The sequence below is a fragment of the Sphaerotilus mobilis genome (genome assembly GCF_004216565.1).
In the GTDB taxonomy this organism is placed as follows: Bacteria; Pseudomonadota; Gammaproteobacteria; order Burkholderiales; family Burkholderiaceae_C; genus Sphaerotilus; species Sphaerotilus mobilis.
The window spans coordinates 482,588-539,357 of the sequence record NZ_SGWV01000010.1 but is presented as its reverse complement, the minus strand read 5'-3'; the positions used below and the strand labels follow the sequence as shown (position 1 = coordinate 539,357).

The window sequence follows — 56,770 nt, the reverse complement described above, 5'->3', positions numbered from 1 at the left end:
CCCGCACGGAGGTGACCAAGAAGGTCTGGGAATACATCAAGAAGCACAAGCTTCAGGATGCGGCGAACAAGCGCATGATCAATGCGGACGCCAAACTCAAGGCCATCTTCAAGAAGGATCAGGTCTCGATGTTCGAGATGACCAAGCTGATCAGCGACCAGCTTTCCTGACCTTCCCCACGTTCGGCATGTGCCGACGTCGAACAACCCGGCCCAGGCCGGGTTGTTTCGTTTCCGGGGTGCCAACGAACGTGTGACGGCTCAGAGACCCAGGCCTTCGTCGCAGCCCAGGTGCAGGTTCATGCACTGGACTGCCGCGCCGCTGGCTCCCTTGCCGAGGTTGTCCAGCCGGGCCATCAGCAGGGCCTGCTGGCCATTGCGGAAGACGAACAGGTCGACACGGTTGGTGTCGTTGCAGGCCTGCACGTCGAAGAAGCCGTCGGCCAGCGTGGCCGCGTCGTCCAGCGGCATGACGCGCACGAAGCGCTCGCCGTCGTAGCGCTTCTGGAAGGCGGCATGGATGCGCTCGGCATCGCCCGCATCGGCCAGCTGCAGCGGGATGGTGACCGCCAGGCCCTTGTAGAAGCTCGACACGATGGGCATGAAGACCGGCTTGGTGCGCAAGCCCGACTGCACCATCATTTCCGGGATGTGCTTGTGCGCCAGGCCCAGCGCGTAGGGGCGCGGCGACAGCAGTTTTGCGTCGCCGCCGGCCTCGTACTGCTCGATCATCTTCTTGCCGCCGCCGGAGTAGCCGGTGATCGACGTCGCGCTCAACGCCTGTTCGGGCGCGATCAGGCCGGCATCGACCAGCGGCCGGGCCAGCAAGATGAAGGCGCTGGCGTGGCAGCCGGGGTTGGCGATGCGCTTGCTCGTGCGCAGCGCCTCGCGCTGGCCGGCGGCCAGCTCGGGCAGGCCAAAGCGCCAGTCCGGGTGGATGCGGTGCGCGGTGCTGGCGTCGATCAGGCAGGTGCGCGGGTTGGTGACCAGCGCGGCCGCTTCGATCGCGGCAGCATCGGGCAGGCAGAGAAAGGCGACATCGGCGGCGTTGAGCAGGCGGGCGCGTTCGTTGGCGTCCTTGCGCAGCTCGGGCGCGATGCGCAGCACGTCGATGTCGGCGCGGGCGGCGAGGTATTCGTGGATGCGCAGGCCGGTCGTGCCTTCCTGGCCGTCGACGAAGACGGTGTGCTTCATGGGGGATCCGCAGCGGTTGGGGTCGGGGGGAGGAGGCGCAAGAATACGGCATGCACATGACCTCTAACCTGACCCCTGACCCCCTTGCGCCGGCCGCATCGACGGCCATCGAAAAGGCCCGCGTGCTGGTCCTGCCGGGCTGGCTCAACTCCGACGCCGCGCACTGGCAGAGCCGCTGGATCGCCCGCCATGGCTACCAACGCGTCGAACAGGATGACTGGACCTGGCCGCGTCGCGGCGACTGGATGGCGCGGCTCGACGAGGTGCTGCTCGCCACCCGCGAGCCGGTTGTGCTGGTGGCCCACAGCCTGGGCTGCCAGCTGGTTGCGGCCTGGGCCGAACACAGCCGGCTGACCGACCGTGTGCGTGCCGCGCTGATGGTGGCGCCGCCCGACACCGAGCGCGAGGACATGCCGCCGCAGCTGCACAACTGGCGTCCGGTGCGACGTGGCCGGCTGCCCTTCGCGGCGCTCGCGGTGGTCTCGACCGACGATCCCTACTGCAGCGTGGACCGTGCCGCTGCCTTCTGTGCCGATTGGGGTGCGCCGGTGCATCGGGCCGGCCCGCGCGGGCACCTCAACGGCGAATCCGGTCTGGGCGACTGGGACGACGGCCACGACCTGCTGCGTGCGCTGGCTGCGGGCGTGCGGCTGGCCCTGCCGGACTGACGCGACCTCCGGTGGCGCGGACGGATCGCCGACAATCGCCGCCATGGTCACCAAGAAGCCCAAAGGTCTCGGTCGTGGTCTGGAGGCCCTGCTCGGGCCCCAGGTCGGCGCCGACAGCGACAGCGCCGGGAGCGCGCCGCAACCCTCCGCCGTCAAGCTCGATCAGCTGCGACCCGGCAAGTACCAGCCGCGCACGCGCATGGACGAGGGCTCGCTGGTCGAGCTGGCCGACAGCATCCGCTCGCAAGGCGTGATGCAGCCGGTGCTGGTGCGGCCGGTGGCCGCCGCCGACGGCCTGCCGATGTACGAGATCATCGCCGGCGAGCGCCGCACCCGCGCCGCCCGCATGGCCGGTCTGGACGAGGTGCCGGTGCTGGTGCGCGAGGTGCCCGACCAGGCCGCCGCCGCGATGGCGCTGATCGAGAACATCCAGCGCGAGGACCTCAACCCGCTCGAAGAGGCCCAGGGCGTGCAGCGCCTGATTGCCGAGTTCGGCCTGACGCACGAGGAGGCCGCCCAAGCGATCGGCCGCAGCCGCAGCGCGACGTCCAACCTGCTTCGCCTGATCAACCTGGCCGAGCCGGTCCAGCAGCTGCTGATGGCCGGCGACCTGGACATGGGCCATGCCCGTGCGCTGCTGCCTCTGGACAAGGCGCACCAGATCACCCAGGCGCATGAGATCGTCGCGCGCAAGCTGTCGGTGCGCGAGGCCGAGAAGCTCGTCGCTCGCCACGAGGTCGGTCGACAGCAGCCGCTGCTGCGCGCCAAGGCCGAGAAGTCGCGCGACATCGCGCGCATCGAGGAACAGCTCGCCGACGCGCTGACCGCGGCCGTCGAGATCCGCGTCAAGAAGCGCGGCAAGCGCGGCGAACAGGGCGAGGTGGCGATCGCCTTCGGCTCGCTCGACGAGCTCAACGGCCTGCTCGACAAGCTCGGTCTGCGCGAGGCTTGAGCCTGGCCTGAACGGCCTGCATCCGCCCCGCCGTGCCGGCCCGCCCCGGCACAGCGCTTGCAACGTCAACCGCGTGGGTGTCTCGTCCGTGATGGACGCAGGACATTGTTGCAACCGTGACAGGTCCGACCGGTAAAGATCCCTGTCTTCTCCGGGTTTGTTCGATCGATGCCCTGCATCGATTTGAACGAAGCTGACATCATCGGGTCATACCCCAAGGCATGCGCAAGGACACGCGCAAGACGTCTGCAGAGCGACGGAAAGCTCTGATGGAGCCTCGCACCGTTCAACACGAAGGCGGTGCACGGACTCCATCAGATCTTCCCTGGACCGGCGGCCATGATCAGTCCGCCGGTTCCCCTGAACCTCAGGAGGCCTGCATGGACGTGATCAGCAAGTTTGCCGCGCGCTACGAGCGCACCCGCGAGGAGGAACTCTCGCTGGAGGACTACCTCGACGAGTGCAAGCGCAACCCGCTCGCCTACGCGACTGCACCGGAGCGCATGCTCAAGGCGATCGGCGAGCCCCAGATGATCGACACGCGCAACGACCCGCGCCTGTCACGGCTGTTCGCCAACAAGGTCATCAAGATCTACCCCGCCTTCGCCGAGTTCTACGGCATGGAGGACGCCATTGAGCAGGTGGTGTCCTACTTCCGCCATGCGGCGCAGGGGCTGGAGGAGAAGAAGCAGATCCTCTATCTGCTGGGTCCTGTCGGCGGCGGCAAGAGCTCGATCGCCGAGCGCCTGAAGCTGTTGATGCAAGACGTGCCGTTCTACGCCATCAAGGACTCGCCGGTGAACGAGTCACCGCTGGGCCTGTTCGATGCGGCCGAGGACGGGCCGATCCTCGAAGGCGAGTACGGCATCCCGAGGCGCTACCTCAACCGCATCATGAGCCCGTGGGCGGTGAAGCGGCTGGAGGAGTTCGGCGGCGACATCCGCCGCTTCAAGGTGGTCAAGCGCTACCCCAGCGTGCTCAAGCAGCTGGGCATCGCCAAGACCGAGCCGGGCGACGAGAACAACCAGGACATCAGCTCGCTGGTCGGCAAGGTCGACATCCGCAAGCTCGAGACCTATGCGCAGGACGACCCGGACGCCTACAGCTACTCCGGCGGCCTGTGCCTGGCCAATCAGGGCCTGCTCGAATTCGTCGAGATGTTCAAGGCGCCGATCAAGGTCCTGCACCCGCTGCTGACCGCCACGCAGGAAAGCAACTTCAAGGGCACCGAGGGCTTCGGCGCGATCCCCTTCGACGGCATCGTGCTGGCGCACAGCAACGAGAGTGAGTGGAAGGCCTTCCGCAACAACAAGAACAACGAGGCCTTCCTCGACCGCATCTATATCGTCAAGGTGCCCTACTGCCTGCGCGTCAGCGAGGAAGTGAAGATCTACGAGAAGCTGCTCAAGGGCAGTTCGCTGGCCGGTGCGACCTGCGCGCCGGGCACGCTGAAGATGATGAGCCAGTTCGCCATCCTGACCCGCCTGAAGGAGCCCGAGAACTCGAGCCTTTACAGCAAGATGATGGTCTACGACGGCGAGAACCTGAAGGACACCGACCCGCGCGCCAAGAGCTACCAGGAGTACCGCGACTACGCCGGCGTCGACGAGGGCATGAGCGGCATCAGCACGCGCTTCGCCTACAAGATCATCTCCAAGGTCTTCAACTTCGACAGCCAGGAGGTGGCCGCCAACCCGGTCCACCTGATGTACGTGCTGGAGCAGCAGATCGAGCGCGAGCAGTTCCCCGCCGAGGTCGAGCAGAAGTACGTCGCCTACATCAAGGAACTGCTGGCGCCGCGTTATGCGGAGTTCATCGGCAAGGAGATCCAGACCGCCTACCTCGAAAGCTACAGCGAGTACGGCCAGAACATCTTCGACCGCTACGTGACCTATGCCGACTACTGGATCCAGGACCAGGAGTACCGCGACACCGACACCGGCGAGGTCTTCGACCGGGCCAGCCTGAACGGCGAGCTCGAGAAAATCGAGAAGCCGGCGGGCATCGCCAACCCGAAGGACTTCCGCAACGAGATCGTCAACTTCGTGCTGCGCGCACGGGCCAACAACCAGGGCAAGAACCCGGTCTGGACCAGCTACGAGAAGCTGCGCGCGGTGATCGAGAAGAAGATGTTCTCGAACACCGAGGAACTGCTGCCGGTCATCAGCTTCAACGCCAAGGCCAGTGCCGACGAGGCCAAGAAGCACGAGGACTTCGTCAATCGCATGGTCAACAAGGGCTACACCGGCAAGCAAGTCCGCCTGCTGTGCGAGTGGTATCTGCGGGTTCGCAAGTCAAGCTGACCGAGCCCCGTCCACCGCGTCACTTCGAAGGGCGTCATGCAACAGATCATCGACCGCCGACTCGCCGGCAAGAACAAGTCGATCGGCAACCGCGAACGTTTTCTGCGCCGCTACAAGACGCAGATCAAGGACGCGGTGCGCCGGGCGATCGACGGCCGGGGCATCCGCGACATCGAGCGCGGCGAGGACGTGCACATCCCGAAGAAGGACATCAGCGAGCCGGTCTTCCACCATGGCACCGGCGGCAAGCGCGAGATGGTCCACCCGGGCAACCAGGAGTACCTGGCCGGTGACCGCATCAAGCGTCCGCCCAGTGGCGGCGGCGGCGGTGGTGGCAGCGGGCAAGGGCAGGCCAGCGATTCCGGCGAAGGCGAGGACGACTTTGTCTTCAGCCTGAGCAAGGAAGAGTTCATGCAGGTCTTCTTCGAGGACCTGGCCCTGCCGCACCTCGTGCGCACCCAGCTGGCCGAGACGCCGGAGTGGAAGAGCCACCGGGCCGGCTATGTCAGCGACGGCAACCCGAGCAACCTGCACGTCGTGCGCTCGATGCGCGGCGCGCTTGGCCGACGCATCGCGCTGGGCATGACCAGCCGGCGCGAGCTGCACGAGCTGGAGGCCGAGCTGGCGCAGGTCCAGGCCGATGCCAAGCCTGGCGACACCGTCGCGCTGGCCCGCATCGTCGAGCTGGAGGCGGCCATCCTGGCGCTGAAGAAGCGGCTCGGCGCCATCCCCTTCCTCGACCCGATCGACCTGCGCTTTCGCAACCGCGTGCGCGTGCCGGTGCCCAGCAGCAAGGCGGTGATGTTCTGCCTCATGGACGTCTCGGGCTCGATGGACGAGGGGCGCAAGGAGCTGTCCAAGCGCTTCTTCATCCTGCTCTACCTGTTCCTGACGCGGCACTACGAGAAGATCGAGATCGTCTTCATCCGCCACCACACGCAGGCCCAGGAGGTCGACGAGCAGGGCTTCTTCCACTCGACCGAGACCGGCGGCACGGTGGTCTCCAGCGCGCTGGTGCTGATGGAGGAAATCGTGCGGGCGCGCTATCCGTCGGACCAATGGAACATCTACGGCGCCCAGGCCAGTGACGGCGACAACTGGCACCACGACAGCGGCCGCTGCCGCGAGTTGCTGGAGCAGAAGATCCTGCCGCTGTGCCGCTACTACGCCTATGTCCAGGTGGCCGATCCGGAGCAGAACCTCTGGGAGGAATACAGCCGCCTGGCCGAGGTCTCCGGCCCGCACTTCGCGATGCGCAAGGTCACCGAGGCCTCGCAGATCTACCCGATCTTCCGCGACCTGTTCAAGAAGGAAGGCGCCAGCGCATGACTCAGCCTCTTGAATCGATGATGCCCGTGGCGCCCGACCCGGTGCTGCCCGGCCTCGCGCGCAGCGGCCCCTTGCGCCAGCCCCTGCCGGCACCGCCGCGTCCGGCCGAGCCGCTGCCGTCGCCGAGCGACTGGACCTTCGAGCTGGTCGAGCGTTACCACACGGTGATCCGCCAGACCGCCGACCGCTACGGGCTCGACACCTACCCGAACCAGCTCGAGATCATCACCGCCGAGCAGATGATGGACGCCTACGCCAGCGTCGGCATGCCGGTGAATTACCGCCACTGGAGCTACGGCAAGGAGTTCATCTCGACCGAGAAGAACTACAAGCGCGGCGCGATGGGGCTGGCCTACGAGATCGTCATCAACAGCAACCCCTGCATCAGCTACCTGATGGAGGAGAACACGCTGGCCATGCAGGCCCTCGTGATCGCCCATGCGGCCTATGGCCACAACAGCTTCTTCAAGGGCAACTACCTGTTCCGGATGTGGACCGATGCGTCGTCCATCATCGACTACCTCGTCTACGCCAAGAACTACGTGACGGCTTGCGAGGAGAAGTTCGGCCTGGACACCGTCGAAGCCTTCATCGACAGCTGCCACGCGCTGCAGAACCACGGCGTGGACCGCTACCGCCGGCCGAGCAAGAAGTCGCTCGCCCAGGAGCTGGCCGATCGCAAGGACCGCGAGGCCTATGCGCAGCGGCAGGTCAACGACCTCTGGCGCACGCTGCCCCGCCGGGCCGACAAGGCCGAGGCGGCGGCCGAGAACCGCCGCTTTCCCGAGGAGCCGCAGGAGAACCTGCTGTACTTCATCGAGAAGAACGCGCCGCTGCTGGAGCCCTGGCAGCGCGAGGTCGTGCGCATCGTGCGCAAGGTCGCGCAGTACTTCTACCCGCAGCGCCAGACGCAGGTGATGAACGAGGGCTGGGCCACCTTCTGGCATCACCGCCTGCTCAACACCATGTACGACGACGGCTACCTGAGCGACGGGATGATGATCGAGTGGCTCAAGTCGCACACCAACGTCGTCTTCCAGCCCAAGGTTGGCGAACGTGGCTACAGCGGCCTGAACCCGTATGCGCTGGGCTTTGCGATGTACACCGACATCCGGCGCATCTGCGAGTCGCCGACCGAGGAGGACCGGCGCTGGTTCCCCGACATCGCTGGCTCGGACTGGCTGCCCACGCTCGACCACGCGATGCGCAACTTCAAGGACGAAAGCTTCGTCGGCCAGTACCTCAGTCCCAAGCTGATGCGCGACCTGCGGCTGTTCCACATCGTCGACGACGACAAGCAGCCCGAGATCGAGGTGGCCGCCATCCACGACGACAGCGGCTACCGCAGCGTGCGCGAGGCCCTGTCGCGGCAGTACGACCTGGGCCAGCGCGAACCCAACATCCAGGTCTGGAACGTCAACCTGCGCGGCGACCGCTCGCTGACGCTGCGCCACTTCCAGCACAACGACCGGCCGCTGGCCGACAGCGCGCAGGAGGTGCTGCGCCACGTCGCCCGCCTGTGGGGCTTCGCGGTGCACTTGGAGAGCACCAACGGCCGCGGCGACATCACCAAGCGCTGGACGGTGCCCTCACCGGCGAACTAGGGCAACGCCCGCACGGGCGGGTCTTCACCAGCTGAAGATCTTGCCCGGGTTCATGATGTTGTCCGGGTCGAGCGCATGCTTGATCTGACGCATCAGGCCGACCGCCGCCGGGCCGGCCTCGTCGACCAGGAAGCCCATCTTGTGCAGGCCCACGCCGTGCTCGCCGCTGCAGGTGCCTTCCATCGCCAGCGCCCGCGCGACCAGCTTCTGGTTGAGGTCCTCGGCCAGCGCCCGTTCGGCCGGCAGTTGCGGGTCGATCAGGTAGCCGACGTGGAAGTTGCCGTCGCCGACGTGGCCGACGATGAAGTAGGGCAGGCCGGCCGCATCGGCCTCTTCGACGGTGGCGGTGATGCACTCGGCCAGGCGCGAGATCGGCACGCAGGTGTCGGTCGTGACCGCGCGACAGCCCGGCCGCGTCTGCAGCGCGGCGAAGTAGGCGTGGTGGCGGGCGGTCCACAGGCGGGTGCGCTCTTCGGGCGTGCTGGCCCATTCGAAGTCGAGACCGCCGTGATCGGCCGCCAGCTCCTGCACCGTGCGGGCCTGCTCGGCCACGCCCGCCGGACTGCCGTGGAACTCCATCAGCAACATCGGCACCTCGGCCAGCGTCAGCTTGTCGTGGCGGTTGACGGCGCGCACCGCATTGGCATCCAGCAACTCGCAGCGCGCGATCGGCACGCCCATCTGGATCAGCGCGATGGTGGTCTGCACGGCCGCATCGACGCTGGGGAACTGGCAGACGGCGGCCGAGACCGCCTCGGGCAGCGGGTAGAGCTTGAGCGTGATCTCGGTCATCACGCCCAGCGTGCCTTCGCTGCCGACGAACAGCCGCGTCAGGTCATAGCCGGCGCTGGACTTGCGCGCTCGGGTGCCGGTGCGCAGCCACTCGCCTTGGGCGTTGACGACGCCCAGCCCCAGTACGTTCTCGCGCATGGTGCCGTAGCGCACGGCATTGGTGCCTGACGCACGGGTCGCGCACATGCCGCCGAGGGTGGCGTCCGCGCCCGGGTCGATCGGGAAGAACAGGCCGCTGTGGCGGATCTCGTTGTTCAGCTGCGTGCGGGTGATGCCGGCCTGCACCGTCACGGTCAGGTCCTCCGGGTTGAGCCGCAGGATGCGGTTCATGCGGCCCAGGTCCAGGCTCAGGCCGCCCTGCACCGCCAGCAGATGGCCTTCGAGCGACGAGCCGACGCCGAAGGGGATCACCGGCACGCGGTGTGATGCGGCGATCTTCACCGCGTCCATCACGTCCTCGTTGGACTCGCAGAACACCACCGCATCGGGCGGCGGCGCGTCGAAGGGCGACTCGTCGCGGCCGTGCTGTTCGCGCACCGCGCGGGCGTTCGAGCATTGCGCGCCGAAGCGCGTGCGCAGCGCGTCCAGCATGGCTTCGGGCATCGGGCGCGGGGCGATCAAGGGGGCGCCGACGGGGCTGTGGGGTGCGTTCATGCGGGTCTCCGGATGGGCGGTCCCGATGCGGGCCGACCGGGTGAAATCCATTCTAGGCAGGCGTTCCAAGGCCCCGGATTGGGCGCAAGAATGCGGGGATGAATCCCGAAGCCGTTCCGATCGACCCGCTGGATGCGCTCGCTGCGCTCTACCCCGAGTTCATCGCGGCCGCGCCGCCGACCTGGCGCACCGACCTCGGGCCGGGCGCCGGCCCGATCGAGGTGCCGGCTGGCACGGTGCTGTTCGACGAGGGCTCGCCCTGCCGCGGCTTTCCGCTGGTGCTCGACGGCGCCGTTCGGGTCGCCCGTGGCGCGCCGCACGGCCGGGCGATCGAGCTCTACCGGGTCTCGCCGGGCGAGATCTGCATCGTCTCGTCGGCCTGCCTGTTCGGCGAGACGCCGCTGACCGCCCACGGCATCACGCTGGCCCCGACCCGCTTGCTGCTGTTGTCGCCACCGCTGTTCATGGCCTGGAGCGCCCACGAGCCCTTCCGCCGCCACGTCTTCGGCCAGTTCGCCGGCCGCATGAGCGACCTGATCCTGCTGGCCGAAGCCGTCGCCTTCCAGCGCCTGGACCAGCGCCTCGCAGGCACCTTGCTCGGCCGAGGCACGACGCTGCACGTCACCCACCAGCAACTCGCCGACGAACTCGGCACCGTGCGCGAGATGGTCACCCGCCTGCTCAAGCGCTTCGAACAATCCGGCTGGGTCACCCTCGGCCGCGAACGCGTCGTGATCGTCGACGCCGCCGCCTTGCGGCAAATGGCCGCCGCCCGCTAATCCGTCCCGGCGTACCCGGCGGGCGAGGGGCCAACCTCCCCGGGCCGAACGCCGGGCCGCCCCAAGTCGGCCCGATCCCCTCGGGGGATCGACCGGCGTACCCGGCGGGCGAGGGGCCAACCATGTTGTGTGACCGTGGTCACAGATCGTGACATCGTTCACGCGCACACTGCAACGCATGCCGGCACCGGGCCGGACTCAACCAAGGACCTCACACCATGTTCAAGACCAATGTTGGCGGCATCGACCGCATCCTTCGCATCGTGGCCGGCCTGGCGCTGATCGCGCTGACGCTGACGGGCATGATCGGCGTCTGGGGCTGGATCGGCGTCGTGCCGCTGGCCACCGGCCTGATGAGCAGCTGCCCGCTCTACAGCATCGTCGGCCTCAACACCTGCCCGATGAAGTCCTGAGCCGGCGAACAGCCCCGCTCGGTCGACGCCGCCCCTTGTGGGCGGCGTTGTCGTTTCAGGGCGGCGTATCCAGGTCGGTGGCGGCCGTGGCCGGATCACGGTAGGCCGCGAAGATGTCGCGCAGCGGTGTCTCGCGGCTCGGTGACGGGCTGATCAGCGAACGCTCCAGCTCCTGCAGGTGACGCCGCATCTCGCCGGCCGCTGCCGCACCGCTGCTGGCCGATAGGGCTTCGATCAGCTCGATGTGGCGGTGCGCCACGCAGGCCGGGTGACCGGGGCGCTGGTAGAGCGCCATCAGAATCGATGTGCTGGGCAGCAGCTCGTCGAGCAGGCGCACGAACACCGGGTTGCCACACATCTGCGCCAGCGCGCGGTGGAACTGGCCCGACAGGCGTATGGCGGCTGGCCGGTCGCCACGGGCATCGGCCTCGGACTCGGCCTGCACCAGCTCGCGCAGGTGTGTGACCTGTGCCGCATCGAGCCGGCCGGCCAGCCGGCGGGCGATCTCGCCCTCGACCACGCGGCGCGCGTCAAAGACATGGCCGGCCTCGTCGCGGCTGGGCTGCGGCACCTGGGCACCGCGGTTGTGGTGCAGCTCGATCACCTGATCCTGCGCCAGCCGGTTCAAGGCCTGGCGGATGACGGTGCGCGAGACCGCGAAGCTGGTCGCCAGTTCGGCCTCGCGCAAGCGCATGCCGGGTGTCAGCCGGTGTTCCAGGATGGCCGTGTAGATGCCGTCGTAGACCCGCTGCGTGGCGGTCGGCTCGGGCGGGGTGGTGATCGTGGCGGTGGGGCGGCGGACGGCGGGCATCGGGCCGGATGATGACCGAATCAGCCCGCCGCGCGACGCCGCCACAGCGCCACGACCGTCAGCGTCAGGCCCATCACCAGGAAGGACACCACGGTCGTGACCGTTCCGAGCGCATAGATCACCGGCGTGGTCACGGTGGTCGTCAGGCCCTGCAGTTCCAGCGGCAGCGTGTTGAGGTCGCCCATGGCCTGCGAGCTGCGGGCGATCTCGTCCCAGCTGAGCGTGAAGCCGAACATGCCCACGCCGACGAGGCTCGGGCCGATCAGCGGCAGCACCACATGTCGCAGGCTCTGCCAGGGCGTCGCGCCCAGGTCGCGGGCGGCTTCCTCGTAGGCCGGGTTGAAGCGGTTGAAGACCGCGAACATGATCAGCAGGCCGAAGGGCAGCGTCCACGTCAGTTGTGCGCCCAGGCCGGAGGTGTACATGCCCAGCAGCGTCGCGAAGGTCTCGGCCGCCTCGGGCGACCAGCGTTCCAGCGCGGCCTTGACGCCCGCGTCCATCAGCCGGAATTCCAGGCCGATGCCCAGCGAGACGATGATGGACGGCATGATCAGGCTGGCCACCACGACATAGAACAGCGGCGTGCCACCGGGCAGCTTCTTGCGGTAGGCCAGGCCGGCCAGCAGCGACAGCACGACGGTCAACACCATCACCGTGGTGCCCAGGCCGAGCGAGCGCCGGAAGGCCGAGCCGATGTCGACCACGCCGATGCCTTCCCACAGCTTCTGGAACCAGTGCAGCGACACGCCGCGCATCGGGAAGGTCAGGCCGCCTTCGGGGCCCTGGAAGCTCAGCACGAAGATCGCGAGCATCGGGCCGTAGAGGAAGACGACAAACAGCGCGAACACGGTCGCCAGCGCGTAGAAGCTCGCCGGCCTGGCTGCTTTGCGCACCTTGCGTGGGGCAAGCCGCACCTGCCGATCCGGCGTCGTCGGGCTGCTGGGTGCGTCCCCGTGAGGGGGAGCGCCGGAGGGGCCATGGGGGTGGGTCATAGTTCCTTGCGCAGGTTCACCAGCCGCATCAGCGTGGCGATCATCATCAGCACCACCGCCAGCAGGATCACCGCATTGGCCGCCGCGATCGGGAACTGCAGGTAGCTGGCCTGCACCTGGATCACCTTGCCGACCGAGGCGATCTGCTGGCCGCCCATCACGCCGACGGTGACGAAGTCGCCCATCACCAGGGCCAGCACGAAGATCGAGCCGATGATCAGACCGGTGCGCGACAGCGGCAGCACCACGTGCCAGATCGTCTGCCACGGCGTCGCGCCGTTGTCGCGGGCGGCCTCGATCAGGCTGCGGTCGATGCGCATCATGGTGTTGAAGACCGGCACGATCATGAACATCGTGTAGAGGTGCACGAAGGCGAGCACCACCGAGAAGTCGGAGAACAGCAGCCACTCGATCGGCTGCTCGATCAGGCCGGCGGCCTGCAGGCTCTGGTTGACCAGGCCGTTGCGTCCGAGCAGCGGCACCCACGAGATCATGCGGATCACGTTGCTGGTCCAGAACGGCACGGTGCAGACGATGAACAGCACCATCTGCATCGTCAGGCTGCGCACATGGAAGGCCAGGAAATAGGCCAGCGTGGTGCCCAGCACGCCGGTCACCAGCCAGGTCAGCACGCCGAACTTCAGCGTCGACAGGTAGGTCTTGAAGGTCACGCACAGGTCGCCGTCCTCGGTCACCGGGCAGCCGGTGAACACGTCGACATAGCTCTGCACCGTGAAGGCCGGGATCAGCTCGTACTCGGTCGCCTGCCAGAAGCTCACCATCAGGATGAGCGCCAGCGGCACGACGAAGAAGACCACGAACACCGCCGCCAGGGGCGCTGCCTGGAGCCAGGCGATCAGCGATCGGGTGGAGGGTGTTCGGGTCATCTCGTTCAAGCTGCTGCGTTCACGACCGCATCAAGCGGCGACGAACTCGTTCCACTTCTGGACCATGTACGCGTTCTCGTCCATGACCGCGTTCCAGCAGGCGATGCCGCCCATGCGCTGCTCGTAGCTGCCGCCGTCGCGCACCGAACCGGCCTTGGCCAGCAGGTCGCCGTTGGGGCTCTTGATGTCCTGCGAGGCCGGCTTGCCTTCCATCCAGTAGGCCCACTCGTAGGCTTCCATCTTGGCCTGGGCGGTCTCCAGCACGGCGCTGTAATAGCCCTGGCGGTTGAGGTAGGCACCGGCCCAGCCGTCGAGGAACCAGTTGATGAACTCGTAGACGCCATCGGCCTTGCGACCGCTGACGGTCTTGGGCACGCCGAAGCCGGCGGCCCAGGCGCGGTAGCCTTCCTTGAGCGGCTGGAAGGTGCAGGCGATGCCCTTGGTGCGCACGGCGGTGACGGCCGGCGACCACATCGACTGGATCACCACTTCGCCCGATGCCATCAGGTTGACCGACTCGTTGAAGTCCTTCCACAACGAGCGGAACTGGCCGGCCTTCTTGGCCTCGATCAGCGTCTTGATGGTGAGGTCGATTTCCTTCTTGGTCATGTTCCCCTTGTCGGGGTACTTGTAGAGGCCCATGGCCTCGACCACCATCGCCGCGTCCATGATGCCGATGGACGGGATGTTCAGGATCGCCGCCTTGCCCTTGAACTCGGGGTTCAGCAGCTCGGCCCAGGAGTTGATCGGGCGCTTGATCAGGTCCGGCCGGATGCCCAGCGTGTCGGCGTTGTAGACGGTCGGGATCAGCGTCATGAAGCCGGTCGGCGTGGCCGAGAACTTCGTGCTCTTGCCGCCTTCGAGGTACATGACCTTCTTGGGCGCGGTGCCCTGGTCACCCACCTTCTTGCCGGCGACCTCGCCCTTGGTGAACAGCGAGGTGATCTTGTCGGCGTTCTTGATGCGCTTTACGTCGATGCCCAGCAGGTTGCCGGTCGGCACGATCTTCTTGAGCGAGAAGTACTCGGTGTCGATCAGGTCGAAGCTGTTGGGCGCGGTGACGGCGCGCTTGGTCACGTCATCGGTCGTGACGGGGATGTACTGGATCTTGATGCCGGTGTCGGCCTCGAACTTCTCGGCAATGGCCTTGTCCTGGTTCACCGCCGTGCCCAGGTAGCGCAGGACGATCTTTTCCTGTGCGTGCACGAAGGGGAAGCCGGTGATGCCGGTGGCGGCAACGCCGGCCGCGCCGGCGGTCTTCAGGAAGCCACGACGGCTGGGGGCCGTCTCGGTCGTGTCGATCGTGTCGACGGCGGGCGTCGGGTCGAGAGCGGGATCGCGGTCAGCGTTCATCGGAAGTCTCCGGGTTGAGGACGGTCGGGGGAGGGAACGGGGGCGGGAGCAAGGGCAGGAACAGTGGCCAAGAATCAGGTGCGGCCGGGTGGCTCAGGCGATGAGCCCGTGTGCGTCCTGGGCCCACCAGCGCATGGCGACGCGCTGGCCGGGCTCGAAGGGGGCGCTGTGGAACTGGGTGTCGCCGAGCACCGCGACCCAGCGGGCCGGGTCGTCGGTTTCGGGGTCGTCGTTGGTGTGGGCGGCATCGGCCACGAGATGGACCTGCACCTGCGCGCCCTGGTACTCGATGGCCGCGACCGTCACGGCCGGCTCGCCGACATCGGGCGTGACGAGGTTGAGCCGATCGCAGCGCACCGCCACCTTGCCGGCGGGCGTCTCGATGATGTTGTGCGCGCCGATGAAGCGGGCCACGAACTCGGTGCGCGGGCGCTCGAACACGTCGCGGGCGGTGCCGGCCTGCTCGATGCGGCCCTGGTTCATCACCACCACCAGATCGGCCAGCGCCATTGCCTCTTCCTGGCTGTGCGTGACGTGCACGAAGCTCATCCCGAGTTCACGGTGCCAGCGCTTCAACTCCGCCCGCATCTTTACGCGCAGGAAGGGGTCCAGCGCCGACAGCGGCTCGTCGAGCAGCAGCACCTGCGGCTTGAGCATCAGCGCCCGCGCCAGTGCCACGCGCTGCTGCTGGCCACCGGACAGGGCGGCCGGCAGGCGTTGCGCATAGGGTTCCATGTGGACCAGCTTGAGCAGCTCCGTCGCACGGGCCTCCCGCTCGGCCTTGGGCGTGCCCTTCATGCGTTCGCTGAAGGCGACGTTGTCCAGCACGCTCAGGTGTGGGAACAGCGCATAGCTCTGGAACATCATGGCCGTGCCGCGTTCGGACGGTGACAGGTGCGTGATCTCGCGCCCGCCCAGCACGACCGAGCCTTCGGTCGGCTCCTCGTGGCCGGCAATCATGCGCAGCGTCGACGTCTTGCCGCAGCCCGAGGGGCCCAGCAGGCAGCAGTAGCTGCCAGCGGCGATCTTCAGGTCGATGCCGGCGACGGCCAGCGACTGGCCGTAGTCCTTGACCAGGTGGATCAGCTCCAGGTCGGTGCGTGTGCTCATGCTCGGCTTTGTATGCAATGCGTGTGCCAGTGCGGCAGATGGCGGGGCCGGACGGCGCAGCGGCCGGTCGGTCCGCCACGCTGTCGGCGTGCCTCTTGCAACGTTCGGGCCGGGCATGGCTCGTGAGGCCTGTCACACCCGATCGGGCCCGCAGTCGGTGCGCGACCGCCTCCGGATGTGGCGCGACGACCCAAGCTTGTGCATAGTTTGTATGCAATCCAAGCGCCACCGGAGACTGGAAAACCATGAAGCTGCTGATCGTCAATCCCAACACCTCGCGGCCGATGACCGAGGGCATCGCCGCCGCCGCACGCGCCGTGGCCGCTCACGGCACGCGCATCGAGGCGGTCTGCCCGAGCTTCGGCCCGCTGTCGATCGAGGGCCATTTCGACGAGACCGTGGCCGCTGCCGGCGTCGCCGAGCAGGTCAAGCGCCACGCCGGACCCGGCGCGGTCGAGCCGCCGGACGGCATCGTCATCGCCTGCTTCGGCGACCCGGGGCTGGACGCCGCGCGCGAGGTCTCCGGCGCACCGGTGCTGGGCATCGCCGAGGCGGCCTTCCACGCCGCCAGCTTCCTTGCCACCGGCTTCTCGGTCGTCACCACCATGACGCGCACCTGCGTCATCGCCGAGCATCTGGTCCAGAAATACGGCTTCGAGCCACGCTGCCGAGGCGTGCACGGCACCGACATCCCGGTGCTGGCGCTGGAAGACGGCGGCGCCGGCTGCGTCGACGCGATCGAGGCCGCTGCCCGCGAGGCCCTCGTGCGCGACCGCAGCGGCGCCATCGTGCTGGGCTGCGCCGGCATGGCCGCGCTGTGCGCCGAACTGAGCGCCCGGCTGGGCGTGCCGGTGATCGACGGCGTCGCCGCGGCCGTCAAGTTCAGCGAAGCCCTGATCGGCCTGGGCCTGCGCACCAGCGGCCACGGCGACTACGCCCGGCCTTTGCCCAAGACCTACCTCGGCTGGGCGGCACCGCTGGGTTGGTGAAAGGTCCGGGGCGGGCAGACATCCGGGCAAGTCCTGAGTCGGGAAAGGTGCGCGCTCACCATCCTTGTGCCATTCTTTTCGACCCGCGCAGAAGCGTGCCGCTTGCCTGCCATGGCATGACGGTTGCTCGCCGGGACCTGACGCAGTGAGGGCTGCCACCAGCGAGGAGGACCGCGATGCCATCGCATGACCTGAACCACGCGATCCATGAGACCCGCGACGTGCATGAGCACGCCGCCAGCCTGGCCCTGTGGGACCAGCATTACGAGCAGATCTCCGGCGGCCGTTTCGAGGGCCGCATCGAGGAACTTCGCATCGGCCCGGTGCAGGTCTTCCGCGAACAGACCTCGCGCGCGCTGGTCCAGCAGGGTCTGCCGCGACCGGGCACGCTGACGCTTGCGGTGGCCCTGACCGACGAGGCTGACAGCCGCATCTGCGGCCATGCGCTGCGCCCCGACGGCGGCTATGCGGTCATCGCCGATGGCGAGTTCGACCTGGTCACGCACGGCGCCTTCGACGTGCTGGCGCTGGACATCGACCGGCAGGCGCTGGCCGACCACGCCAGCCGCATCAGCGGCGTGGTCGTCGCGGTCGACGACCTGCCCGACCGCGGCCTGCATGGTCACGACCCGCAGCAGGCCGAGCTGCGCGCGCTGCTTCTCGACACCTTGCGCACCGCCCGCGAAAGCCCCGGCCTGCTGCAGCACATGGCCATGCGCCGGGCGCTGGTGCAGACCGCCTGCGACCTGCTGCTGTCGCGCATCCACCTGCCGCTGGCCGACCAGGAGCCACCGGCGACGGCCGCCAGCCGCGAGCGCATCGTGCGCGAGGCCCGCGCATGGATGCGCGCCCATGCGCATGAGCCCATCGACGTGCCGATGCTGTGTGACGCGCTGGGCGTCTCGCGCCGCACGCTGCAATACAGCTTCGAAGCCGTGCTGCAGCTCAGCCCCGTGAGCTACCTGCGCGCCCTGCGCCTGAACGGCGTGCGCCGCGAACTGATGCGCGGCAGCGCCGAGCCGGTGGCCGACTGCGCCGCCCGCTGGGGCTTCTGGCACCTCTCGCGCTTCGCGGCCGAGTACCGCGCGCTGTTTGGCGAGAAGCCGTCGGAGACGGTGGCCAGGACACGGCTCGCGCTGCACTGATCCGCCTGACATCCATCGATAGCCGGATTCGGCAAGCAGCGACCGCCGCCTGCGGGTAAGACCCGAGCCCGCCGCGCGGCAACGACCCCAGCGACGCCCTGCACGTCCCATCCGGTGGGACCACCGGCCGTTGCATCGCCGGCACCCTTGCCGAATCCGGCTCACGCCCGGTCCCCTTGCCTGACCAAGATGCGGTCCATGCCGGTTCGACCCTCATGTCGACCCCGGCGCGGACCGCCTCGTCAACGCATCTGGAACCTGGAGTCAGCCCATGACGACCTTCCTTTCGACCCGGCACTCGCCCGGGCGTCCCACCTGGCGCCATGTCGCCGCCATCGGCCTTCTCAGCCTGTTGGGCGTGACCGGTCTGGCGACCTCCTTCGGCGCGCTGGCGCAGGCCGGCAAGGCCCGGGCGGTGCCCGAGCCGCTGCCGCCCGATCCGCCGCTGACGACGCTGCCGCGCATCGACGCCCAGCACGGCAAGCGGGTCTACGTCATCGATCTGGCGATCAGCCACATCAGCGACGGCCGCATCCGCGTGCTCGACGCGATCAGCGGGCGCTTCCTCGGCATGGTCAGCACGGCCTACGTCGGCAACATGGCGCTGAGCCCGAAGCGCGACGAGATGTATGTCGCCACGACCCACCTGAGCCGCTCCTACCGCGGCGACCGGGCCGATGTGCTGGAGGTCTACGGCGCCGACGACCTCGCGTTCAAGTACGAGGTCGTGCTGCCGGCCAAGCGGGCCCAGGCGCTGAACTACCGCTGGCTGGTCTCGACCAGCGCGAATGGCCGCTTCGTGTTCGTGCAGAACGCCACCCCGGCCACCTCCGTCACCGTCGTCGACCTGCAGACCCGCAGCGTCGCGGCCGAGGTGCCGACGCCAGGCTGCTGGGGCGCACTGCCCTCGGCCAGCCACCCGAGCCGCTTCTCGACCCTGTGCGGCGACGGCACGATGGCGACGGTCACGCTCGACGAGTCCGGCAAGCCGGCCGACCGGCAGGTCAGCGCCAAGCTGTTCGATGCCGACGCCGATGCCTGGTTCCACAACGCCGAGCGTGTGGGTGACCGCTACTGGTACGTGTCCTTCCAGGGCAAGGTGACCGAGCTGAACCTCGGTGGCGCCGTGGCCAAGGTCAGCGCCACGCACGACCTGATCGCCACACCGGCCGAGCGCCGGGCGGGCTGGCGGCCGGGTGGCTACCAGGTGGCGGCGGTCGATCCGAGCGGGCGTTACCTCGTCGCCGGCATGCACCCCAAGGGCGGCGAAGGCTCGCACAAGCTGCCGGCCGACAAGCTCTTCGTGCTCGACCTGACGACCGGCAAGCGGCTGCCCTCGCTGCCCGGCAACATGGCCATTGCCATGACCTTCTCGGCCAGCGGCGAGCGCCTGCACGTGCTCGACGGTGCGACCAACACGCTGCATGTGCTGGGCTGGAAGGACGGCAAGGTCAGCAAGACGCTCGCCAAGCTGGCGGCGGTCGGCGAGACCATCACCCAGCTCGAATCGCACGACTGAGGAGGCGGCCATGCAAGCCTTGCTTCCCTTGTCGATCGGTCCGATCGACCCGCTCTGGCTGATGCTGGCCTGCGGCGCGCTGGTGATCCTGCTGGTGCATGCGGCGGCCGCCAAGCTGCTCGACCGCAGCCTGTTCGAGCAGCATCTGGCGGCCTACGGCGTGGCCGACACGCTCTTGCCCGTGGCCGCCATCGGCATGCCGGTGCTGGAGGCGCTCGCCGCCATCGGCCTGGTCACGCCCTGGCGGGCCGAGGCCGCCGTGCTGGCGGCCGCCTTGCTGGCGCTGTATGCCGGCGCCATGGCCTGGCACCGCCTGCACGGCCGCGTGCTGGACTGCGGTTGCGGTGGCACGCCGCTGCCGCTGTCCTGGGCCCTGGTCGCTCGCAATGCCGTGTTGATCGGCCTGTGCGCGATCGCTGCCCTGCCCGTGCTGCCGCGCGAGATCGGTCTGGCCGATGTCGCCACCGCCCTGGCCGGCCTGCTGCTGGCCTGTGTTCTCTACACCGCGCTGCACCAGTTGCTGCGCCACGCGGCTGCCGTGTCGGCCGCTGCCCAGTCACCCCTTTTCCGGAGCCACACATGAACGCACTCACCGTGTCCGTCGTCCTTCTCTGGGTTGCCGTCATCGCCCTGGCGGTGCTGACCTGGGCCCTGTCGCGCCAAGTTGGCGTGCTGTTCGAACGGGTCGCGCCGATGGGCGCCCTGGTCACCGACTCGGGCCCCGCCGTCGGTGCGGCCTCGCCGATGTTCGAGCTGACCGGCATCCAGTCCGAACGGGTCGAGGTCGGCATGCCCTCGGCCACGCCCTCGCTGGTGTTCTTCCTGTCGCCCACCTGCCCGGTCTGCAAGAAGCTGCTGCCGGTGCTGAAGTCGCTGCGGCGTGACGAGAAGAATCACCTGCGCGTCGTGCTGGCCAGCGACGGCGAGGCGGCCAGCCACCTGCAGTTCATCCGTGACCAGGGCCTGACCGACTTCCCCTACGTGCTCTCGCAGGAGCTGGGCATGGCCTACAAGGTCTCGCGCCTGCCCTATGCGGTCGTGCTCGACCCGCGCGGCACCGTCGTCGCCAAGGGCCTGGTCAACAACCGCGAGCAGCTCGACAGCCTGCTCAACGCCCACGACATGGGCCTGGCCTCGATCCAGCAGTTCCTCGGCGGCGACGAGGCGCTGGCGCGCGAGCAGGGCCATGCCGGGCACGCCCATGCCCATGCCCATGCCCACGCTCAAGCCCAGACCTGACCCCCGATCCGACCCCCACGAAGGAGCCCCGTGATGTCCCTCATCCTCGATTGGTTCGACCGCCTGAGCGAGCGCCGCATGCGCCGCGTCGCGCAGTCGCATGGCCGGCGCAGCCTGGTCGGCCGGCTCGGCGTCGCGCTGGTGGGCGGTGCCGTGCTGCCCATGCTGCCGTTTGACCGCAGCGGCCAGTTCGGCAGCGCCCAGGCCGCCACGCCCAAGCCCGATCCGAACAACCCGGAGAAGTGCGAGTACTGGCGCTACTGCGCCTTCGACGGCTACCTCTGCACCTGCTGCGGCGGCTCGCTGACGCAATGCCCGCCGGGCACCGAGGCGTCCAAGGTGTCCTGGGTCGGCACCTGCCTGAACCCCAACGACAACCGCCACTACCTCGTGTCCTACAACGACTGCTGCGGCAAGAGCGCCTGCGGCCAGTGCATCTGCAACAACAACGAGCGCGAGCGGCCGGGCTACCGCCTGGGCGTGCACAACGACATCAACTGGTGCATGGCCAACACCAGCCCGATGTTCCATTGCACGACGTCCGTGATCGTCGGCCTGGCCTCATGACGATGGCCCGGTGCGCGAGCGCCCGCGCGGCGGTTCTGGCCGGGCTCATGGCCCTGGCCGGAGCGGCTGCGGCCGCCGACGGCGCGGCGCTGTATGCGACCCACTGCGCCGCCTGCCACCAGGCCGATGGCAGCGGCACGCTGGGTCTGGCGCCGGCCATCAAGGGGCCGCACTGGGCCACGCTGGCGGCCCGGCGCGACTACCTGCCGACGGTGCTGCTCAAGGGCATGGCCGGCATGATCAAGGTCAATGGCCAGACCGTGGTGGGCTCGATGCCGGCGTTTGCCGCGCTCGACGACGCCACGCTGGCCGCCATCGCCAACCACCTCGCGACGCTGCAGGGTGACGCCGCCCGTTTGCCCTACGAGGCCGCCGAGTTCGCGCCGCTGCGCGCGGCGGCCGGCGATCCGGCCCGCACGCGCCAGTTGCGGCGCAGCGTGCTGGGCGATTGAATCGCGCCGTGCCCGTGCCCGTGCAGGAGATCCGCATGACATCCCGCCGCCTGAAGTCCTGGTCCGCCGCGCTGCTGATCGTCATGTCGACGCTGGCGGCCTCGGTGGCCGCACAGTCCGACCCGATCGGCACCTTCACGCCCAGCGTGCCGCACCGCCCGCTGGCGCTGGCCAATGGCATCCGCTTCGACGGACCGGCCACCGCGCCGGTGCAGGGCGCGCGCAACCTGTTCGTCGTGCACTGCGCCGGCTGCCACGGCTTTGACGGTGCCGGGCATCCGGACCAGGGCGTGCCCGACATGCGCGGCCCGCTCGGCCACTTCCTGCACCTGCCCGAGGGCCGCGGCTTCCTCGTCCAGGTGCCGGGCGCGAACAACGCCGGCCTGAACGACGCCCAGATCGCCGCCGTCACCACCTGGCTGCTCAGCCAGTTCTCGCCCGCCACCGCACCACCGGGCTGGCGGCCCTACACGGCCGAGGAAGTCGCCCAGTGGCGCAGCCAGCGCCCGGCCGACGTGGCCGCCCGCCGCGCCGAGATCGTGGCGCGGCTCAAGGCGCAGGGCATCTCGCTGTACTGAGCGCGCCGGCGCCGGCGCTCAGTCGTCGTCGCGCAACTGCCACCCCTTCATCAGCTCGGCCTGCACGGCCGGCGGCACCGGGTCGTGGTGGGCGTAGGTGAGGGTGTAGCGGCCGGCGCCGCGGGTCAGCGCGTTCAGGCGCAGCTGGTAGCCCGACAACTCGGACTGCGGCGCGCGGGCCCGCACGCAGGCCAGGCCAGCGCCCAGGGTGTCGGTGCCGCGGACCTCGCCACGGCGGCTGGCCAGGTCGCCGGTGATGTCGCCGATCAGCGCTTCGGGCGCGTGGATCTCCACGTCCACGACCGGCTCCAGCACCGCCGGGCCGGCCTCGCGCATGGCTGCGACGAAGGCCTTCTTCGCGGCCGTGACGAAGGCGATCTCCTTGCTGTCGACGCTGTGGTGCTTGCCGTCCAGCACGGTCACGCGCACGTCGACGACCGGGTGCCCGCTGATCACGCCGGCCTCCATCGCCAGCCGCACGCCTTTTTCGACCGCCGGGATGTAGACGCCCGGGATCGCCCCGCCCTTGACCAAGTCGACGAACTCGAAGCCCGCGCCGCGTGGCAGCGGGTCGACCTGCAGGTGGACCTCGCCAAACTGGCCGGCCCCGCCGGTCTGCTTCTTGTGGCGGAACTGCGCTTGCGCGGTGCGCGTCAGGGTCTCGCGGTAGGCGATGCGTGGCGGGGCGGTGTCGACCTCGACCCGGTAGGTCTCGCGCAGGCGTTCGAGCAGCACGCGCAGGTGCAACTCACCCAAGCCGTAGACGACGGTCTCGTGTGTGCTGGCGACCTGCTCGATGCGCAGGCAGGGGTCCTCGGCGGCCAGCTTGGCCAGCACCTCGGCCAGGCGCTGTTCGTCGCCATGGCGGCGCGGCTTGAGCGCCAGGCCATGCACCGGGTGCGGGAACGACAGCGGCTTGAGGTGGATGTGGTCATCCTCCGGCGCATCGTGCAGCACGGCGTCGAAGGCGATCTCATCGACCTTGGCGACCGCGACGATGTCGCCCGGCCCGGCGCGTTGCACCTCGACATGGTCCTTGCCCTGCAGCATGAAGAGGTGGCCGACCTTGAACGGCTTGCGTGCGTCGCCCACCACCAGCAGGCTGTTGGGCGTGATGCTGCCCTGGTGGATGCGCAAGATGCCGAGCTTGCCGACATAGGGGTCGATCGCGACCTTGAAGACATGCGCCAGCACATGGGCGGCCGGGTCGACCGCCGCGTGCATCAGCGTGGCCGACTCGCCCTCGCCACGCAGGAAGTCGGGCAGGTTGCCCTCGGTCGGGTCAGGCAGCAGCTGGGCGATCACGTCCAGCAACTGGGCCACGCCCGCGCCGGTCTTGGCTGACACGAACACGACCGGGATCAGATGCCCTTCGCGCAGCGCCTGTTCCAGCGGCGCGTGCAGCTCGCGGGCGTCGACATCGCCTTCTTCGAGGTAGCGCTCGACGAAGGCGGCGTCCACCTCGACGACCTGTTCGACCAGCGCCCGGTGCGCGGCCGCGACGCTGGAGAAGTCGGCCTCGTGGCCCGGTTCGGCCTCGGGCCGGAACCAGCAATCGACCACCTCGCGGCCCCCGTTGGCCGGCAGGTTCAGCGGCAGGCACTCGCGGCCGAATGCGGCCTGGATCTCGGCCAGCAGGTCGGCCGGCTTGACGCCGGGCGCGTCGATGCGGTTGACGATGACGAGGCGGTCCAGGCCACGCTCGCCGGCCCAGGCCATCATCTGGCGCGCCATCGGCTCGACGCCGGCCGTCGCGTTGACCAGCACGGCGGCGGTCTCGACCGCCTCCAGCGCCGGCAGCGACTGGCCGAGGAAGTCGGCATTGCCGGGCGTGTCCAGCAGGTGGACGCGCACGTCGCCATGCAGCAGGTTCATCACGCTGGTCTGCAGCGAATGCTGCATGCGGCGCTCGATGACATCCCAGTCGCTGACGGTGCTGCCACGCTCGACGTTGCCGGCCGCACCGATCGTGCCGCTGGCCTGCAGCAGCGCCTCGCTCAAGGTGGTCTTGCCCGAGGCGGCCGGACCGACCAGGGCCAGCGTGCGGATCCGGTGGATCGCTGCTTCGTCTGCGGCCTGCGGGGTCGACGACGACTGGGTGGAACTCGAAGGCTGGGCGGCGCGGCCGCCCTGTGCTGGGCTCGACATGAGTCAGTCTCCTTCGCACCCGGCCACCGTTTGCGGCGGGCGCCTTGTGGGGTGGATCGTCGGTCCAGCCTACGCCGATCAGGGGCGGGTCACAAGCTGTGGCCTTGCACGGATCGGTGGGCCCCGGGCGAGCGCGCGAGCCACGGCCGACGATCGTGTTCACAGATCCGGAAACCGTGTCGACCTGTGCCATTCAGCACAGAAAGTGAACGGCCGCTAGACTGCGCGGCTCGGGTTTGTCCCAGTTCTGTCCCGTCGCCAGCCGACCGGTTGCAGGTGGGTTCAGACCCCGGGGGCTGACCCCGATGGCGCGGTTCACCCAGCCAGCCGCAGCCTTCCCCACGATCCCGCCGACCGCCGCGCCAGCCGCCGCCAGCGTGCGCTCCCCGGGCAGAACCTGACGTTGATCGATCCTCTGCCATGACCGACCCCTTCCTGAGCCCCTTCCCTCTGCGCCGCACCGGCCTTGCCGCTGCGGCGCTGGCTTTTCTGCTGACCCTCGCCGCCTGTGGTGGCGGGTCCGCCGCCGGTCCGGGTGGGCCGGGTGGCATGCCGCCGCCGCCGTCGGTTGGCGTGGTGACGGTCGAGCCGGCCGATGTCGAGCTGCTGACCGAACTGCCCGGCCGGCTCGAAGCCTGGCGCACCGCGCAGGTCCGTGCCCGCATCCCCGGCATCGTCCAGAAACGCCTGTACACCGAAGGCAGCCTGGTGAAGGCCGGCCAGCCGCTGTTCGAGATCGATCCGGCGCCTTTCCGTGCGGCCGTCGAGAGCGCCCAGGCCAACGTCGCGCGGGCCGAGGCTGGCGTGGCGCAGGCCGAGTCGGTGGTCCAGCGCAACCGGCCGCTGGCCGCCGCCCAGGTCGTCAGCGATGCCGAATGGGTCGTCAACCAGAACGCGCTCAAGCTGGCCCAGGCCGATCTGGCCGCCGCCCGCGCGGCGCTGACCACCGCCCGCATCAACCTCGGCCACGCCTCGGTGCAGGCACCGATCGCGGGCTTCATCGGCCGCGCCCAGGTCAATGAGGGTGCGCTGGTCGGCCAGGGCGATGCGACGCTGCTGGCCACCATCCAGCAGACCCGCACGATGTACGTCAACTTCACCCAGTCAGCCAGCGAGGCGATGCGCCTGCGCCGCGCCTTCGAGGCCGGCCAGTTCAAGCGCGTCGGCGGTGCCGGTGCCGAGGTGAAGCTGGTGCTGGACGACGGCAGCGTCTACCCGCGACCGGGCAAGCTGCTGTTCTCCGACCTCAGCGTTGACGCCGGCACCGGTCAGGTCACGCTGCGCGCCGAGGTGCCCAACCCCGACGGCCTGCTCTTGCCCGGCCTGTACGTGAAGGTGCGGCTGGCCCAGGCCCGCGCCGACGGCGGCATCCTGGTGCCGCAGCAGGCGGTCACACGCGGTGGCTCTGGTGGGACCGACGTGCTGATGGTGGTCGGCGAGGGCAACATGCCCGCGCCACGGCCGGTCAAGATCGGTGGCGCGAACGGCCAGAACTGGGTCGTGCTGGACGGCCTGAAGGCCGGCGAGCAGGTCATCGTCGACGGCTTCCAGAAGATGCGCCCGAACACCCCGGTGACGCCGGTGCCGTGGACGCCCGGTGGCGCGCGGCCTGCTGCGGGCGCCCCGGCGGCTTCGGCCGCTGCCGCGCCGGCCTCGGCCGCTTCGGCCCGCTGACCCGAAAGCCGACGCATGAACTCGAAGTTCTTCATCGACCGACCCATCTTTGCGTGGGTCATCGCGCTGTTCATCCTGGTGCTGGGTGCGGCGGCGATCACCCGCCTGCCGGTGGCGCAGTACCCGACGGTGGCGCCGCCCGCCATCGTCATCAACACGGCCTACCCGGGCGCATCGGCCCAGGTGCTCGAAGACAGCGTGCTGGCCGTCATCGAGCAGGAGCTCAACGGCGCGCCCGGCCTGATCTACATGGAATCGAGCGCCGACGCCAACGGCAGCGGCCAGATCACCGTCACCTTCGAGCCCGGCACGGATGTCTCGATCGCCCAGATCGAGGTCCAGAACCGCCTCAGCCGCGCCACGCCACGCCTGCCCACCGCCGTGGTCCAGCAGGGCGTGCGGGTCGACAAGGCGCGGGCGAACTTCCTGCTGTTCGTCTCGCTGACGTCGACCAACCCGGCCTATGACCCGGCCGCGCTGGGCGACTACGCGGCGCGCAACATCCAGCCCGAGCTGCTGCGCATCGCCGGTGTCGGCCAGGCCCAGCTGTTCGGCACCGAACGCGCGATGCGCGTCTGGATCGACCCGCCCAAGCTGCTGTCCTATGGCCTGAGTTCGGCCGACGTGGTGGCCGCGATCCGCGCGCAGAACATCCAGGTCTCGGCCGGTTCGGTCGGTGGCACACCCAACCCGAAGGACCAGACGGTCTACGCCACCGTCTCGGTGGCCGGCCAGTTCACCTCGACGGCCGAGTTCGGCCAGGTGCTGCTGCGCGCCAATGCCGACGGCTCGACCGTGCGGCTCAAGGATGTCGCCCGCATCGAGCTGGGCGGCGCCAGCTACGCCACGTCCTCGCGCCTGAACGGCAAGCCGTCGACCGGCATCGGCATCCAGCTCTCGCCGACCGGCAACGCGGTGGCGACCGCTGCGGCCATCAAGGCCCGCATGGCCGAGCTGCAGAAGTTCTTCCCGCAGGGCGTGGCCTACGAGGTGCCCTACGACACGTCGAAGTTCGTCAGCATCTCGATCCAGCAGGTCGTGGTGACGCTGCTGGAAGCCGTCGCGCTGGTCTTCATCGTGATGTTCGTGTTCCTGCAGAACATCCGCTACACGCTGATCCCGACCATCGTCGTGCCGATCGCCCTGATGGGCACCTTCGCCGTCATGCTGACGATGGGCTACTCGATCAACGTGCTGACGCTGTTCGGCATGGTGCTGGCCATCGGCATCCTGGTCGACGACGCCATCGTGGTGGTCGAGAACGTCGAACGCATCATGGCCGAGGAAGGCCTCTCGCCGGTCGAGGCCACGCGCAAGGCGATGGGCCAGATCACCGGCGCGATCATCGGCATCACCGTGGTGCTGGTCAGCGTCTTCGTGCCCATGGCCTTCTTCGCCGGATCGGTGGGCAACATCTACCGCCAGTTCTCGGTGGCGATGGTGTCGTCGATGCTGTTCTCGGCGCTGATGGCACTGACGCTGACGCCGGCCCTGTGCGCGACGCTGCTCAAGCCGATTCCGAGCGGCCACCACGAGCGTCGCGGCCCGTTCGGCTGGTTCAACCGCGCCTTCAAGCGCACGACCCACGGCTACGAGGCGCTGGTCGCCCGCATCATCCGCAAGGCCGGCCGCTACCTGCTGATCTACGGTGCCGTGCTGCTGGGCGTGGCCTGGCTCTACAAGAGCCTGCCGACGTCCTTCCTGCCCAACGAGGACCAGGGCTACCTGATCGTCAACGTGCAACTGCCGCCAGGTGCGACGGTGCACCGGACCGAGGCGGTGATGAGCCAGGTCGAGGGTTTCTTCCTCGCCCAGCCGGAGGTCGACAAGGTCGTGGGCGTGGTCGGCTTCAGCTTCTCCGGTGCCGGCCAGAACGCGGCCATCGCCTTCGTGCCGCTGAAGGACTGGAAGGAACGCCAGGGCCCGCAGCACTCGGCCCAGGCGCTGGCCGGGCGCGCCTTCGGGGCGCTGATGGGCATCCGCGATGCCTTCATCTTCCCCTTGTCGCCGCCGCCCATCCCTGAGCTGGGCACCGCCACCGGCTTCAACTTCCGCCTGCAGGACCGCAGCGGACAGGGCCATGACGCCCTGGTCGCCGCGCGCAACCAGCTGCTGGGCATGGCGCGCCAGAGCAAGGTGCTGGCGGGCGTGCGGCCCGACGGGCTGGAGGACGCGCCGCAGGTCAAGCTCGACATCGACCGCGAACGTGCCGCCGCGCTGGGCGTGTCCTACGACAGCATCGCCAGCGTGCTGGCGACCGCCTTCGGCTCGGCCTATGTCAACGACTTCCCCAACGCCGGCCGCCTGCAGCGCGTGATCGTGCAGGCCGACGCGAAGTCCCGCATGCAGCCCGACGACCTGCTCAAGCTCAACGTGCCGAACAACCGCGGCCAGCAGGTGCCGATGGCCTCGTTCGCGTCGACCCGCTGGGTCACCGGACCGGTCCAGACGGTGCGCTACAACGGCTACCCGGCGATGAAGATGGGCGGCGACGCGGCGCCCGGCTACAGCACCGGCGAGGCCATGGCCGAGATGGAGCGCCTGGCCGGTCAGCTGCCGCCGGGCTTCGGCTACGAGTGGACCGGCCAGTCGCGCGAGGAGAAGCTCTCGGGCTCGCAGGCCATGATCCTGCTGGCCTTCTCGATGCTGGCGGTCTTCCTCTGCCTGTCGGCCCTCTACGAGAGCTGGAGCATCCCGGTGGCCGTGCTGCTGGTCGTGCCGCTGGGCGTGCTGGGTTCGCTGACCGGCGTGTGGCTGCGCGGCATGCCCAACGACGTCTACTTCAAGGTCGGCCTGATCACCATCATCGGCCTGTCGGCCAAGAACGCGATCCTGATCATCGAGTTCGCCAAGGACCTGCAGGCCGAGGGCAAGGGCCTGCTCGAAGCCACGCTGGAGGCCTGCCACCTGCGTTTCCGGCCGATCGTGATGACGTCCTTCGCCTTCATCCTGGGCGTGCTCCCGCTGGCGATCGCCAGCGGCGCGGGCTCGGCCAGCCAGCGTGCCATCGGCACCGGCGTGATGGGCGGCATGATCACGGCCACCGTGCTGGCGGTCTTCCTGGTGCCGGTGTTCTTCGTGGTCGTGCGCCGCCTGTTCCCGGGCGCGCGACTGGTCCACCTCGGTGGCACCATCGCCTCGCCCGCGTCTGACGCGGCCACCGCTGAAGCCCTGGGCGGGAAGCACTGACATGACCGCTCACCTCCGAACCCGCATGACGACGAAGACGACGATGCGTGAAGACTCCATCCTCCTGCTGCGCCCGCTGACACTGGCCGTGGCCGTCACCTTGCTGACCGGTTGCGCCGACCTGGCGCCGACCTACCAACGCCCGGCCGCGCCGGTGCCCGCGCAGTTCGTGCTGCCCACGGCGGCGGCGGCCTCCGATGCCGCTGCGGCGGCCGCCGCCTTGCCCGCATCGGCCCCGGCCGAGCCGCTGGCCTGGGGCGACTGGGTGCGCGACACCGGTCTGCGCCGTCAGGTCGAGGCCGCACTGGCCCACAACCGCGACCTGCGCGTGGCCGCCCTCAACGTCGAGCGTGCCCGGGCCCAGCTTGATGTCTCGCTGGCTGACCGCTACCCGACGATCGGTGCGGGCGTGACGGCCAATTCGTCGCCCAACCCGGCCACCGGCAACCAGGCCCAGAGTTACACCGCCGGCCTGCAGCTGGCGAGCTGGGAAATCGACTTCCTCGGCCGCATCCGCACCCTCAACGACGCAGCGCGCTCGCAGCTGCTGGCCACCGAAGCCGGCCGTCGCAGCGCCGAGCTGAGCATCGTCGCGGCCGTCACCCAGACCTGGCTGGCGCTGCTGGCCGACCGGCAGGCGATTGACCTGGCCCAGCGCAGCCTGGCCAGCCGCGAGCAGACCCTCGCGCTGACGCAGTTGCAGGTCAAGGCGGGCGCCACGTCCGTGCTGGCGCTGCAGGGCAACCTCAACCTCGTGTCGCAATCGCGTGTCGCCTTGCAGCAGGCCCTGCGCCAGCGGGCCCAGAACCTGTCGACGCTGTCCCTGCTGACCGGCAGCCAGCCGGCCGCCGATGCGGTCCCCGGCCTGCCGCCGCCACCGCCCGCCGCGACGGCCCCCAACGCCAACACGGCAGCCGTCGACACGACCGCCGCCGTGCTGGCCGACGATCCGCTGGCGGGCGTGCTGGCCGATGTCCCGGCCGGACTCGACGCCAGCGTGCTGCTGCGCCGCCCCGACGTGGTGCAGGCCGAACGCCAGCTCGAAGCCGCCAACGCCAACATCGGCGCAGCCCGCGCGGCGATGTTCCCGCGCATCACCCTGACCGGCAGCGCCGGCCAGGCGTCCAGCCAGTTCAGCGGCCTGTTCCAGGGCGGCAACTTCGCCTGGACGCTGGGTGCGCAGGCGCTGATGACGATCTTCGACGCCGGCCGCAACCAGGCCAATGTCAACGCCACGACCGTGGGCCGCGACATCGCGGTCGCCCAGTACGAGCGCGCCATCCAGGCCGCCTTCAAGGACACCGCCGACGCGCTCGACGGCCTGTCGACCTGGCGGGCCCAGCGCGAGGCCCAGGCCGAGCAGTCGGCCAGCGCCCGCGAGATCGCCCGCCTGACCGACCTGCGGGTGCGCGCCGGTGCCGCCAGCGAGCTGGACCGGCTGGACGCCCAGCGCAGCCTGCTGCAGGCCGAACAGGCGCTGCTGCAGACCCGGCTGGCCGAGCAGCTCAACCGGGTCGCGCTGTGGAAGGCCTTGGGCGGCTGATCGCCCGACGGGTTGACGCCGGCATAGCCCCAGTCTTGCTGCGTTACCCGGCGTGATGTCCGGCAAGGTTCTCGTGCGTAGTTGACGCGAGCCGCCCGGATGTCACGCCTCGGCGGTGCTGCGCAGCGGGTCTGGCTTCATGCTGGCACCTGCGGCTTCCGGGCCGTGGACCTGATCGCCCCATCCCTCGCCAGGAGCCCGACCATGCCGCACGTCATCCCCGCCGATCGCACCAGCCGCTGGCGGCTGACTGTGCAGGGCTTGCTGGCGCTGTGGCTGTCGCTGCTGTCCCTGACCCCGGTCGCGGCCGACCCGGCAGCGGGCGCGACGACCGGGGATCGTCCGCCCATCCGCGAGGTGCTGGACCGTTCGGCGCAGCAGCGTCTGGCCGAACTGTCCCGCCACCGGGTCGATGCCCACCTCAGCGCTGGCATCCAGGCCGATGTCGATCGCATCCTCGGCCAGATGGCGGTGAAGCCCGCCATCGACCTGCTGGTGGTCGACGGACCCTTCCATGCCGAGATCCTGGGCGGCCATGTGCTGGTCGTCAGCGCCAGCGTGGCGGTGTTGCCCGAGGGCGAACGGCTGTTCATCCTGGCCCACGAGATCGGCCATGCCGCCATGGGCCACTGGGGTGAGCTGTGCGAGCTTTACGGCCGCCTGATCCCCGGCGAGGTCCGCCAAGACCTGACCGACGCGATCGCGCCGCAACTTGGCCGCGAGGCCTCCGCCCTGGTGCACGGCCATGAATACGCCGCCGACGCCCACGCCTGGCAGATCCTGCGCAGCCTCGGCCACGGCATGGACAGCGTGCTCGCCGCCCTGCAGGTCGTCCCCAACCTGGGCGACACGCCCACCCACCCCTCCACCCGCAAGCGCTACGCCCGCCTGCGACTGGTCGGCGAAAACGAGCCGCGCAGCGCGGCGCTCAAGACGGCGGAGTGAGCCGGCGGCGGACGGCTCCGCCCTCGCGCAAGAAGGACGGGCTGCGGGCATTTTTCGCGTTCGGGAAACGCCGACCACTGCGAGAATTCCGCCGGCCACCATGACAACCGAACATCACCTCGACCGATCCCACGCGCGCCGCTGGCGTGTCTGGCTGGCGTGGGCGATGTGTGCCTGGGTCCTGGTGCTGGCGGCCAAGCCCTTGCTGATGCCGAAGGACCTCGTCGCGGCCTGCGTCGTGGGGGGGTCGGTCCTGGTGGATGTCGGCGACCCTTCCGGCGACGCGCCCGACCGGCACGCCTCGCTGGATTGCTGTCTGCTGCCGGTCATGCTGGTGGCCGCACCGCCCGCCATCCGTGCCACGGTCAGCCTGCAGGCGCCGGTCCCCTTCTTCTCGGGCCGGTTCGTCGCCGCCTTGTTGCCCGAGAGACCGCGTGTGCGCGGCCCTCCCCTGATCACCTGAGTTCCTGCAAGCGTTCAAGCCGACACACGCAGGCCAGCGCCTGCGCGTTCCGCTTCTTGTGACACATCCGGCCCAACGGGCCCATCGGCATGGCCCGGCCGGATCCTCAGGTGACAGACATGACGACGTTTTCCGTTCCCCGCCCCGCACGAGGGCGTGCCATCCTGGCCGTTGCCAGAAAGGCGGCCTTCGCGGCCTGCTTGATCCTTTCCGCGAGCCTGCCGACCTGGTCGCACGCCGCTCCGATCGAGGTCACCGACGCGATCGGCCGCAAGGTCCAACTCGCGGGACCCGCCCAACGCGTGGCGCTCAACTTCAACTTCGAGGAATTCACGGCGGTGGCCGGCAAGGACGGCTGGAGCCGGGTGGTCGGCATCTCCCGCACGCCCTGGGAGGGCTGGCGACCGGCCATCTTCCGCCGCTATGTCGACGTGATTCCCAACCTGCGGGCGATGCCCGACATCGGCCACAGCGACGACGGCACCTTCAGCGCCGAAAAGATCATCAGCCTGAAGCCCGATGTCGTGCTGATGGCCGAATGGACCTGGTCCTCGCAGAAGACCGTGCGCGACCAGCTGGGCGCTGCGGGCATCCCGATCGTGGTCATCGACTACAACGCCCAGATGCTCGATCGCCACCTGGCCTCGACCCGCGCCATCGGCAAGGTGATGGGCACGGAGTCACGCGCCGAGGAACTGGCACAGCTCTACGAGGGTTCCTACCGCCAGATCCTTGACCGCCTGCCTTCGGTGGCAACACAGCCGCGCAAGAAGGTCTACGTCGAACTGGCCCAAGCGGGTGCGGATACTGTGGGCAACAGCTACGCCGGCACGATGTGGGGCCGCATCGTCACGACGCTGGGCGCCGAGAACATTGCCGATGGCAAGTTGCCCGGTCCGTGGGGACCGCTCGCGGCAGAGGCGGTGCTGGCCGCCAATCCCGACATGATCGTGTTGGCGGGTTCGTCCTGGGTGAACCGGCCGAAGGCGGTTCCCACCGGACATGACGCGGCACCGGAAGCGACCCGTCGGGCCATGCAGCCCTATGTGCAGCGTCCGGGCTGGGACGGCATCAAGGCCGTGCGAACCGGAGAGGTCCACGCCATCGAGCACGGCCTGTGCCGGTCCCTGACCGACTTCGTCCCGATGCAGTACCTGGCCAAACGCCTGTATCCGGCCGTGTTCCGCGATCTCGATCCCGAGGCGGCGATGAAGTCGTTCCATGCGCGTTACCTGCCCGTGCCTTACTCCGGCACGTGGATGCTGCCGATCCAGCCGTGAACGAGGCACTCGCCGCGCGCGGCGCAGGTGTCCTGCCGGGCTGGCGAGACCGTCAGGCCCGGCGCCTGACGGTGGGCCTGGTCGTGGCCGTGTTGAGCCTGCTGAGCTTCGTGCTGGACGTCGCCACCGGTCCGGCGATGTTGCCGGTGGTGCAGGTCGGGCGATCGCTGGCCGGCCTGCCGACGGATGCCAGCGTCGACACCATCGTCTGGACCTTGCGACTGCCCATCGCCTTCACCGCACTCGCTGTCGGTGCCGCGCTCGGTCTGTCCGGCGCGGTCATGCAGACCCTGCTGAACAACCCGCTGGCATCGAGCTACACGCTGGGCATCTCGGCCGGTGCCGGATTCGGCGCGGCGGTCGTGATCGTGCTTGGCACACAACTCGGTGCCGTGGGTCTGGCCGGAGCCTGGCTGTCCAGCGATTGGGCCATCCCGCTGGCCGCGTTCCTGTTCGCGGGACTGGCCTGCGCCGGTGTCTGGTGGCTGGGCACCCTGCGCGGGGACAGCCCCGAACTGCTGGTGCTGGCGGGCATCGCCATGTTGTTCATGTTCCAGGCGCTGCAGTCCCTGCTTCAGTTCATCGCGTCTCCGGAGGCCCTGCAGCAGCTGGTGTTCTGGCTCTTTGGCAGCCTGCAGAAGGCCAGCTGGGCCAAGCTGGCGGTGATCGCCACCGTGTTGGGCCTGGGCGTGCTGGCGCTCTCCCGGGACGTCTGGGCACTCACGGCCCTGAGGCTCGGTGACGAGGCCGCCCGGGGCCTGGGGGTTTCCGTGCGCGGCCTGCGTCTGCGCTGCTTCGTCATCATCTCGGCGCTCACCGGCGTGGCCGTGGCCTTTGTCGGAACGATCGGTTTCGTCGGTCTGGTTGCGCCGCACGTGGCGCGCATGGCCGTTGGCGAGGACCAGCGCGCCTTTCTGCCGGTGTCGGCCCTGACGGGCGCCCTGCTGCTGTCGGCCGCCTCGGTCGGCTCCAAGTCGGTCATGCCCGGCGCGATCTTTCCGATCGGGATCGTGACCGCCCTGATCGGCGTGCCGTGTTTCATCCTGATCATCCTGCGGCACCGCCGCCCCATCGCATGAAGATCGACGTCGACGGACTCGCCGTCCGCCTGGGCCGACGCCCCGTCCTGGGTGACATCAGCTGCACGCTGCAGCCGGGCTGTCTGACCGCCCTGATCGGACCGAACGGTTCGGGCAAGTCCACCTTCATGCGCGCGCTGGCCGGGCTGCTGCCCCATGAGGGCTCGATCGGCTTCGGTGCGACAGGCACGAGGCGACGACCAGATCGTGTGGGCTACATGCCGCAGCTGTCGGCGGGCGCGGTCGGGCTCTCGGTCATCGAGGTCGTCCTGCTGGGACGGCTGTCCAGACTGGGTTGGCGGGTGCCGCCGGCCGACCTCGAGGCCTGCGCTGGCTGGCTGGCCCGACTGGGCCTGGACGCGCTCGCACACCGACCGTTCGATGCCCTCAGTGGCGGACAGCGCCAGAAGGTCATGCTGGCCCAGGCCCTGGCCAGCGAGTCTTCGCTGTTGCTGCTCGACGAGCCCACCAGTGCGCTGGACCTGCGCCACCAGCTCGACGTCCTGGAGTCGGTGCGGTCGCTGACCCACGAACGGCAACTGACGACCGTGGCGATCCTGCATGACCTCAATGCCGTGGCCCGTTATGCCGATCGTGTGCTGGTCCTGGCAAATGGCCAGCTGGTCGCCAGCGGCACGCCGACCGAGGTCCTGAAACCGGCGCTGCTGCAGGCCACCTTTGGCGTGCAGGCACGTTGCCAAGCCGACGTCGACGGTCTCATCCAGGTCATCGCCATCGCCGCCGCGCCCGAGACGGCTTGAGGCGGGGGCCGGCCGGCGCATCTTTTTGCGGCCGGTCCGGGCCTCAGGGCCTCACTGGAACGCCACCTCCGCAAAGCTGCGCAGCTTGCGGCTGTGCAGGTGGTCCAGCCCTTGGTGACGCAGGATCTCGATGGCGCGGATGCCGATGCGCAGGTGCTGGTCGACCCGTTCGCGGTAGAACTGGTTGGCCATGCCCGGCAGCTTGATCTCGCCGTGCAGCGGCTTGTCCGACACGCACAACAGCGTGCCGTAGGGGACGCGGAAGCGGAAGCCGTTGGCGGCGATGGTGGCGCTTTCCATGTCCAGCGCGACCGCGCGGCTCTGGCTGAAGCGGCGCTCGGGGCCCGGGTGCGGCAGCAGTTCCCAGTTGCGGTTGTCGGTGCTGGCGACCGTGCCGGTGCGCATGATCTTCTTGAGCTCGTAGCCCGACAGCTGGGTCACCTCGGCGACCGCTTCCTCCAGCGCCAGCTGGATCTCGGCCAGCGGCGGGATCGGCACCCACAGCGGTAGTTCCTCGTCCAGCACGTGGTCCTCGCGCACATAGCCGTGGGCCAGCACGTAGTCGCCCAGCTGCTGCGTGTTGCGCAGGCCGGCGCAGTGGCCGAGCATCAGCCAGGCGTGCGGGCGCAACACGGCGATGTGGTCGGTGATGGTCTTGGCGTTGCTCGGGCCCACGCCGATGTTGACCATCGTGATGCCGCTGTGGCCGTGGCGCTTGAGGTGATAGGCCGGCATCTGCGGCAGACGCGGCGGCGGTGCGCCGAGGTCGTCGCCCGCTTCGGCGGCCAGACCGGTGCGGCGCGTCACGACATTGCCTGGCTCGACGAAGGCAACGTACTCGCTGGTCTCATCGGCCATCAGCTCATGGCCCAGACGCACGAACTCGTCGATGTAGAACTGGTAGTTCGTGAACAGCACGTAGTTCTGGAAGTGCTCGGGCATCGTGCCGGTGTAGTGGCGCAGCCGGTGCAACGAGTAGTCCACCCGCGGCGCGGTGAACAGCGACAGCGGATGCCGCACGATGCCGTCGCTGCCGGGCTGCGGATCGAGCGTGCCGTTGGCGATGCCGTCGTCCATGGCGGCCAGATCGGGCAGGTCGAACAGGTCGCGCAGGCGCTGGCGGCGTTCGGGCGTCAAGGCGCCTTCGAGGTGGTCGTGTTCGGCCAGGCTGAAGTGGACCGGAATCGGCTGGGCCGACAGGCCGACTTCCAGCGCCACGCCGTGGTTCTTCAGCAGCAGGTCGAACTGCTCGCGGTAGTAGTGGCGGAACAGCTCCGGCCGCGTCAGCGTGGTCTCGTAGACACCCGGCCCGGCGACGAAGCCATAGGCCAGACGCGAGTCGGCCCGCGCCACCGTGTCGACCCGCACCCGCACAAAGGGGTAGCAGGCGCGCACATGGCCGCCGTCGTCGCGCCCGGCGATGAACTCGCGCAGGGCCTGCCGCAGGTGGGCGATGCCGCTGTCGTAGATGGTCCGCGCGTGGGCCAGCGCGGCGTTTGCGTCGGTGAACGACAAGGTCGTGAGGACGGTGGGGCTCATGGGGGAATCCTTCGCGGGCCTTTGCGGCCTCGGTGTCAGTTGCGGTTGAGCCAGAGGTCGACGATGACCGGCCGGTGTTCGCTGGCCTCGTCGCCGCCGACGGCCACTTCGGCCAGACCCAGCGTGGGGCTGACCAGCACATGGTCGATGCGCAGGAAGCTCAGGTGTGGGCGCAGCGAATGGCCATGTGTGTAGCCCCAGCCGGTGGCGGCCGATGACCAGGCATCGCGCAGGCCGAGTGCCAGCAGCGTCTGCACCACCGGCGAGGCCTCTGGCGCGTTCAGGTCGCCGGCGATCAGCAGCGGCAGCGGCCGCTTGTTTGCACCGGTGGCGCGTTGGCGGGCCAGGTCTTCGGCCAGGTGCCGGGCCTGCCCGAGCCGGTGGCCGAAGTTGATGCGCCAGTCGTCCAGCCCGCCCAGCCGTTCGCGCCGCGTCGCCACCAGGCCTTCACGCGGCGACAGCAGGTGCACGTTGACGATCTCCAGCCGCTGGCCCTCGACCTCGACGGTGCAGCGCAGGTAGTCGCCCAGGGCTGGATCGGCCGACAGCGGCGCGACCTTGCAGTTGCGCAAGGGGTGCTTGCTGGCGATGACGTACTGCCCGTGCATCTGGGTGTGGCGTGGCGTCAGCAGCTCCTTCATCACGAGCGGCATCGGCAGCCACTTGTCGGTCAGCTTCTGGGCGTCCTGCATCACGAGCACGTCCGGGTCGTGGCGACGGATCTCGCCGACGATGGCGTCGTAGCCCTCGGGCCGGTCGTCGGCCTTGTAGGACTTGATGTTGAAGCTCATCACCCGCAGCCGGGTGCTGCCGTTCTCGGGCTGGCCATGGGTCCAGCCCATGATCGGGAAGACGACCACCAGCACGGCGGCCAGCGCGGCGGCTCGCCAGGCCCAGCCGACTGCAATCGACAACGCCAGCGCCAGCAGCGCCGGCACCAGCAGCAGCAGGTAGGGGGTGTAGCGCAGCAGCTCGGCCCACCAGGCCAGCGGATCGGCCAGGGCCAGCACGGCCCACAGGCCGCCGATGACCAGCACCGTCAGGCTGATGACAAAGCGTGAGAGCGACTGCAGTGGGTGAGAGCCGACCTGCGCGAGGCGGGCATCGCGGGCGGCGCGGGCGTCCAGGGGTGTGCGGCGGCGTGAAGGCATGGGTGAGCGTCAGCCTACCTCAAGCCTCCAGCGCCCGCGTGACGACCCGTGCCACCGGCGTCGATTGGTGCACGGTCGCGACAGCCCCCGGGCTTGCCGGACCGGCGAGCCGACCTCAGTCGTCCGTGGCCAGCACCATCAGCCCGGCGGCCGTGTTCGAGATGGGGATGTGATAGTTGCGGCTCACCTCGTGAACCTGCTCGCCCAGCGCACCGCGCATCGCCAGCCACATCAGCAGCTCGACGCCTTGTGTGCCGGTCTTCTCGACCAGCTCGGGGATCGAGAACCGCGTCGCCCACGTCGGGTCGTCGATCAGGCTCTGCATGAAGGCGCGGTCGAAGTCGCGGTTGATGAAGCCGGCGCGCTGGCCGTCCAGCTGGTGCGACAGCCCGCCGGTGCCCAGCACCATCACCCGCGCGTCGCTGTCCCAGTGGCGCACCGCGCGGCCGACCGCCTCGCCCAGACGCCAGCACCGCGCGGCCGACGGCAGCGGGAACTGGACCGTGTTGATGCACACCGGCACCACCGTCACCGGCCAGCGCTGGTCCGGCCAGCACAGCGCCATCGGCAGCGTGAAGGCATGGTCGACCAGCATCTCCTGGCAGGTGGTCAGGTCGAAGTCCTCGGCCACCAGGCTGTTGATCAGGTGCCAGGACAGCTCGCGCTGACCGGTGAAGGGCGGCACCTCCGGGATGCCCCAGCCTTCGTCCGCGTTGCGGTAGGTCTCGGCCGCGCCGACCGCGAAGGTCGGCATCTTGTCCAAGAAGAAGTTCAGGCCATGGTCGTTGTAGAACACCACGACCACGTCCGGCCGGGCCTGCGCCAGCCAGCGGTGCAGCGGCGCATAGCCCTCGAAGAAGGGCGCCCAGTACGGGTCGGCCTGCAGTTCCTTGGCGATCGCCCGACCGATCGCGGGCACGTGGGATGTGGCGACGCCACCGATGATCTTCGCCATGGTGTTCAGCCCCGTGCGGCCAGCAGCCTGGCCTTGAATTCGTCCTTGCTCATGCCCGTCTGCTGGGCCCCGATGTCCTGCACGTCCAAGCCGAAGATGCCGGCGAACTTGGCGAGGTAGTAGACGTTGCCGCCGGCCGCCAGCAGCTGCAGCACGTTGCGCGCGCGGATCGCCTCGCGCTGCTGCGCGTTCAGGCCGTAGCGCGCGCAATAGCCGTCCTCGTCGGCCTGAAAGGCGGCGCGGTTGGCGGCGTCGTTGAAGGAATAGCACATCTTGTTGAGCGCATAGCCCTTCATCGCCTGCACCCCGTCGAACAGCGTCGTGCCGGGGATGTCGATGTGGCCGTGTCCCGGCCGTTTCGGATCGTTCATGGGTCTCCTCGTGCGGTGGATCGTCTGCACGCCGTTGCCGACGCGACGTCCGTCAGTATTCGCACCGAGGCGCGGTCAAACAACGCGCCGATACTCATGCGACCCATGAGCAAACCCGATCATTTGCACATCGACGGTCGCCTGCTGCAGCTGCTGGTGACCGTGCTCGACACCGGCAGCGTGACGGCGGCCGCCCAGCGCCTGGGCGTCACCCAATCGGCCGTCAGCCACGGCCTGGAGCGCCTGCGCGCCATCCTGGGCGACCCCTTGTTCGTCAAGTCCGGACGCGGCATCGCCCCGACCGAGCGGGCCCGCTCGCTGGCCCTTCAGGCCCGCGACCTGTTGGCCGGCCTGCAGCGCCTGGCCGAGCCCGAACACGTCGACCCGGCCAGCCTGCGCGGCGAGATCACCATCGCCGCCAACGAGCTGCAGTGCCACCTGCTGCTGCCCCCACTGCTGCTGCGCCTGCGTCAGGCGGCACCCGGGCTGACGCTGCGCATCCTGCCCTCACGCGTGCCCGGCCTTGAACTGCTGCGCGACGAAAGCTGCCAGCTCGTCATCTCGCCCCGTCCGCCCGACAGCCACGACGTCCTGCAAAAACGCCTGTTCGCCGACCGCTACCGCGTCTGGTACGACGCCCGCGAACGCGCCGCCCCGACGACGCTGGCCGACTACCTCGCGGCCGACCACGTCAGCGTCCGCTACGAAGACCGTCGCCGCCTCGACATCGACGAATGGTTCCTGCAGCACGCCATCGACCGCCACATCGTCGTCACCGTCCCCGGCTTCTCCGGCATCGCACCCTTCCTGCGCGGCACCACCCGCCTGGCCACCCTGCCCAGCCTGCTCGCCACCGAACTCCTGCGCGACCTCGCCCACGCCGACATCCCCCTGCCCGAGCCACTGCAAACCCCGCCGCTGCCGATGTACCTGCTGTGGCACCGGCGGCATCAGGACGATGCGGTGCAGCGGTGGGTGAGGGGGGAGGTGGAGGGGGTGGTTTTGGGAATGGGTATTGGTATTGGTTATGACGATCGGTGACGTGAAGCTGAATCTTCGTTCGACGCGGTTCAAACTGTTTGCCGAGTTGCCGAGCCAACTGACGGGTTTCGACCCAGAGCGGACAGTGCGTCAGCGAGCCCGTCATTGAGTGCTCTTCCAATCAAACACCATTTTCTGTCACTGCTCCCAACTAGATCGCTTCACGACCGCATTGTTTGAAGGGCCGATTAAATCTTGCTCGACGCGATCTTCTCTACTGCGTTGTTAGCCCCAAGCTTCAGCATCACACGGATGCACATGCGGTACTGAGGATCAAGGAACATGTATGCGTCGCCTTTAGGGGTCTTGCGAAGAACAGCGCCGGCGCCACCAGTCAAAGCAAGTTCGCTTAGGGCGTTTGGTACGCCGCCAATCGTGGCACTGGGCTCGTTAGGATAAAACAAGGTGCGCACCTTAGCCTCGACTTGAGCCGCCTTGAACTCCTCGCCGTCCATTCGCCCAAGCACGTACAGAACCTGATTGCGACGCTGAACCCGTGTGTCACGCTCGTTCAGTTGCCCTTCGACAACGGTATAGGCTGAACTCAGCGATGACTTGAGCCATACGTCGTCAGCCTGCTCCAGCATCACCTTGGTGACAGTGCGAGTTGCTTCTCCGACGAAAGCAAGCTGCAGGCAGTACTCCTGCATCGCCTGGGGGATTCGATCAGTCGCCCACTCGATATGCCTGATGATGTCGAAGCGGTCAACGGCTTCGATCTTGTACTCAAGCTCTCCCTCGAAGCCCCTCACGACAAGAGCCTCAGCTTCTTGCTGCGACATGCGCGACACCTCCTGCAGCTCAAGCAGGCGGTTTGAAACGGTTCGATGACTGGGCGTCCGAGCAAAGTACTCCCGAACACCCGAGGGGACACCAACGATCAGGAAGCGCACTTTGTGCTGCAGGAACGCGTCATCGTCGGCCAGCGTGATGATGTCGGCCAGTTCCTCCATCAAGGCTGGCTTCTCGAAGATGCGCTCAAGGTTGTCGAACACCAAGAACGCGGCACCTGCGCCAGCCTGTGCCCTGAAGAGGCTGATGGCAGCGCGCAGTGGGTCATCCGCGGGAACTATATACTTGTTGGTTTGTTCCAGAACAGCAGTGGCGACACCTGGCAATCCACCTCCTGCACTTTTCTTCGTGTCGTAGCCAGTTAGCTGCCCACCCGGCGCGGGATTTACCGCTCGAAGAATTTCAGGGGTGATCTTTCCATTGCGACTCGCGTCGGCAAGGTTCACGATCTTGAACATGACCGCGTTCTGAGAGAAAAAACTGCGGTACAGCCATGACTTGCCGCAGCCGCTCTCACCGTACAGCACTAGGTGGCTCGACTGACGCAGCTTGGTGCGGAAGTCGCTCTCCAGCGAGGTCCGAGGCGTGTACATCCTAGGGTTGAACTCTCCGCGAGGGGTGAAGACTTCTTCAGGCCGCCTCTTAGGCTCGGAAATCATCAGCACCATTGTGCCTCCTGAAATATGTTGGATGATAGCTGGACGACATTTCCCTATATCCCCGTGACAACCTCCGTCAGTAGCTAGATGTACACACGGCAGCCTGGAGCTTACGCGAGTGTCCAAGCGACCACCTCAGTCTGGACCGCAGCACACGACGATCAGCAAAAGCCGTGTGGTGACTGTTGCCAAATGGCATTTCCGCAATTCAGCGACTGCTCACTTGCAAAGTAGCCAGCGACCGCAAGTGGCCGGCAGCAGTCACCCTATCCCATGACCGATCAATCACCCGGCCAAAGCAATCAATAAGAATTACTCCCCGAAACCTCTTTCAGCAAAACCCCCAAGCCCAATACACGCCAGCGTCAACCCTCCCACCTGTCGCCGTTGAGAGTGGGCCTCGCCACCAAATTCCAGCAGCATCACGGCGCCAACCCGAAACGACCGGGCCACGCTGACCAGCAAGCTGCGGATGTGGTCGTCATCCCAGACCCAACCACGCTGGAAATTTGGCAACTGAATCTTGCCTTTGACGATGTCGGCCAGGATGTCTGGCAGCAGGCGTTTGGTGCTGTCAAAAGTGCTCATGATCAAATTTCCACGAGCGCTTCGGCCAGATGGCTCTGGGTTTTCTGAGTGGCCGACAGGCGCTGGCGCAGGTCGGCGCAGAGGCTGCGGAGTTGGGTGACGCGGGCGACGATGCGAGTTTGTTCGGCGAGCGGCGGAATCGGAACCAAAAACGCCGTCAGTGATTCTTGATTTAACTTTGGCATCTTGACTCGGTTTTCAGCAACACTTACTTGATTCAGGAATGGCTTGCTCAACATGTACAAATGCAAGAACGCCGCGTTCAACCTCGAATTAATTGGATACATATCTGCGCTACATAGACCGTCAAAATCCACCACCACAGCTTTTGACAGCGAGGGGCGAATCTTTGAGTAGAGAATTTGTCCAGGCTTGAATCGATGGTTCGGACTGGTGATCTCTGCTGCCGCGACAGTGCGCTTATGCAGCAATCGTCCCGTACCTTTTTCAATGCAATCAGGAGCCACCTGCCATGCAGATCCAAAGGTTACGGGCGAAACAAGATCTGATGCAATGTCCGCAATACTTCCAAATCTTGCCAAACACCAACCCGCCGGCGACTCAAAAAGCTGATCGTCATCCGTAATCGCCGGCTGCAGCTTATCCCGCTTGATCTCCCCCGCCGCAATCAACCGATCCTTCTCCTTCCGAATCTTCTCCAGCAACACACTCGCCGGTTCATCGTTCGGATCCTGCGGCACCAACAACCCACGCACGGCGAGTTGCAGGATGGTCTGTTCCAGGGCATCCACGGCTTCGGGGCGATCGAGCAGCAGATCGAAGTGGTCACTCACGCGCTGCCAGTTGGCGGCCAGTTCGTCGGGCGAGGTGCTGTCGGTCAGCGTGCCCAGCAGGGTGTTGAGCAGTTGGGCGTGCTGCGCGGTTTCAAGCCGGCGTTGGCTTTCGAGTGCATCGCACAGGCGCATCAGTTCTTCGACGCGGGTGACGATGCGGGCTTGTTCGGCGAGGGGTGGGAGCGGCGCGACAATCTTTTCCATCTTCTCTTTGGTCATATGAACCATCGAGACGCCATGACCCGAAGCCTTGATTTCTGCAGTTTTCTCAAGTAGATACGTATGCCAGTACCTTGCATCAAAGCAACTACGATCAAAAGGCGTGAGCTTCCAAATATGATAGTGATAAATGGCCTTTGGCCCATCCCATACAAATGGCCCAAAGGACGCCGACCATGCATACAGCAAGTCGCCCGGCAAGCAATACTTTGCTGGCTCCAAGACAAGGTCTGAATAGTACCAATGGCTAGAAGTAAAAAGATTTCCAACCCGAAGCACTGGCGTTCCTGCGCTAAGCAATTCTTGCTTAGCGTATGCCCGACCGTTCAAGACGCGGACAACGTCAGCTAGCCTTACCCATTCCCATGCACTTGGTAATTCAAAAGGTTTTTCTTCGTCGCAAATTTCTGCAAACGTCTTTTCTTTCTTGACCTCCCCCGCCGCAATCAATCGATCCTTCTCCGCCCGAATCTTCTGCAACAACACACTCGCCGGCTCATCACTCGGATCCTGCGGCACCAGCTTGCCCTGCACCGCCAGCGTCAGAATCAACTCGCGCAGCCGCGCCACGCCGCCGGGTGCGGTGGCCAGCAGGTCGAATTGGCGCACCAGGGGCGGCGGCGTCTGGACCGCCGCATCGGCCAGGTATTTCGCGCTGGGTTCTTGCGCCTGCCATGCCGCGTTCATGCCGGATCCTCAGGTTGCGCGAGTTCAAGCCGCGCGCGGTCGCGGGTCAGTTCGGCCTGCAATTCGGCCTCGGTGGGGAGCCAGGGCTGGTAGCGGCTGGCGAAGAGTTGGCGGCCTTCGGCCAGCAGCGAATAGCGGGCCACGGCCTCGTTGCGCAGGTGGCGCTGGCGGGCGACGAAGGCGAAACCCTTGCCGAGTTCGAGCAGGAATTTCTGCAACTGGTCGAGCAGCCCTTGTTCGAGGTCCTTCTCGTACAGGCTGGCCGCAGGACTGGCCTGCAGGAACTCCAGCACATAGGGGTCGCGGATGAAGTCGCGCGGATCGGGCGGCGCGTCGCGTGTGATGAGCGCCTGGGCTTCGGCCTGCACGCCGTCGCGGTCCTGGCTGGAGAGCAGGCGCTGGTAGTACAGGGTGCTGATCTGGCGGCTCAGCGCCGCCACGCTCCAGGTCTGGCTGACGGCTTCGCGGGCGTACCAGAGCCGAGCGGCAGGGTCGGCCACACGCATCAGCGCCCGCAGGTGGGACCAACCCAATTCGCTCCACGGCGTGGAGCGAATGTCGTCGCCCGGCAGCGTCAGGTAGAACTGGCGGTAGTTGCGCAGGCTCTGCACAGCAAACCCGGTGCCGAACTCGGCCGAGAGCCGTTCGGCCAATTGGTTCAACACACGCTCGCCGTAGGCGGCACGGGTCTGCCCCGCCTGTTCATGCGCCACGATCAGGCGACCGACCTGCCAGTAGGTCTGAACCATGGCCTGGTTGATGTTGCGGCGCACCTGCTGCCGGGCCTGGCTCAGGACATCCCGAATCTGCGTGTAGAGCGCCTGCGTCGAGTCGCCATCGACAGCGGCAGCGGCAGCGGCGGGATTGGCCTTGTTCGCGGGTGGCGTGGCCTTCTTGTTCATTGCAAGCCTCCCAGCGACTGCGCCAGGATGGCCTTGAGCTGGTCGCGCAGCGCCTGCGACTCGGCCTGCAGACGGGCGTAGTCAGCCAGCAGCTGGTCGGGGTCGTGGCTCACCGCATCCGGCGCGTGCGGGTTCTTCTGGTCGAGGTTGTAGTTGGCGGCCCGGATGGTGGCGATGTCGACCTTCCAGGCGCGTTCGTTCTCCACCCGCGCGGCGAAACCGTCGGCCTCGTGGCCCCACCAGGCCTTCTCGGCATCGAACTCCTCGATGCGGATGGGCTTGGTCTTGTTGTAGCTCTTGGCACCGGCCGGATAGGGGTGCTCGTAGTACCAGATGGCCTGCGTCGGCGCGCCCTTGGTGAAGAACAGCAGGTTGGTCTTGATGCCGGTGTAGGGCGCGAACACGCCATTGGGCAGGCGCACGATGGTGTGCAGGTTGCACTCGGCCAGCAGCTGTTCCTTGATGCGCGTCTTCACGCCCTCACCGAACAGCGTGCCATCGGGCAGCACCAGCGCGGCGCGTCCGTTGGGCTTGAGCAGGTGCTTGATCAGCACCAGGAACAGGTCAGCGGTCTCCTTGGTGCGCACGTCGGCCGGAAAGCCCTGCTCGATGCCGGGCTCCTCGATGCCGCCGAAGGGCGGATTGGTCAGCACCACGTCGATCCGGTCGGCAGCACCGTAATCCCGGAGCGGGCGGGCCAGCGTGTTGTCGTGGCGCACTTGGCTGGGCACCTCGATGCCGTGCAGCATCAGGTTGGTGACGCACAGCATGTGCGGCAGCTGCTTCTTCTCGACGCCCAGCACGCTGGTTTGCAGCAGCGCTTCCTGTTCGGTGTTGTGGACCTGGCGACGCAGGTGCTCGATGGCGCAGACCAGGAAGCCGCCGGTGCCGGTGGCCGGATCGAACACCTTCTCGCCCAGCTGCGGGTCGACCATGTCGACCATGAACTGCGTGACGGCGCGCGGCGTGTAGAACTCGCCGGCGTTGCCCGCGCTCTGCAGGTCCTTGAGGATCTTCTCGTACAGGTCGTTGAACTGGTGCCGCTCGCTCTGGCGGTTGAAGTCGATGGCGTTGAGCTTGTTGACCACCTGACGCAGCAGCTGGCCGCTCTTCATGTAGTTGTAGGCGTCCTCGAACACGCCGCGCACCACGTAGCCACGCGGGTTGCGCTGCGGGTCGGCGCTCAGGCTCTTGAGCGTGACGAAGAGCTCGTTGTCCACGAAGCTCAGCAGCTCCTCGCCGGTGATGCCCTCGGCATCAGCCGCCCAATTCCGCCAGCGCATGCGCTCGGGGATCGGGCTTCGGTAGTCGTCGCGGGTCAGTTCGAGTTCTTCTTCGAGCGCGTCGAACACCTTCAGGAACAGCAGCCAGGTGAGCTGCGAGATGCGCTGGGCGTCGCCGTCCAGGCCGCTGTCCTGGCGCATGACGTCCTGGATGGATTTGATGACCGCAGAGAGATTCGACATGAAGGATCGGGTACGGGAAACCGTGGGGCTCAGGCCTGGGTGGGCGCGTACAGCTCGCGCTCCAGCGTGCTCAAGGCCTGCAGGAATTGGGGCCGACCGCCAAAGCTCTTGATCAGCTCGGCGGGCCGGCCGATGGCGGTGAAGGGTTGCACGTTGAAGACCGACGGGCCCTCGATGGTGGCGATGCCTTCGTCGGCGTACTTGTCGAGCAGCGCGTCGATCACCTTGCGCGCCATCGGGCCGTACTCGGTGAAGACGTTGCGCTGCTTGACCCGGCGGGCGCGTTCGCGGCGGGTCAGCGGCGGTTGGTCGTAGGCCACGTGCAGCAGCAGGTCGAAGGGGTCGAGGTCCTTCATGCCCGCGCTCGCGACCTCGTCGGCCAGCGCATCGAGGAACACCCCCTGGGCTTCGAGTTCATCGATCAGCACGGCCTTGCGCTCGGCGCTGTTCCAGGTCTGCAGGAAAGCGTCCAGCGAATCGAAGCGCTTGGCCAGGTTGATGCGGGTGTAGTCGCGCAGGCTTTCGGTAACGAGCTTGCCGTCGGCGTTGAGGTACTGGACCCGCTCGCGCGCGACCATCACGGTGACGAGGTTGCCGAGCACGTACTTGCGCGGCGGTGCGTCGGCATCCGTGTCGCCGAAGGGGCCGAGCGGCGGGTCTTGAGAAGCATCGACAGGCGAGGGCGCATCGGCCCTGTCGTCCGCGCCGGGATCGCCATCAGGGCCGATGCCATCGACGTTCTCGGGCGGCACGACCGGCTCGTCACCCCTGGGCTCGTGGACCTGCACCGGCTCGCCATCGAAGTCCTTGTCGGCGAACAGTTCGGTGGCGCGCTTGAAATCGAGGATGGTGAACCAGGTCTTGCCCAGGTCCTCGCGCAGCCGGGTGCCGCGTCCGATGATCTGCTTGAACAGCGTCATCGACTGGATGTTCTGGTCCAGCACGATGAGCTTGCAGGTCTGTGCATCGACGCCGGTGCTCATCAACTTGGACGTGGTGGCGATGACCGGATACGGCTTCTCCGGGTCGATGAAGTTGTCGAGCTGGGCCTTGCCCTCGGCGTTGTCGCCGGTGATCTGCACCACGTAGCGCGGCTGGGTCTGGCAGATGTCGGCATTGGCATTGCTCAGGGCCGATCGCATGCGGGCCGCATGGTCGATGTCCTCGCAGAAGACGATGGTCTTGGCGTGGCGGTCGGTGGCCTTGAGGTACTCGGTGATCTTGGCGGCCACCACCTCGTCGCGGCGTTCGAGCACCAGCTTGCGGTTCATGTCGGGGCCGGTGTAGATGCGGTCCTCGATCAGGTTGCCATGCTTGTCGGTCATCCCCTCGGTCGGGCGCCAGCCGAAGGTGTCGCGGTCGAGGTCGATGCGCACGACCTTGTAGGGCGCGAGGTAGCCGTCTTCAATGCCCTGTCGCAGGCTGTAGGTGTAGATCGGCTCGCCGAAGTAGTCGGTGTTGGAGACGTCCTCGGTCTCCTTGGGCGTGGCGGTCAGGCCGACCTGGGTCGCGCTGCTGAAGTAGCTCAGGATCTCGCGCCACGACGAGTCTTCGGCCGCGCTGCCCCGGTGGCATTCGTCGACGATGATGAGGTCGAAGAAGTCGGGCGAGAACTGCTTGTAGATGTTCTGCTCTTCGCTGGTGCCGGTCACGGCCTGGTAGAGCGACAAGTAGATCTCGTAGCTCTTGTCGACCTGTTTGGTGGCCTTGTTGACCGCGAGCGTCACGTCCTCGACCGTCACCGAGCCCTGCGCATCGACACGCTCGACGCCCTTGGCATTGGGGCTCAGCTTGGCCATCGCGCCCTTGAAGGGGCGGAAGTCGTTGACCATGGTCTGGTCGATCAGGATGTTGCGGTCGGCCAGGAACAGGATGCGCTTCTTGGCCCCGCTCTTCCACAGCCGCCAGATGATCTGGAAGGCGGTGTAGGTCTTGCCGGTGCCGGTGGCCATGACCAGCAGCGCCCGCTGGCGCCCTTGCGCGATCGCCTCGACCGTGCGGTTGATGGCGTTGAGCTGGTAGTAGCGCGGCGTCTTGCTCGGCGCGTAGTCGAACTCGGCCACCTGGCGCACCTCCGGCGTCCAGCCCTTCCAGGCGCAGTACCGCGCCCACAGCTCGGCCGGCGACGGGAACTCATCGAGCGTCAGATGGCGCTCCAGCACGCCGTCGGCCAGCGTGGCGTCGCGGAAGATGAAGCCCTCGCCGTTGCTGGCAAAGCTGAAGGGCACGTCGAGCAGATCGGCGTACTGGATGGCCTGGGCCATGCCCGCGCCGACCGAGTGGCCGGCGTCCTTGGCCTCGACCACCGCCAGCGGGATGTTGGGCTTGTGGAACAGCGCATAGTCCGCCCGCAGCACGGTCGAAGCATCCCGCCGCGCCTTGCGCCCGCGCACCACCACGCGACCGGCGCGCAGCGGATATTCACGGTAGATCTGCGCCATGCCATCCCAGCCCGCGCGCTCCATGGCCGGCCGGATGAACTTGTCGCAGATGTCGCTCTCGGACAGGTGGATCTTGTTCATGCAACTCCCTGGGCCTGCCGGAGACGATCTTCCGTGGCTCTACGGCCATACAGGCGTTTGATTCCTTCGGTGCCTCTGAGGGCACGTCAGGAATCATCACACATCCGTCATGCGGCCTTGAGCGCCTGCGTTGGCTCCTCGTCGGAGCGGCTCAGCCCGGTCGCCCGGACGGATGGTTGTCCGCGAGGTTGACTCCGCCCTCGTTCAGCGCCAGCGCTTCCTTGACGATCTCGCGCGAATTCAAGGCGGTCTGCGTGACCGAGCGAGTTCGGCTTCTTGAGCGAGTTCATTTCCGCGGGTCATGGGCCTGCCCCTCGCCGCCCAACCAGGAACCGTTCGGTCCGCGTCAAAACTTGTTTCACTCGACCCTGCGGGCCGTCGGGTTCTCGGACAACGTGGGCGATCTGGAAACCCTGGCTGGCGCCTGCTCACCCCCCCCCTCAAAACTCCTCCGTATCCACCTCCCCCTGGTTCTGCCCGCTGTACCGCCCGCCCTTGACCGCCCCCGGCGCCATCACCTGGTCGATGTGTGCCAGTTGTGCTGCGCTCAGCGTCACGTCGAGTGCGGCCATGTTTTCTTCCAGGTGCGCGATCGAAGTGGTGCCGGGGATGGGGATGATGTGGTTGGCGCGGCTCAGCAGCCAGGCGAGTGAGAGCTGGGCCAGGGTGCAGCCGGCGGCGGTGGCGATGGGGTGGAGCTGGGTCAGCAAGGCGCGGTTGGCGGCGTGGTTTTCGGCTGAGAAGCGGGGCATCGCGCGGCGGATGTCGCGGGCGTCGAAGGTGGCGAGGTCGAGCACGGTGTCGGTCAGGAAGCCGCGGCCGACCGGGCTGAAGGCGATGAAGGCGGCGCCGATGTCGCGGCAGGCGTCGAGCACGGCGATCTCGGGGTTGCGGGTCCAGGGCGAGTATTCGGACTGCACCGCCGCGATCGGGTGGACGGCGTGGGCGCGGCGCAGGGTCGTGGCCGAGACCTCGCTCAGGCCGATGCTGCGGATCTTGCCGGCGCGGACCAGGTCGGCGAGCGCGCCGACCGAATCCTCGATGGGCACGGACTTGTCCCAGCGGTGCAGCTGGTAGAGGTCGATGACATCGGTGCGCAGGCGGCGCAGCGAGTCCTCGCAGGTGGCCTTGATGGTCTCGGGACGGCCGTCGATCACGCGCACGCCGTCCACGCCCTGCATGCCACATTTGCTGGCGAGCACGTAGCGATCGCGCTGACCGGCCAGCAGCTCGCCGAGCAGCGATTCATTGCCGCCGAAGCCGTAGAGCGCGGCGGTGTCCAGCAGCGTCACGCCCAGGTCGAGGGCACGGTGCAGCAGGGCTGCGGCCTGTTCGCGGGCTGGCGGCTGGCCGTAGGCGTGGCTGAGGTTCATGCAGCCCAGGCCGATCGCGCTGACCTCGAAGGGGCCGACGCGGCGGGTGGGCAGGGACGTGGCGGGCTTCGTGTTCATCGGGCTTCTCTTTGCAGCTCCGGGCTTCAGCGCGGCAGCGTGCGGTGGCGCGTGAGCCAGTCGGTGGCGGCGACCAGGTCGGTGCAGATCGCGGTGGCGCGGCTGAAGTCGTGCTCGGCCGAGATCGGCGTGGGGATGGCGATGGCCGGCACGCCGGCCGCGACGGCCGCCGCCAGGCCGTGCTGCGAGTCCTCGAAGGCGACGGCTTCGCCGGCTTGCAGGCCGAGGCGGTCCAGGGCGAGCAGGTAGCAGTCGGGGAAGGGCTTGTTGCGAGGCACGTCGTCCATGCCGACGAGGGTGTCGAAGTGCGCCAGCAGGCCGTGCGGGCCGAGCACGGTGTGGATGGCCTCCTGCGATGCGCCGGTGACGACCGCGCAGCGCAGGCCGTGGGCGTGGCACCAGTCCAGCGTCGCGCGGGTGGCCGGCTGCAGCGGGTAGCCCTCGCGGGCGATGTGGGCGCGGGTCTCGTCGACCTTGGCCTGCACCAGTTCGTCGACCGTGGCCGACAGCGCATAGCGGCGCTGCACGTCCACCGCGTTGTCCAGCGTGGGCATGCCGGCGTGGTGGGTGCGGTAGGTGGCCTCGTCCAGCTCGGCACCGTGGCGCCGCAGCACGCGGACCCAGGCCTGCCAGTGCGCGCCTTCGGAGTCGACCAGCGTGCCGTCCATGTCGAACAGGACGGCCTTGAGGTGGGGGAGGGGCATGGGCTCGGTCATGGGGTCGTTCATGGGCGTGATCATGGGTTGGGTCACGGGTTGGGTCCGGTGGAGGGCCGGACGGGCCGGCATGTTGCCGTTGGCGCGGGCAAGGATAGTGGCGTGCCCAAGGACGCGGGGGGCGGTGCGCCTGTCTGGCGCACCGCCCCCCGGGGGTCAGCGTTGGTCGGGAAGGCCGATCAGCGCGGCGTTCCCTGGATCGGTGCCGACCAGGTCGATGTCAGCCCGATGGCGCCCGTGTGGGTGCGGATGCGGAAGCTGTAGGGCTGGCCGGAGGTCAGTCCGTTGACCGCGAACGTGGCGGTCGCCCTGCCGTTCACGCGGGTCACGGCGGTCCAGCTGGCGGTGGCGACGTTGCATTGCGCGACGGTGCCGGTGCAACGCTCGATGTCGTAGCCCGCGACCGCTGCCAGCGTGCTGGCCGTCCAGGCCAGCGGCACGCGCCCGGCCGGGGTTGCGCCGATGCCCAGCAGCCCGCCGGCGGTCACCGTGCTGCGGAAGTTCGCCGGCAACGGCAGGTTGCCGTTGAAGCGAGGCACGACCGCGGTCGGACCTTGCGTGGCGCCGTTCACGGCGTTGACGCGGTAGCTGTAGAGCGCGTTGGCCGCCAGGCCGGTGTTCTGCACCTGGGACGCGTTGGCCGGCAGGTTGCCGCTGGGCGTGGTGATCGTCGCGTAGGCGCCGATCGTGGCGGTGCCGTTGGCGGCCACGGTGACCGGCGCGCGCTGCACGCGGTAGGCGGTCTCGCCGGACGAGGCATCGGTCCAGCGCAGCAGGGCGCTGTTGGCGACCGTGCCGGCGCTGACGCTCAGGCCCGTCGGTGCCACGATCAGGATCGGCACGGGTGTGGCGACGCTGACCGGGTTCGACGGGCTGCGACCGGCGGCGTTCAGGGCCACCACCTGGTAGCTGAGCGTCTGGCCCGACGGCGCGGCCGTGTCGCTGAACGTCGTCGTGTTGGCGGCCAGGCTGGCCAGGGCGACGCCGTTGCGCAGCACCTCGAAGCCGGTCTCGTTGGTGGCGGCATCGGTCCAGGTCAGGTCGACCTGGGTGGGCGACACGGCTCGGACGGACAGGGCCTGAGGCGCCGCCGGCAAGGCCGGGGCGACCGAGCGCACGGTGCGCACCTGGGCGCGGTCCCAGCCGCCGGCGCTCGACATCACCGTGATCACGGACGGCGGTGCGTCGGTGCGGATGGCCACGCCGTTCGGGCCGAGCGGCTGCAGGTAGTCCTGCACCGTCAGCGTCGGCGGCACGCGGCTGTCGCTGGAACTGGCGTTGACGGTCAGCGTGTTCGTGCTCAGGTCGTAGTCGGCCTGGGTCACGACCACCTGGTCGACCAGCGCGCGCACCAGCCGGGTGGTGTCGGTGCTGGCATCGGCGACGCTGGCCACCAGCGAGACCGCGCCGGGCAGGGCGGTGGTGTTGGGTGCATCGGCCAGCACCTCGGTGGTGAAGAACTCGCCGGTCGCGTTGCCGGTCAAGGGCGCCGGCGACGGCAGCCGAGCCGCTTCGGGCGGCGTGCCCTCGACGTCCTGCACCGTCACGTTGGCTCCGGCGAGGGCGTGCGCAAAGGCGTCGATCTGGCCGACCCGGGCCGGCGTGCGGCTGTAGGTCACGCGGTCCGCAGACAGCGGGGTCTGGACGCGGCCGTCGAACAGCTGGCCCTGGACCACGAACAGATTCGTCTGCACGACGTTGCCCCCGGCCGCGTTGATGGCGATCGGCAGGCCGTTGAAGTCGGTGGCCGTGACGCGCAGGAAGTTGGTGTCGCAAGGACTGCCGACGACCGGCTGCGGCGTCGCGCCGTCACCGATGTAGCCAGCCGGTGGCGGCGGGGCGAGCACCGGGTCCCAGGTCAGCCAGGGGCCGACCTTGCCTTGGGCGACGGGGTCGTTGGCGACGAAGGACAGGTCGAAGGTCTCGCTCAGGTCACGGCCGGGCTCCAGGGCCTCGATGCGGTACTGCTCGACGCCGTACGGGTGTTCGACGCGGTAGATGCCGGTCTGCGGGACGTCCAGGCGGATGCGCAGGCGGGTGAAGGTGAGCTGCTCGCCGGCGGTCGGCTCCTCGGTGGTGTAGGTCGCCTCGGTGGCCATCACGACCAGGGCGTCGAAGCCGCGGGTCGGCTCGGCCAGGCTGGCTTCGGCCAGCCAGTAGAACGACTCGGTGCCGGTGCCGGTCTGTGCCGACACCAGGTTGCCGGGGATCGCCGGGTCGAAGAAGCACAGGTCGGCGTTGCGGCAGATCTGCAGCGACAGGCCGCGGCTGTCGGTGACGGATTCCGGGTAGCTGTCGATCGGGTTGACCGGGCCGGTGGCAAACGGCGTCGCGCCGTTCGGTGCCGGGCAGGCGGCGTGTGCGAGGCCGGCAGCGCCCAGTTCCAGGGCGCCGGCCAGCAGGGCCGCGCCGAGGGCGCGGGTCTTGTGTCGCTTGAGAAGTCGGTTGTGGCTCATGTTGCGTCGGTCCGGGCTCAGGGGTTGATGACGGTCAGCGGCTTGCTGGCGGTGCCGCCGGCGCTCGAACGCACCGACACGGCGGCCGGCAGCACGGTCAGACCGCTCACGCTGGCGGCGCCGTTGACGAGCGCGGTGCTGGCGCCATCGGGCAGGGCCAGCGTCAGCGTCGGCAAGCTCCCGGGGGCCTGATCGCTGGACGTCGCCGTCACGCTGAGCGTGCAGGTGCGCGGGGCGGCCGAGCATTGCGCCTGGGCCGAGGTGATGGTCACCAGGTCGGTGACCGGAACGTGCTGGACGGGGCTGGGCGCGTTGCCCTGGGCCGCGTTGGTGGCGGAGATCGCCACGGTGGCCGGAACGGCGCTGACGTCGGCGGCCAGGAAGTGGCGCCCGGTGCCGTCGCCCCGGAAGGTGCCACCCGGCGTGGCGCTGACCACGGCGGTCGTCGGCGCGGTCGCGAACAGGCTCAGCGTGGCTGCGCCGGTGGTGCGCGCATAGGTCGCGCCGGTGACGGTCAGCGGCGTCAGGCCTTGCGGCGCGAGCTTGCCCTGGACCGTGAACTGACGGCTCACGAAGCTCGAGGTCGAGCCGTCGCCGTCCTGGTCGTTGGCATCGATCGCGAGCGGGGTCGTGCCATCGAGTGCGGTGGCCGAGATGCGCACGAAGTTGCGGCCGCACGGGCTGCCGATGACGGCATGCGGCGTCGCGCCGTCGCCGATGTAGCCCAGCGGCGCGGCCGGTGCCACAGCCGGATCCCAGCGCAGCCACGGGCCGACGATGCCGGTGCGCGAGCCGTTGGGCGTGAACTCGACGTCGATGGTCTCGTTGATGTTGCGGCCCTGCGGGCGACCCCGGTCATCCAGCACGCTGGCGACGGTGTAGGTCCGTTGGCCCCAGGGGTGCTGGACGGTGTAGATGCCCGGCTGGGCGACATCGACCCGCACACGCAGGCGCGTGAACGAGAACTGCTGGCCAGCAGCGGGCACCTCGGTCAGGTAGGCCGCCTCGGTGGCCATCACCACGACCGCGCCAACGGCGGCGGCGCCGGTGGTCGCGAAGGCGTTTTCGGCCAGGAACCAGAAGCCCTCGCCGCCAAAGCCGGAGGCGATGGACTGGGCGTTGCCGGCAACCACGGGGTCGAAGAAGCAGGGCGGCGGGTTGCCCTGGCCGTCGACGCTGTCGGTGCAGATCACCAGGGCAACGCCTTCGGAGTCGACCACCTGGTAGGCAAAGCCGGTCTGCGGGTTGACCGCTCCGGCGGTGAACGGGGTCGTGTTGTCGGGCCGGCACAGCGTCTGTGCCAGCGCCGCGCCGGGGCCGGCCAGCGTGGCCGCCACGGCCAAGGCCAGCGCGAGCGGTCGCGGATGCATCGTCATCAGGTCTCTCCTCAAGAGGGGTTTCGGTCAGCGGTCCTGTGTGGGCGACGTGGTCGCCACAAGGCCGTTTCCGGCTTACGCAACCTTGTGGATGTTGGATGCACGTTTCACAGGTATCTCAATGTAACTTGACGAATGATAAGTTAGACAAGGATTGCACCCGTTTGGGTTGAAGCTGAACCGTGGCCTCCGTCATGCGATTCGCGCAGATCGATCCTTGTTTTTCGTCGTTTGAGCGCACTTGAGCCGTCTCCATAATTCGTTTTCCGAATAAGAGGCGGGCACACGCCCGGGACGACCGTGAACTTCCAGCAGCTGAGATCGGTTCGCGAGACCGTCCGTCTGGGCTTCAACCTGACCTCGGTGGCGCAATCGCTGCACACCTCGCAGCCGGGCGTGAGCCGCCAGATCCGCGAGCTGGAGGACGAGCTGGGCGTCGAGATCTTTGTGCGCGCCGGCAAGCGCCTGACCGGCCTGACCGCCCCGGGCGAGGCCGTGCTGCCCATCGTCGAGCGCCTGCTGACCGAGGCGCAGAACCTGAGCCGCGTCGGCGAGGACTACGCCGAGCGCGACAGCGGCCGCCTGTCGATCGCGGCCACCCATTCGCAGGCCCGCTACGCGCTGCCGCAGGTGGTGCGTGACTTCCGCCAGCTCTACCCGCGCGTGACGCTCAACCTGCACCAGGGCTCGCCGCGCCAGGTCGCCCAGATGCTGCTGGACGGCGAGGCCGACATCGGCGTCGCCACCGAGGCACTGGCCCAGTACGACCAGCTGGTCGCCCTGCCCTGCTACCGCTGGACCCACAGCGTGGTCGTGCCAGCGGGCCACACGCTGCTGCAGGCACCCGGCCCGCTGACGCTGCAGCAACTGGCCGCCGAGCCGGTCATCACCTACGACGCCGGCTACACCGGCCGCACCCACATCGACGAGGCCTTCGCCCGCGCGGGCGTGCAGCCCGAGGTGGTGCTGACCGCGATGGACGCGGACGTCATCAAGACCTACGTCGAACTCGGTCTGGGCATCGGCATCGTCGCGTCCATCGCCTTCGACCCCGAGCGCGACCGCAACCTGCGCGCCATCGATGTCCGCCACCTCTTCGCGACCAACCTGACCCGCCTGGCGGTTCGCCGCGGCACCTACCTGCGCGCCTACGTCTACGACTTCATCCAGGCCTTCGCCTCACCGCTGACGCGGGCGGTGGTGGAACAGGCGCAGGCCGAAGCGCCGGGGGCCGACTTCGAGATTTGACCGGGGGGGCGACGTCAACGCCCCTCGACCAAAGCCCGAGGCACGGTGGCCCATCGGCACCAGCCCGTCGGACACGGGGTGTCCGACCTACCGCTGAATGGCGTCGCCGGAGGGCGACGGATACGAGCATGTCGAACCGGCATCGCCGATCTGCGTTGCGAGAGCCACGCGCCCGCCGCGTCCGCCCGACCGCTGAATGGCGTCGCCGGAGGGCGACGGGCTCGGGCGTGTCGAACCGGCATCGGCGCTCGGTCCGGTAGGTCGGACACCCCGTGTCCGACGGGCTGTTGACCGAAGGCGCGTTGGGGCTGGTGAACGGCGCCGCCGGTCTTGGCGAGGTGATCGGTCGGCGTCTGGTTCGGCGGGTGTTGGCGCGCGGAAGCGATCGAACGACGATGAAGACGCAGCCCCTCAGATCGCCGCTGC

General features: G+C 68.2%; 49 protein-coding genes (1 of these 49 only partly in view). 26 read left to right on the top strand and 23 right to left on the bottom strand.

Annotation, left to right across the window (positions count from 1 at the left end; all coding sequences use genetic code 11):
• Window positions 1–170 carry the 3' end of an SWIB/MDM2 domain-containing protein gene (locus EV685_RS14735; protein ID WP_130482910.1) on the top strand. The gene continues 208 nt to the left of window position 1, outside the view, so the window shows 170 of its 378 coding nt (coding positions 209–378); the start codon falls outside the window, past its left edge; its stop codon occupies window positions 168–170.
• Between the two features lie 90 nt (window positions 171–260).
• Here EV685_RS14735 and argC read toward each other — a convergent pair whose 3' ends face one another.
• A complete protein-coding gene (gene argC, locus EV685_RS14730) occupies window positions 261–1,193 on the bottom strand; it encodes an N-acetyl-gamma-glutamyl-phosphate reductase (RefSeq protein WP_130482780.1) in 933 nt (310 codons plus the stop codon).
• A 50-nt stretch (window positions 1,194–1,243) separates the two neighbouring features.
• Here argC and EV685_RS14725 point away from each other — a divergent pair, with 50 nt between their 5' ends.
• From EV685_RS14725 to EV685_RS14705, 5 genes are all read left to right on the top strand, one after another.
• Complete coding sequence (locus EV685_RS14725) at window positions 1,244–1,861, top strand: RBBP9/YdeN family alpha/beta hydrolase (RefSeq protein ID WP_130482779.1); 618 nt, start codon at window positions 1,244–1,246, stop codon at window positions 1,859–1,861.
• 43 nt (window positions 1,862–1,904) lie between these two features.
• Window positions 1,905–2,813 (top strand): ParB/RepB/Spo0J family partition protein, encoded by a 909-nt coding sequence (locus tag EV685_RS14720; RefSeq protein WP_130482778.1) that lies wholly within the window; start codon window positions 1,905–1,907, stop codon window positions 2,811–2,813.
• Between the two features lie 380 nt (window positions 2,814–3,193).
• Window positions 3,194–5,116, top strand: a complete 1,923-nt coding sequence (locus tag EV685_RS14715; RefSeq protein WP_130482777.1) for a PrkA family serine protein kinase — start codon at window positions 3,194–3,196, stop codon at window positions 5,114–5,116.
• Between the two features lie 36 nt (window positions 5,117–5,152).
• Window positions 5,153–6,445 carry a YeaH/YhbH family protein gene (locus tag EV685_RS14710; protein ID WP_130482776.1) on the top strand — a complete coding sequence of 431 codons (1,293 nt, stop codon included), beginning with the start codon at window positions 5,153–5,155 and terminating at the stop codon, window positions 6,443–6,445.
• Between the two features lie 20 nt (window positions 6,446–6,465).
• Window positions 6,466–8,049, top strand: a complete 1,584-nt coding sequence (locus EV685_RS14705) for a SpoVR family protein (RefSeq protein ID WP_242615614.1) — start codon at window positions 6,466–6,468, stop codon at window positions 8,047–8,049.
• A gap of 24 nt (window positions 8,050–8,073) precedes the next feature.
• Here EV685_RS14705 and EV685_RS14700 read toward each other — a convergent pair whose 3' ends face one another.
• Window positions 8,074–9,495 (bottom strand): FAD-binding oxidoreductase, encoded by a 1,422-nt coding sequence (locus tag EV685_RS14700; protein WP_130482774.1) that lies wholly within the window; start codon window positions 9,493–9,495, stop codon window positions 8,074–8,076.
• Window positions 9,496–9,593: 98 nt separating this feature from the next.
• Between EV685_RS14700 and EV685_RS14695 the strand changes: the two genes are divergently transcribed.
• Together EV685_RS14695 and EV685_RS14690 are read left to right on the top strand one after the other, a co-directional pair.
• Entirely contained in the window at window positions 9,594–10,274 is a 681-nt protein-coding gene (locus tag EV685_RS14695) for a Crp/Fnr family transcriptional regulator (protein ID WP_130482773.1), read from the top strand.
• 218 nt (window positions 10,275–10,492) lie between these two features.
• Window positions 10,493–10,687 carry a YgaP family membrane protein gene (locus tag EV685_RS14690; RefSeq protein ID WP_130482772.1) on the top strand — a complete coding sequence of 65 codons (195 nt, stop codon included), beginning with the start codon at window positions 10,493–10,495 and terminating at the stop codon, window positions 10,685–10,687.
• A 55-nt stretch (window positions 10,688–10,742) separates the two neighbouring features.
• Here EV685_RS14690 and EV685_RS14685 read toward each other — a convergent pair whose 3' ends face one another.
• The 5 genes from EV685_RS14685 to EV685_RS14665 form a co-directional block, all read right to left on the bottom strand.
• The gene (locus EV685_RS14685; RefSeq protein WP_130482771.1) at window positions 10,743–11,498 is read right to left on the bottom strand and encodes a GntR family transcriptional regulator; all 756 of its coding nucleotides are present in this window, start codon (window positions 11,496–11,498) and stop codon (window positions 10,743–10,745) included.
• A 20-nt stretch (window positions 11,499–11,518) separates the two neighbouring features.
• On the bottom strand, window positions 11,519–12,412 hold the full coding sequence (locus EV685_RS14680) for an ABC transporter permease (RefSeq protein WP_242615601.1): 894 nt from the start codon (window positions 12,410–12,412) through the stop codon (window positions 11,519–11,521).
• Between the two features lie 74 nt (window positions 12,413–12,486).
• Complete coding sequence (locus EV685_RS14675; RefSeq protein WP_130482769.1) at window positions 12,487–13,377, bottom strand: ABC transporter permease; 891 nt, start codon at window positions 13,375–13,377, stop codon at window positions 12,487–12,489.
• A 30-nt stretch (window positions 13,378–13,407) separates the two neighbouring features.
• A complete protein-coding gene (locus EV685_RS14670; RefSeq protein ID WP_242615600.1) occupies window positions 13,408–14,730 on the bottom strand; it encodes an ABC transporter substrate-binding protein in 1,323 nt (440 codons plus the stop codon).
• A 93-nt stretch (window positions 14,731–14,823) separates the two neighbouring features.
• Window positions 14,824–15,840, bottom strand: a complete 1,017-nt coding sequence (locus EV685_RS14665; protein ID WP_130482768.1) for an ABC transporter ATP-binding protein — start codon at window positions 15,838–15,840, stop codon at window positions 14,824–14,826.
• 245 nt (window positions 15,841–16,085) lie between these two features.
• Between EV685_RS14665 and EV685_RS14660 the strand changes: the two genes are divergently transcribed.
• From EV685_RS14660 to EV685_RS14625, 8 genes are all read left to right on the top strand, one after another.
• Window positions 16,086–16,829: an aspartate/glutamate racemase family protein gene (locus EV685_RS14660; protein WP_130482767.1), complete on the top strand. Its 744-nt coding sequence runs from the start codon at window positions 16,086–16,088 to the stop codon at window positions 16,827–16,829.
• A gap of 176 nt (window positions 16,830–17,005) precedes the next feature.
• A complete protein-coding gene (locus EV685_RS14655) occupies window positions 17,006–17,974 on the top strand; it encodes a helix-turn-helix domain-containing protein (protein ID WP_130482766.1) in 969 nt (322 codons plus the stop codon).
• 271 nt (window positions 17,975–18,245) lie between these two features.
• Window positions 18,246–19,493, top strand: a complete 1,248-nt coding sequence (locus EV685_RS14650) for an amine dehydrogenase large subunit (RefSeq protein ID WP_130482765.1) — start codon at window positions 18,246–18,248, stop codon at window positions 19,491–19,493.
• A gap of 10 nt (window positions 19,494–19,503) precedes the next feature.
• On the top strand, window positions 19,504–20,076 hold the full coding sequence (locus EV685_RS14645) for a MauE/DoxX family redox-associated membrane protein (RefSeq protein WP_165396814.1): 573 nt from the start codon (window positions 19,504–19,506) through the stop codon (window positions 20,074–20,076).
• On the top strand, window positions 20,073–20,732 hold the full coding sequence (gene mauD / locus EV685_RS14640) for a methylamine dehydrogenase accessory protein MauD (protein WP_130482763.1): 660 nt from the start codon (window positions 20,073–20,075) through the stop codon (window positions 20,730–20,732). The genes EV685_RS14645 and mauD overlap by 4 nt, the downstream gene beginning before the upstream one ends.
• 33 nt (window positions 20,733–20,765) lie before the next feature.
• On the top strand, window positions 20,766–21,299 hold the full coding sequence (locus EV685_RS14635; RefSeq protein WP_130482762.1) for a methylamine dehydrogenase light chain: 534 nt from the start codon (window positions 20,766–20,768) through the stop codon (window positions 21,297–21,299).
• Entirely contained in the window at window positions 21,296–21,751 is a 456-nt protein-coding gene (locus tag EV685_RS14630) for a c-type cytochrome (RefSeq protein ID WP_130482761.1), read from the top strand. The genes EV685_RS14635 and EV685_RS14630 overlap by 4 nt, the downstream gene beginning before the upstream one ends.
• 35 nt (window positions 21,752–21,786) lie before the next feature.
• Entirely contained in the window at window positions 21,787–22,329 is a 543-nt protein-coding gene (locus EV685_RS14625) for a c-type cytochrome (RefSeq protein ID WP_130482760.1), read from the top strand.
• An 18-nt stretch (window positions 22,330–22,347) separates the two neighbouring features.
• On the opposite strand, the gene fusA is transcribed toward EV685_RS14625, so the two are convergent.
• Window positions 22,348–24,477, bottom strand: a complete 2,130-nt coding sequence (gene fusA, locus EV685_RS14620; protein WP_130482759.1) for an elongation factor G — start codon at window positions 24,475–24,477, stop codon at window positions 22,348–22,350.
• 420 nt (window positions 24,478–24,897) lie between these two features.
• Here fusA and EV685_RS14615 point away from each other — a divergent pair, with 420 nt between their 5' ends.
• The 8 genes from EV685_RS14615 (at window position 24,898) to EV685_RS14580 (ending at window position 35,411) form a co-directional block, all read left to right on the top strand.
• A complete protein-coding gene (locus tag EV685_RS14615; RefSeq protein WP_130482758.1) occupies window positions 24,898–26,151 on the top strand; it encodes an efflux RND transporter periplasmic adaptor subunit in 1,254 nt (417 codons plus the stop codon).
• A 15-nt stretch (window positions 26,152–26,166) separates the two neighbouring features.
• Entirely contained in the window at window positions 26,167–29,340 is a 3,174-nt protein-coding gene (locus tag EV685_RS14610; protein ID WP_130482757.1) for an efflux RND transporter permease subunit, read from the top strand.
• 25 nt (window positions 29,341–29,365) lie between these two features.
• Window positions 29,366–30,883, top strand: coding sequence for a TolC family protein (locus EV685_RS14605; protein ID WP_242615599.1), 1,518 nt, complete (start codon window positions 29,366–29,368; stop codon window positions 30,881–30,883).
• A 204-nt stretch (window positions 30,884–31,087) separates the two neighbouring features.
• Window positions 31,088–31,828, top strand: coding sequence for a M48 family metalloprotease (locus EV685_RS14600; protein ID WP_165396813.1), 741 nt, complete (start codon window positions 31,088–31,090; stop codon window positions 31,826–31,828).
• Window positions 31,829–31,928: 100 nt separating this feature from the next.
• Window positions 31,929–32,291, top strand: a complete 363-nt coding sequence (locus EV685_RS14595; RefSeq protein ID WP_130482755.1) for a hypothetical protein — start codon at window positions 31,929–31,931, stop codon at window positions 32,289–32,291.
• 119 nt (window positions 32,292–32,410) lie between these two features.
• Window positions 32,411–33,571, top strand: a complete 1,161-nt coding sequence (locus EV685_RS14590; protein WP_130482754.1) for an ABC transporter substrate-binding protein — start codon at window positions 32,411–32,413, stop codon at window positions 33,569–33,571.
• A complete protein-coding gene (locus tag EV685_RS14585) occupies window positions 33,568–34,650 on the top strand; it encodes a FecCD family ABC transporter permease (protein ID WP_130482753.1) in 1,083 nt (360 codons plus the stop codon). Before EV685_RS14590 ends, EV685_RS14585 begins: the two co-directional genes overlap by 4 nt.
• Window positions 34,647–35,411 (top strand): ABC transporter ATP-binding protein, encoded by a 765-nt coding sequence (locus tag EV685_RS14580; RefSeq protein WP_207224828.1) that lies wholly within the window; start codon window positions 34,647–34,649, stop codon window positions 35,409–35,411. The genes EV685_RS14585 and EV685_RS14580 overlap by 4 nt, the downstream gene beginning before the upstream one ends.
• Before the next feature lie 51 nt (window positions 35,412–35,462).
• On the opposite strand, the gene EV685_RS14575 is transcribed toward EV685_RS14580, so the two are convergent.
• From EV685_RS14575 to EV685_RS14560, 4 genes are all read right to left on the bottom strand, one after another.
• Window positions 35,463–36,950 (bottom strand): AMP nucleosidase, encoded by a 1,488-nt coding sequence (locus EV685_RS14575; RefSeq protein WP_130482752.1) that lies wholly within the window; start codon window positions 36,948–36,950, stop codon window positions 35,463–35,465.
• 35 nt (window positions 36,951–36,985) lie between these two features.
• Window positions 36,986–38,101, bottom strand: a complete 1,116-nt coding sequence (locus EV685_RS14570) for an endonuclease/exonuclease/phosphatase family protein (protein ID WP_130482751.1) — start codon at window positions 38,099–38,101, stop codon at window positions 36,986–36,988.
• 115 nt (window positions 38,102–38,216) lie between these two features.
• Complete coding sequence (locus EV685_RS14565) at window positions 38,217–39,056, bottom strand: class III extradiol dioxygenase family protein (protein WP_130482750.1); 840 nt, start codon at window positions 39,054–39,056, stop codon at window positions 38,217–38,219.
• A gap of 5 nt (window positions 39,057–39,061) precedes the next feature.
• On the bottom strand, window positions 39,062–39,427 hold the full coding sequence (locus EV685_RS14560) for a protocatechuate 4,5-dioxygenase subunit alpha (RefSeq protein ID WP_130482749.1): 366 nt from the start codon (window positions 39,425–39,427) through the stop codon (window positions 39,062–39,064).
• Between the two features lie 105 nt (window positions 39,428–39,532).
• Between EV685_RS14560 and EV685_RS14555 the strand changes: the two genes are divergently transcribed.
• Window positions 39,533–40,468, top strand: coding sequence for a LysR family transcriptional regulator (locus EV685_RS14555; RefSeq protein WP_130482748.1), 936 nt, complete (start codon window positions 39,533–39,535; stop codon window positions 40,466–40,468).
• A gap of 188 nt (window positions 40,469–40,656) precedes the next feature.
• Here EV685_RS14555 and EV685_RS14550 read toward each other — a convergent pair whose 3' ends face one another.
• The 11 genes from EV685_RS14550 to EV685_RS20655 form a co-directional block, all read right to left on the bottom strand.
• Window positions 40,657–41,919 (bottom strand): ATP-binding protein, encoded by a 1,263-nt coding sequence (locus tag EV685_RS14550; protein ID WP_242615613.1) that lies wholly within the window; start codon window positions 41,917–41,919, stop codon window positions 40,657–40,659.
• A 312-nt stretch (window positions 41,920–42,231) separates the two neighbouring features.
• A complete protein-coding gene (locus EV685_RS14545) occupies window positions 42,232–42,507 on the bottom strand; it encodes a GmrSD restriction endonuclease domain-containing protein (protein ID WP_242615598.1) in 276 nt (91 codons plus the stop codon).
• A gap of 2 nt (window positions 42,508–42,509) precedes the next feature.
• Window positions 42,510–44,207: a restriction endonuclease subunit S gene (locus tag EV685_RS14540; RefSeq protein ID WP_130482746.1), complete on the bottom strand. Its 1,698-nt coding sequence runs from the start codon at window positions 44,205–44,207 to the stop codon at window positions 42,510–42,512.
• Complete coding sequence (locus tag EV685_RS14535) at window positions 44,204–45,109, bottom strand: PDDEXK nuclease domain-containing protein (protein ID WP_130482745.1); 906 nt, start codon at window positions 45,107–45,109, stop codon at window positions 44,204–44,206. The genes EV685_RS14540 and EV685_RS14535 overlap by 4 nt, the downstream gene beginning before the upstream one ends.
• Window positions 45,106–46,575, bottom strand: a complete 1,470-nt coding sequence (locus EV685_RS14530) for a type I restriction-modification system subunit M (RefSeq protein WP_130482744.1) — start codon at window positions 46,573–46,575, stop codon at window positions 45,106–45,108. The genes EV685_RS14535 and EV685_RS14530 overlap by 4 nt, the downstream gene beginning before the upstream one ends.
• A gap of 29 nt (window positions 46,576–46,604) precedes the next feature.
• Window positions 46,605–49,097, bottom strand: coding sequence for an EcoAI/FtnUII family type I restriction enzme subunit R (gene hsdR, locus EV685_RS14525; RefSeq protein WP_130482743.1), 2,493 nt, complete (start codon window positions 49,095–49,097; stop codon window positions 46,605–46,607).
• Window positions 49,098–49,248: 151 nt separating this feature from the next.
• On the bottom strand, window positions 49,249–49,341 hold the full coding sequence (locus EV685_RS14520) for a JAB domain-containing protein (RefSeq protein ID WP_130482742.1): 93 nt from the start codon (window positions 49,339–49,341) through the stop codon (window positions 49,249–49,251).
• Between the two features lie 196 nt (window positions 49,342–49,537).
• Window positions 49,538–50,548 carry an aldo/keto reductase gene (locus tag EV685_RS14515; RefSeq protein ID WP_420820832.1) on the bottom strand — a complete coding sequence of 337 codons (1,011 nt, stop codon included), beginning with the start codon at window positions 50,546–50,548 and terminating at the stop codon, window positions 49,538–49,540.
• A gap of 26 nt (window positions 50,549–50,574) precedes the next feature.
• On the bottom strand, window positions 50,575–51,252 hold the full coding sequence (locus EV685_RS14510; protein WP_165396811.1) for an HAD family hydrolase: 678 nt from the start codon (window positions 51,250–51,252) through the stop codon (window positions 50,575–50,577).
• A 191-nt stretch (window positions 51,253–51,443) separates the two neighbouring features.
• Complete coding sequence (locus EV685_RS14505) at window positions 51,444–53,720, bottom strand: fibronectin type III domain-containing protein (RefSeq protein ID WP_165396810.1); 2,277 nt, start codon at window positions 53,718–53,720, stop codon at window positions 51,444–51,446.
• A gap of 17 nt (window positions 53,721–53,737) precedes the next feature.
• On the bottom strand, window positions 53,738–55,096 hold the full coding sequence (locus tag EV685_RS20655; RefSeq protein ID WP_165396809.1) for a hypothetical protein: 1,359 nt from the start codon (window positions 55,094–55,096) through the stop codon (window positions 53,738–53,740).
• 300 nt (window positions 55,097–55,396) lie between these two features.
• Between EV685_RS20655 and EV685_RS14500 the strand changes: the two genes are divergently transcribed.
• Window positions 55,397–56,344 (top strand): CysB family HTH-type transcriptional regulator, encoded by a 948-nt coding sequence (locus EV685_RS14500; protein WP_130482739.1) that lies wholly within the window; start codon window positions 55,397–55,399, stop codon window positions 56,342–56,344.
• Window positions 56,345–56,770 lie beyond the last annotated feature (426 nt).

Excerpts from the sequence above, each read along its gene's own strand:
- argC (WP_130482780.1), bottom strand. The coding sequence starts at position 1,193 with ATGAAGCACACCGTCTTCGTCGACGGCCAGGAAGGCACGACCGGCCTG.
- EV685_RS14725 (WP_130482779.1), top strand. The coding sequence starts at position 1,244 with ATGCACATGACCTCTAACCTGACCCCTGACCCCCTTGCGCCGGCCGCA.
- EV685_RS14720 (WP_130482778.1), top strand. The coding sequence starts at position 1,905 with ATGGTCACCAAGAAGCCCAAAGGTCTCGGTCGTGGTCTGGAGGCCCTG.
- EV685_RS14715 (WP_130482777.1), top strand. The coding sequence starts at position 3,194 with ATGGACGTGATCAGCAAGTTTGCCGCGCGCTACGAGCGCACCCGCGAG.
- EV685_RS14710 (WP_130482776.1), top strand. The coding sequence starts at position 5,153 with ATGCAACAGATCATCGACCGCCGACTCGCCGGCAAGAACAAGTCGATC.
- EV685_RS14705 (WP_242615614.1), top strand. The coding sequence starts at position 6,466 with ATGCCCGTGGCGCCCGACCCGGTGCTGCCCGGCCTCGCGCGCAGCGGC.
- EV685_RS14700 (WP_130482774.1), bottom strand. The coding sequence starts at position 9,495 with ATGAACGCACCCCACAGCCCCGTCGGCGCCCCCTTGATCGCCCCGCGC.
- EV685_RS14695 (WP_130482773.1), top strand. The coding sequence starts at position 9,594 with ATGAATCCCGAAGCCGTTCCGATCGACCCGCTGGATGCGCTCGCTGCG.
- EV685_RS14690 (WP_130482772.1), top strand. The coding sequence starts at position 10,493 with ATGTTCAAGACCAATGTTGGCGGCATCGACCGCATCCTTCGCATCGTG.
- EV685_RS14685 (WP_130482771.1), bottom strand. The coding sequence starts at position 11,498 with ATGCCCGCCGTCCGCCGCCCCACCGCCACGATCACCACCCCGCCCGAG.
- EV685_RS14675 (WP_130482769.1), bottom strand. The coding sequence starts at position 13,377 with ATGACCCGAACACCCTCCACCCGATCGCTGATCGCCTGGCTCCAGGCA.
- EV685_RS14670 (WP_242615600.1), bottom strand. The coding sequence starts at position 14,730 with ATGAACGCTGACCGCGATCCCGCTCTCGACCCGACGCCCGCCGTCGAC.
- EV685_RS14665 (WP_130482768.1), bottom strand. The coding sequence starts at position 15,840 with ATGAGCACACGCACCGACCTGGAGCTGATCCACCTGGTCAAGGACTAC.
- EV685_RS14660 (WP_130482767.1), top strand. The coding sequence starts at position 16,086 with ATGAAGCTGCTGATCGTCAATCCCAACACCTCGCGGCCGATGACCGAG.
- EV685_RS14655 (WP_130482766.1), top strand. The coding sequence starts at position 17,006 with ATGCCATCGCATGACCTGAACCACGCGATCCATGAGACCCGCGACGTG.
- EV685_RS14650 (WP_130482765.1), top strand. The coding sequence starts at position 18,246 with ATGACGACCTTCCTTTCGACCCGGCACTCGCCCGGGCGTCCCACCTGG.
- EV685_RS14645 (WP_165396814.1), top strand. The coding sequence starts at position 19,504 with ATGCAAGCCTTGCTTCCCTTGTCGATCGGTCCGATCGACCCGCTCTGG.
- mauD (WP_130482763.1), top strand. The coding sequence starts at position 20,073 with ATGAACGCACTCACCGTGTCCGTCGTCCTTCTCTGGGTTGCCGTCATC.
- EV685_RS14635 (WP_130482762.1), top strand. The coding sequence starts at position 20,766 with ATGTCCCTCATCCTCGATTGGTTCGACCGCCTGAGCGAGCGCCGCATG.
- EV685_RS14630 (WP_130482761.1), top strand. The coding sequence starts at position 21,296 with ATGACGATGGCCCGGTGCGCGAGCGCCCGCGCGGCGGTTCTGGCCGGG.
- EV685_RS14625 (WP_130482760.1), top strand. The coding sequence starts at position 21,787 with ATGACATCCCGCCGCCTGAAGTCCTGGTCCGCCGCGCTGCTGATCGTC.
- fusA (WP_130482759.1), bottom strand. The coding sequence starts at position 24,477 with ATGTCGAGCCCAGCACAGGGCGGCCGCGCCGCCCAGCCTTCGAGTTCC.
- EV685_RS14615 (WP_130482758.1), top strand. The coding sequence starts at position 24,898 with ATGACCGACCCCTTCCTGAGCCCCTTCCCTCTGCGCCGCACCGGCCTT.
- EV685_RS14610 (WP_130482757.1), top strand. The coding sequence starts at position 26,167 with ATGAACTCGAAGTTCTTCATCGACCGACCCATCTTTGCGTGGGTCATC.
- EV685_RS14605 (WP_242615599.1), top strand. The coding sequence starts at position 29,366 with ATGACGACGAAGACGACGATGCGTGAAGACTCCATCCTCCTGCTGCGC.
- EV685_RS14600 (WP_165396813.1), top strand. The coding sequence starts at position 31,088 with ATGCCGCACGTCATCCCCGCCGATCGCACCAGCCGCTGGCGGCTGACT.
- EV685_RS14595 (WP_130482755.1), top strand. The coding sequence starts at position 31,929 with ATGACAACCGAACATCACCTCGACCGATCCCACGCGCGCCGCTGGCGT.
- EV685_RS14590 (WP_130482754.1), top strand. The coding sequence starts at position 32,411 with ATGACGACGTTTTCCGTTCCCCGCCCCGCACGAGGGCGTGCCATCCTG.
- EV685_RS14580 (WP_207224828.1), top strand. The coding sequence starts at position 34,647 with ATGAAGATCGACGTCGACGGACTCGCCGTCCGCCTGGGCCGACGCCCC.
- EV685_RS14575 (WP_130482752.1), bottom strand. The coding sequence starts at position 36,950 with ATGAGCCCCACCGTCCTCACGACCTTGTCGTTCACCGACGCAAACGCC.
- EV685_RS14570 (WP_130482751.1), bottom strand. The coding sequence starts at position 38,101 with ATGCCTTCACGCCGCCGCACACCCCTGGACGCCCGCGCCGCCCGCGAT.
- EV685_RS14565 (WP_130482750.1), bottom strand. The coding sequence starts at position 39,056 with ATGGCGAAGATCATCGGTGGCGTCGCCACATCCCACGTGCCCGCGATC.
- EV685_RS14560 (WP_130482749.1), bottom strand. The coding sequence starts at position 39,427 with ATGAACGATCCGAAACGGCCGGGACACGGCCACATCGACATCCCCGGC.
- EV685_RS14555 (WP_130482748.1), top strand. The coding sequence starts at position 39,533 with ATGAGCAAACCCGATCATTTGCACATCGACGGTCGCCTGCTGCAGCTG.
- EV685_RS14550 (WP_242615613.1), bottom strand. The coding sequence starts at position 41,919 with ATGATTTCCGAGCCTAAGAGGCGGCCTGAAGAAGTCTTCACCCCTCGC.
- EV685_RS14545 (WP_242615598.1), bottom strand. The coding sequence starts at position 42,507 with ATGAGCACTTTTGACAGCACCAAACGCCTGCTGCCAGACATCCTGGCC.
- EV685_RS14540 (WP_130482746.1), bottom strand. The coding sequence starts at position 44,207 with ATGAACGCGGCATGGCAGGCGCAAGAACCCAGCGCGAAATACCTGGCC.
- EV685_RS14535 (WP_130482745.1), bottom strand. The coding sequence starts at position 45,109 with ATGAACAAGAAGGCCACGCCACCCGCGAACAAGGCCAATCCCGCCGCT.
- EV685_RS14530 (WP_130482744.1), bottom strand. The coding sequence starts at position 46,575 with ATGTCGAATCTCTCTGCGGTCATCAAATCCATCCAGGACGTCATGCGC.
- hsdR (WP_130482743.1), bottom strand. The coding sequence starts at position 49,097 with ATGAACAAGATCCACCTGTCCGAGAGCGACATCTGCGACAAGTTCATC.
- EV685_RS14515 (WP_420820832.1), bottom strand. The coding sequence starts at position 50,548 with ATGAACACGAAGCCCGCCACGTCCCTGCCCACCCGCCGCGTCGGCCCC.
- EV685_RS14510 (WP_165396811.1), bottom strand. The coding sequence starts at position 51,252 with ATGCCCCTCCCCCACCTCAAGGCCGTCCTGTTCGACATGGACGGCACG.
- EV685_RS14505 (WP_165396810.1), bottom strand. The coding sequence starts at position 53,720 with ATGAGCCACAACCGACTTCTCAAGCGACACAAGACCCGCGCCCTCGGC.
- EV685_RS20655 (WP_165396809.1), bottom strand. The coding sequence starts at position 55,096 with ATGACGATGCATCCGCGACCGCTCGCGCTGGCCTTGGCCGTGGCGGCC.